The organism is Flavimobilis sp. BM9 (assembly GCF_058313055.1).
This window is the reverse complement of record NZ_JBZEMO010000001.1, coordinates 682,499-739,453: the sequence shown is the minus strand read 5'-3', so window position 1 is coordinate 739,453 and position 56,955 is coordinate 682,499. Positions and strand designations below refer to the sequence as shown.

Here is a 56,955-nt window from a genome sequence, read left to right as displayed (position 1 = left end):
ACGGGAGCAGAGCACGCGATGTCACCGGCCGGTCAGGATCGTCGAGGTTGGTCGACGGCATGACGCAGCCAGAGCGGGTCAAGTGTACCTGACGCTCCCCCGTCCACAGACATCGCCGACGGGAGCGCTCGTCACCGCCGCGCGGGGCGCCGCACGCTGCTCGCGACACCCGTGCTCGGCTGGTCCCATGATGCTCCCGACCATGCCGCTGCGTACGCGCCCGGTGGCCGCGATCGTCGCGCTCGTCCTCGCGGCGCCGCCTCCCGCCACCCCTCACGAACAGTCACCGGCCGCGCCCGGCCAGCGCTCCGTCGGCTGGGTGCGCCCCGTCCAGCCTGGGACGGTCGTCGCCACTTTCGATCCACCCGAGCAGGACTGGCTCGCCGGCCACCGCGGCGTCGACCTGGCTGCTGCGGTCGGTGAGGTCGTGCGCGCTCCCGCGGACGGGGTCGTCACGTTCACAGGGAAGGTCGCGGGGCGCGGCGTCCTCGTCGTCACGCACGACGACGGGCTGCGGACGTCCTTCGAACCCGTCGCCGCGACCGTCGCGCGCGGGGCGACGGTAGGCGCTGGCGGGGCCGTCGCGACCCTGTCAGCAGAGCACGGGCACTGCGCCCCCGCGTCCTGCCTCCACTGGGGCGTGCGCGTCGGTGAGACGTACGTCGACCCTCTCGCGTTCCTGGACCGGCCGAGGATCGTGCTGCTCGGCCGGCGGCGCGCGCCCGGTGTCAGGCGTGCTCTGCGGCGACGAGCAGGTCGCGCAGGCGCGACATCGCCGCAGTGTGCATCTGAGAGATCCGCGACTCGGTCACCCCGAGGATCGTGCCGATCTCCGCAAGGGTCATGTTCTGGAAGTAGTAGAACGTCAGGACCAGCTTCTCGCGGTCGGAGAGCCGGCCGATCGCCTGCGACAGGAGGAACTTCGTCTCCTTCGCCTCGAACGTGCGGGCAGGGTCGTTGGTGCGGCTCTGGTGCGTCGCGTCCACCGCGCTCACCTGGCCGAACTGCTCGGCGCCGATGCTGAGCAGCTCGTCGAGGGCGACGACGTTCGCCGAGGCGACCTGGGTGCGGACCGCGCGGACCTCTTCGACCTGGACGCCGAGCTGGGCGGCGACCTCGCTCTCCTGGGGGCTGCGGTGGTGGATCGCCTCGAGCTCGCTGTGCGCCCGGTCGATCGCGCGCGCCTTCGTGCGGACGGAGCGCGGCAGCCAGTCGATCGAGCGCAGCTCGTCGATGATCGCGCCACGGATGCGGGACGACGCATACGTCTCGAACTTGATCTCGCGGTCCAGCTCGAACTTCTCGATCGCGTCGATGAGCCCGAACATGCCGTACGAGACGAGGTCGGCGTGCTCGACGGAGCTCGGGAGGCGGGTGGCGATGCGCGACGCGACCGCTGCGACGAGCGGCGCGTAGTGCAGGATCAGCTGCTCGCGGCGTGCCGTGCAGGCCTCACGCTTGTAGTCGAGCCACGCCTGCGCGATCTCGCCCGCCACGTCGACCTCGTCGGGGACGAGGTAAGGGCGGAACGTCGTCCTTGGCGCCTGGACCGGCACCGCGGTCAGGGTGGGCGTCACTGCTGGCTGGCTCATCGGTGTTCCTCGGGACTCAGGCACGGGGGTGCGCAAGCTGGAATGACGAGCGCAGGCGCTCGGGGCTGACGTGTGTGTACCGCTGGGTCGTGGCAAGGGTCGCGTGACCCAGGACCTCCTGCACGCCGCGGAGGTCCGAGCCGCCCGCGAGGAGGTGGGTCGCCGCTGTGTGCCGCAGGCCGTGCGGCGCGATGTCGTCGACCCCTGCGAGCGCCGTCAGGTCGTGGACCGCCTGACGGATCTGACGCTGCCCCCAACGCTGCCCGCGGTTGCCGATGAGAAGAGCGCGCTGGGAGGCCGAGGACACGAGGACGGGGCGTCCCCTCTCGAGCCACTGAGTGACGGCGTCGGCCGCAGGGACACCGAACGGGACGGCCCGCTCACGGTCTCCCTTGCCGACGACACGGACGAGGCGCTGCCCGAGGTCGACGTCTTCGACGTCGACGCCGACGAGCTCGCCGACACGGATCCCCGTCGCGTAGAGCAGCTCGACAGCGGCCCAGTCACGCAGGTGCGTCGGGTCGTCGCTCTCCGCCCGCTCACGGGTCGCCTCCATGAGGCGCTCAGCCGCTTCGACGCCGAGGACCGTGGGCAAGGTGCGGTCGGCGCGCGGGCTCGCCAGCCTGCTCGCGGGGTCGCCGGCAAGATAGCCGCTGCGGGCGGCCCACTCGAAGAAGGAGCGCACGCTCGCTCCGCGCCGCGCGAGCGTCGCGCGCGACAGGTTCCGCTCGCTCTGGTCGGCGAGCCAGCCGCGGAGGTCGTCGATCGTCACGTCGCGCGGGGCGCGGTTGCCGTCCCGGCAGATGTAGGAGACGAGCTGCTCGACATCGCTGCGGTACGCGCGGACGGTGTGCACGGCGAGGCCGCGCTGAAGCTCCAGGTGCGTGCAGAAGTCCGACACGAGCGCGTCCCACTGCGCCGTGCCGCCGGGACCCTGGTCCATCTGCACGGGTCAACGGTGACGTGCCGCACCACCGCTGCACAAGGGGCGACTCCGATAAATCGCGGCAGCCATGTCCGTTTCGTCACAGGGCGTGCCGATATAACGCTTCGCTTCCTGAGAAGTTCACGAGAACGTTATCGGCGAATCGCTTCGACAGTTGTTCAGGCAGGACCTCTGTCCCGGCGCCAACCTGAGCCTGTGCGCACCGCCAGTCCCCGCGCCTCCAGCTCCCCGAGCCCCGAGAGCACGTCGCGAGGCCCGGCGCCGCTGGCCTTGGCGAGGGCCTCGACCCCTGCGGACGCCCTGAGCGGGAGCGCGTCGTACACGCTCCGGGCGGCGTCGCCGAGCCCGTCGGTCGCGCGCACCTCCACGCTCCTCTCCGGCGCGGCGTCGCCACCGATCACCCCAGCCAGCTCGGCGACCTCGTCCGCGTCCGTGACGCACACGGCGGCGTGCTCGCGCATCAGCCGGTGGCAGCCGGCCGAGGCCATCGAGGTGACCGGACCCGGCACCGCCCCCACAGGGCGGTTGAGCCTCGCGGCATGGGCCGCCGTGCTGAGGGAACCCGAACGCCAGGCGGCCTCGACGACGACGGTCGCGCCCGCGAGCGCCGCGATGACCCGGTTGCGCTGCAGGAAGCGCGTCCTGCTGGGCATCGAGCCGGGCGGAACCTCCGACACGACGGCACCACCCTCGACGAGGATCCGTTCCAGCAGGTCCCGGTTGCCTGCGGGGTAGAGGCGGTCGACGCCGCCCGCCATGACCGCGACGGTGGCACCCCCGGCCGCGAGCGCCCCGCGATGGGCTGCGGCGTCGATCCCGTACGCCCCGCCCGAGACGACGACGAAGCGCCGGTCTGCGAGGCCTGCAGCCAGGTCGGCGGCGATGCGCGTGCCGTAGTCGGTGCTTGCGCGAGCCCCGACGAGCGCGACCGAGCGTCCGAGGGCGGCGTCCCAGTCCGACGGGTCCCCGTGTCCGTCGCGGACCCAGAGGCAGAACGGCGCGGCGTCGCCGAGCAGGTCTGCGCCGCGCGGCCAGCCTCTCGCCCCCGGCAGGAGGAGGCTGCCGTCGAGGGATCTCAGGACGCGCAGCTCTCGACGAGGGTCGAGCCCGTCGAGCCGGGGCGCCCATCGCGCGAGCCCGGCGAGGATCCGTCGGCCGAGCGCGCTGCGTCGCACTGCCGGGACACCGAGCCTCTCGAGCAGCCCGTCGACGGCGGGCCGTTCGGCGCCCGGACCGATCGCAGCGAGCGTCCAGTCCAGGGCGGCAGTCGCCCCCACCGCCCCGACGAGCATGCCGGCGGTCGTGTCACCCGGCTCGGCGACGCGGCTCCATGCGGCCGCGGCGAGCACGGGGTCGGCAGTGTCGAACGCGACCTTCATGCGACGCTCCCCCGGGTCCGCAGGGCGAGCGCCTGCCCGATCTCTTCGCGGCCCGGGCTCCCGAGTCCCGCGAGGTCGGCGATCGTCCAGGCGGTGCGCAGCACGCGGTCGGCGCCGCGCAGGCTGAGGGCACCCCGGTCGAGTGCCGCGTCGAGGAGGGCCACGCCTCCGTGCCGTGGTCCGAGCAGCGTTCGGAGGTGGCTCCCGGGGACCTGGGAGTTGGTCGTCCAGCCGTGCTGGCCTAGCCGTTCGCGCTGCGCCCCCCGCGCTGCGGCGACCCGGGCCGCGACGACGGCCGTGGGCTCGCCGGGGGTGTTCTCGGCGATCTCCGTCCGCGTGACCGGGCCGACCTCGACCTGGAGGTCGACGCGGTCGAGGAGCGGCCCGGCGAGCCGGCCGAAGTACCGTCGGCGCGCCATGGGCGCGCACGTGCAGCCGGTTCCCTTGCCGACCGCGAGGCCGCACGGGCACGGGTTTGCTGCGAGGACGAGCTGGAAGCGGGCGGGGTACCTCGCGGCGCCGCTCACGCGGTGAATGACGAGCTCACCGTTCTCGAGCGGCTGACGCAGCGTCTGGAGCACACGGGTGGCGAACTCCGGGGCCTCGTCCATGAAGAGCACGCCGCGGTGCGCGCGCGAGGCCGCGCCGGGTCGCGGCACACCCGACCCGCCGCCGACGATCGATGCTGCGGTCGCGGTGTGGTGCGGGTCCTCGAACGGAGGGCGCCGGATGAGCCCGCGCGTCGGGTCGAACGTCCCCGCGACGGAGTGCACGGCGGTCACCTCGACAGACTCGTCGTCGGTCAGGTCCGGCAGGAGTCCGGGAAGGCGCGCGGCGAGCATGGTCTTGCCCGCGCCCGGCGGCCCGACCATGAGCAGGTGGTGAGCGCCGGCGGCAGCGACCTCGAGCGCGGCGCGCGCCTCGTGCTGGCCGACGACGTCCGCGAGGTCGGGTGCGCTCTCGAGCGGGCCTGGCGGCGTCGGGAGGCCGCGAGCCACGCGTGCCTCGGGCTCGGGGATGTCCGCCCCGTACGCGTACGCAAGCTCGGCGAGCGAGGCGACCGCGTGGACCTCGGCGCCGGGGACGAGACGCGCCTCGCGCTCGTCGGCGACGGACACGACGACGCGCCTCGCGCCTCCCGCGACGGCCGCGGCGACCGACGGCAGCACCCCGCGGACGGGGTGCACTCGCCCGTCGAGCCCGAGCTCTCCGAGGTGCACGACACCCCGCGCGGACGCTGCGTCGATCAGACCGGCACCGCTGAGGGTCGCGACGGCGATCGCGAGGTCGAACGCGGAGCCGTGCTTGGGGAGCGAGGCAGGCGACAGGTTGACGGTCACCTTGCGCTGGGGCCACGACATGCCGCTCGACGTGACGGCGGCGCGGACCCGGTCGCGGGCCTCGCTCAGCGACGCGTCCGGGAGGCCGATGAGCGTGAACCCCGGGATCGACGCCGCGAGGTGCGCCTCGACCTCGACGAGATGGCCCGTGAGGCCGACGAGCGCGACGGCCCCGGCCGTGCCGAGCCCGCTCACGACACACCCACGAGGTGCTCGAGCACGACGGGACGTCCGGGCTCGGCGACGATCGCGACGACGTCGACCCGGACAGAGCGCGGCCTCAGGTCGTGCTCGTGGAGCCACTGCCCACCGAGCCTGCGCACCCGCGAGAGCTTCGTGTCCGTGACTGCCTCGGCCGGGTGGCCGAACCCGCGTCCGGTCCGTGTCTTGACCTCGACGAGCACGAGCTCGTCGCCGTCGAGCGCGACGATGTCCAGCTCGCCGGCATGCCCGCGCCAGTTCCGGTCCAGTACCGTCCATCCGAGCTCTTCGAGCCGCTCTGCGGCCCACTGCTCTCCTCGCCGTCCGACGGCGTCCTTGGCACGCATGGCACCACCTCCGGCCACCAGGGTGTGGCCGGGTGGGCGCGGTCCGGGCGGAGCACGGCGAGCACGTGGGCGGAGCGCGCGAAGCAGCCCCTTGTGGGCGGCCGTTCAGTGCGTCAGATCGTGAGCTCCGGCCGGGCGAGCTCCTCGACGTTGACGTCCTTGAACGTCACGACCCGCACGGACTTCACGAAGCGGGCCGAACGGTAGACGTCCCACACCCACGCGTCCGCGAGCGTCAGCTCGAAGTACACCTCGCCCGCCGCCGAGCGGACCTGGAGGTCCACCTGGTTCGCGAGGTAGAACCGGCGCTCCGTCTCCACGACGTAGGAGAAGAGGGAGACGACGTCCCTGTACTCGCGGTACAGGGCCAGCTCCATGTCGGTCTCGTAGTTCTCGAGGTCTTCAGCGCTCACCCGACCATCATCGCCCATCCACGGCGCCGGACGTCACCACAGCACGATCCGGGAGAGACCACGACCGGCGGTGCAGCTCGCACGGACCGAGCTCGCGGAGCGCGTCGAGGTGCGTCTTCGCGCCGTAGCCCTTGTTGCGGTCCCAGCCGAACCTCGGGAACTGCTCGTGCGCAGCGGCCATGAGACGGTCGCGGGCGCACTTGGCGAGCACGCTCGCTGCGGCGACCGACGCGCACCTCAGATCTCCCTTGACGACCGTCCGGACCTCGCGGGACACGTCGAGCGGCGCGGCGTCGAACGCGTCGAACAGGTCCCCGGCGGGCGGCGTCAGCCAGTCGTGCTTCCCGTCGAGGACGACAGCGCGCACGGGCCCGCACGAGGCCTCCGCTGCGGCGAGAGCACGCTCCCCCGCACGGCGCAGCGCGACGATGATCCCCGCCTCGTCGATCTCCTCGGGCGTCGCGTGGCCGACTCCCCACGCCGTGACCCAGTCCTGCACGAGCGGCTCGAGCCGCTCGCGGGCCGCCGCGCTCAACAGCTTGGAGTCGGTCAGCCCTTCGGGGTACGGGAGCCGCAGCGCCTCGGGCCCCACGACAGCGACGCCTACCGTGACGACACCGGCGAGCGCTCCGCGGCCCACCTCGTCCATCCCCGCGACGAGGGGCGCACCCTCAGCGCACCACCCGTCCTCGACGAGGACGTCGGGTGGCTGGACCGTCACGGTTCCGGAACCTCGTCGAAGACGTCGCCGGGGTTGCGCATGATCGCGATCCGGTCAGCGGGCCACACCTTGGCGAACGCGACACCCACGACGTTCTCGAGCGGGACGAACGGTCCGCCTGGCTGCCCGCCGGTGAAACGGGAGTCGTAGGAGCCCTGGCGGTTGTCGCCCTGCACCCACAGGTGCCCCTCCGGGACCACGACGTCGAAGTCGACCTGGCTCGGGATCGACCCGGGACGAAGGTACTCCTCCTCGTCGAGCGGCGCACCGTTGACGGTCATCCGGCCCTCGGCGTCGCAGCACACCACATGGTCGCCGGGTAGCCCGATGACGCGCTTGATGAGGTGCTCGCCCGAGTCCTGCGGGAGAAGACCGACGAACGTGAAGAACGACTCGACGGCGTCGGGCAGCCCGCTGCTCGCGGGAGCGGACGCGTCGAGCCAGCCGCCCGGGTCCTTGAACACGACGACGTCACCACGGGAGAGGTCGAACGGTCCCGGCGTCAGCTTCGACACCAGGACGCGGTCTCCCTTGACGAGCGTGGCCTCCATGGACTCGCTCGGGATGAAGAACGGCTGCACGAGGAACGTCTTGACGGTCCAAGAGAGCACGAACGCTGCGACGAGGATGATCGCCGTCTCCTTGAGGAGCGACGCCCACGTCGACTTCTTCTGCGGGGCGCTGCGCGTGCGGCGGGTCTGGTCCACGCCCTCAGGCTGCGGCGCGGCCTCGTCGTCGCGCGGGTCGGTTCCCGGGGCGTCCATGTTCGTCACTGCTCCACTGTGCCACGTCCGGGCGTGCCGGACGTCCGCGGCTCACGGCGCCGCAGGCACCGAGAAGGTCGGGATACGACCGCGGGCGAGCGACCAGTGGTCGCTCGCCCGCGGGGAGGCAGGAAGACCTGCCGAGTGCTCGTCAGGCCTTGGGGGCCGTCTCGCGCTTCTCCTTGATGCGGGCCTTCTTGCCGCGGAGCTTGCGCAGGTAGTAGAGCTTGGCGCGACGGACGTCACCGCGGGTGACGACCTCGATCGACTCGATCGTCGGGGAGTTCACCGGGAAGGTGCGCTCGACGCCGACGCCGAAGCTGATCTTGCGGATGGTGAACGTCTCGCGGACGCCGTCGCCGCGGCGGGCGATGACGATGCCCTGGAACGCCTGGACGCGGGAGCGGGTGCCCTCGACGACCTTGACGTTCACCTTGAGGGTGTCGCCGGCGCGGAACTCGGGGATGTCGGTCCGCAGCGATGCTGCGTCGACGGAGTCGAGCGTGTGCATGATGTTCTCCTCGTCCTGCCACAGGTCAGGAACGCGTTCGTGGACCGCGAGGGTCCGTCTGTCGAGAGGTGGTGCCTGGCAGGTTGGCACCTGCCTCGCTCAGGCTCTCCCCTGTGGCAGAGGCCCGTGACGCACCGACGAACAATCTTGCCACACTGTGAGCCTGTCGGCGCAATCGCCGTCGGGTGACCGCTGTCTCACCCCGCGGACGGCTCGTGGTGCAGCGCGCCGTCGCGCACGTGCCAGCCCAGCTCGGCGAGCAGCGCCCGGTCCAACTTGTCGAGCGTGTCGACGTCGAGCGCAGCCACCATGTCCGGACGTCGCTCGGCTGTACGCACGATCGCCTGGTCCCGACGCCAGCGCGTGACCTTGCCGTGGTGCCCGCTCATCAGCACGGAAGGGACCTCGAGGTCCCGCCATGCCGGCGGCTTCGTGTATACGGGGTACTCGAGCAGCCCGGCCTGCGAGTGCGACTCCTCGACGACGGACTCAGGGTTGCCGAGGACGCCCGGGAGCAGCCTCGCGACCGCCTCGATCATGACGAGCGCGGCGACCTCGCCGCCGTTGAGGACGTAGTCCCCGATCGACGCCTCCTCGACGCGGACGCCAGCCTCGCGGTAGTGCTCGGCGACGCGCGCGTCGATGCCCTCGTAGCGACCGCACGCGAACACGAGCTGGGGGCGCGTCGCCCAGTCCTCCGCGGTGCGCTGCGTGAACGACGGTCCCGACGGCGTCGGGACGACGAGCGTCGCGCCCTCGGTGAGGACGTCGTCGAGCGCGGTGCCCCAGACGTCCGGACGCATGACCATCCCGGCGCCCCCGCCCGCAGGGGTGTCGTCGACCGTGCGGTGCCGGTCGGTCGTCCAGTCACGCAGGTCGTGGACGCGCAGGTCCAGCAGGCCTGCGGTGCGGGCCTTCCCGACGAGGGAGAGGTCGAGAGCGGCGAGGTACGCCGGGAAGATCGAGACGACGTCGATACGCACTCAGCCGCGCTCCTCGGCCTCGCCCGGCTCCGGGAGCGCGACGTCGAGGTTCTCGGCGTCGCGCGCGAGGAGCCCGCCAGGCGGAGTGAGGACGACGCGGCCACCGGGGACGTCGACGGTCGGGACGATCGCGGTCACGAAGGGCACGAGGGTGCGCGCGCCGTCGGTCTCCTCGACGACGAGCACGTCGTGCGCCGGGAGGTGCTCGAGGCCCTTGACGGTGCCGACGACGGTCCCGTCCTCGAGCTCGGCGCGCAGGCCGGCGAGCTCGTGGACGTACCAGGCGTCCTCCTCGCCGGACTCGTCTGCGTCGACGACGAGCTCGACTCCGCGCAGCGCCTCGGCGGCGGTGCGGTCGTCGACGCCGTCGAGCTGTACGTACCACCGACCGCTCGACACGCGGTTGCGCACGATGGTCAGCGGGCCGCGACCGGCCGGCTCCGTGTCGAGGACCGCGCCGACGGCGAGACGCTCCTCCGGGATGTCGGTGCGGACCTCGAGAGCCACCTCGCCGCGAAGACCCTGGGCCTTGCTGATCCGGGCGACGGTGAGACGCGGGCTGGTCATGGGGGGCTCCTGGGTCGTGGTGGGATGCGTCAGGCCCGACACCCTCGCGGGGGCCGGGCCTGACGTGGAAGTGCTCGGCGGGCGTGCGGTCGAGGACCGCGCGCTCACCAGGGTGCGATGCTCACCGACGGTCGACGTCAACCACGTCGACACGCACGGGGCCGTCCGTCGCGAGGGCGCTGACGACGGTGCGCAGCGCCTTGGCGGTACGGCCGGAGCGGCCGATGACACGTCCCAGGTCGTCGGGGTGCACGCGCACCTCGAGCAGCTCGCCGCGGCGCAGTGCCTTGGCGTTCACCCGGACGTCCTCGGGGTTGTCCACGATGCCGCGGACAAGGTGCTCCAGAGCATCAGCGAGCATCAGGCCTGCTCCTCGGCCTCGGTGCTCTCCTCGGCCGGAGCCTCGTCAGCAACGGGAGCCGCGGACTTCGCCTCGGCAGCCTTCGCCTTGATCTTCTCGGCCTGCTCGGCGGCGGCAGCGATCGCGGCGGCGGGGTCGACCTTGTCGCCCTTGACGCGCAGCGTGCCCTCGGCGCCCGGGAGGCCCTTGAACTTCTGCCAGTCACCCGTGATCTTGAGGAGCACAGCGACCTGCTCGGTCGGCTGCGCGCCGACGCCGAGCCAGTACTGCGCACGCTCGGAGTCGATCTCGATGAGCGAGGGCTCCTCGGTCGGGTGGTACTTGCCGATCTCCTCGATGACGCGGCCGTCGCGCTTGGTGCGCGAGTCGGCGACGACGACACGGTAGTAGGGAGAACGGATCTTGCCGAAACGCTTCAGACGAATCTTGGTGGCCACAGTGGTGGTCTCTCCTGGTTCTGGGTATGGGCGGACCGCACCGATCTCCGGTGGGGCCGGAGCTCAGGATGGTCCAGGACACGGCGCTGCGCGGAGAGAGGGGCCGGGCACACCGAGTACAGGGGAACATTCTGCCAGACGCAGGACGCTGGTCCAACCTCACGTGACGCGTGTCCCACGCAGCACGACGGCGCTCGGTGCCGCGAGCACCGCGACGTCCGCTGCGGGATCGGCCGGGTAGACGACGACGTCGGCCTCGGCACCTTCGTCGACGGGAGCGACGCCGAGGTAGTCGCGGGTCCGCCAGCTCGCCGCCGCGAGGATCTCGAGCGGCGGGATGCCGCAGCGGGCGAGCTCCGCACACTCGGTCGCGATCGTCCCGTGGGGGATCGTCCCGCCCGCGTCGGTCCCGACGAGCAGCCGCACTCCTGCGTCGAAGAGGTTGCGCACGTGCTCGTAGCGGCGCGCGTGCATGCGGCGCATGTGCTCGGCGTACACCGGGTAGCGGTCGGCGCTCGCCGCGATCGAGTCGAACCGGCCGACCTGCATGAGCGTCGGGGTCACCGCGATCCCCCGCCGTGCGACCTCGGCGACCTGCGCGTCGTCGAGACCCGTTCCGTGCTCGAGGCAGTCGACACCAGCGGCCAGCAGCCCGGGCAGCGCCTCGTGGGAGAAGGTGTGCGCCGTGACGCGGGCCCCGGCCGCGTGCACCCTCGCGAACGCGTCGGCGAGCACGTCGTCAGGCCACAGCGGCCGCAGGTCCGCCCGCTCCCCCTCGTCGCGGTCGATCCAGTCGGCGACGACCTTGACCCAGCCGTCGCCGCGCGCCGCCTCGCCGGCGAGCTGCGTCGGCAGGTCCTCGACGTGCTCGAGCTCGACGGCGTAGCCCCGCAGGTACCGCTTGGGCCGCGCGACGTGCGTCCCGCAGCGCACGAGACGCGGCAGGTCCTCACGCTCGTGCACCCACCGCGTGTCGAGCGGCGAGCCCGCGTCGCGCTGCAGCAAGACTCCCGAGTCACGATCAGTGACGGCCTGGCACACGGCTTCCTCGCGGGAGACGGCGCCTGTGGCGCCGAGGCCGACGTGGCAGTGCACGTCGACGAGACCGGGCACCGCCCACCCCTCGACGCGCACGACGTCGCGGCCCGGCAGCGTCGGACGCGTGAACGTCAGCCGACCGTCGACGACCCACGCCTCGGCGCGGACGTCGTCGTCGCCCAGGCGCACCGGCCCGGCGAGGTGCAGCACCGTGTCACGGCCCGACGTCATGTCAGCCGCCGAGCAGCTTCTTCAGCTCGTCCATGTCGGGCCCGGCAGCGGCGTCAGGCTTGGAGCCGAACCCGAACGCGGACCCCTTCGGTGCCGCTGGTGCGTCGGCGATCCCGGCTGCCCGGTTCGCCGCCTCGCGCTCCTGCTGGGCGCGCTTCGCCGGGTTGCCCGACTTCGCCTTGCCCTTGCCCTTCTTCGGCGGCGGAGCCATCCGGCCCTTGGACTTCTTGCCGCCCATGCCCGGCAGCGCGCCCATCCCGGGCAGTCCGCCGCCCGAGCGCGCCATCTGCTTCATCATCTTCTGAGCGCCCTCGAAGCGCTCGATGAGCTGGTTCACCGCCGTCGTCGTCGTGCCCGCACCCTTGGCGATGCGCGCCCGGCGCGAGCCGTTGATGATCCGGTGGTTCGTCCGCTCGGCCGGCGTCATGGACCGCACGATCGCCTCGACGCGGTCGACCTCGCGCTCGTCGAAGCTGTCGAGCGCCTCGCGCATCTGCCCCATGCCCGGGAGCATGCCGAGCATCTTCTTCATCGAGCCCATGTTGCGCATGGCCTGCATCTGCACGAGGAAGTCGTCGAGCGTGAAGTCGTCGCCGCTCTGGAGCTTTGCGGCCATCTTCTCGGCCTGCTCGGCGTCGAACGCCTTCTCCGCCTGCTCGATGAGCGTCAGCACGTCACCCATGTCGAGGATGCGCGACGCCATGCGGTCCGGATAGAACGGCTCGAAGTCCTCGAGCTTCTCGCCCGTCGACGCGAAGAGGATGGGACGGCCGGTGACGCGGGCGACCGACAGGGCCGCACCACCGCGCGCGTCGCCGTCGAGCTTCGACATCACGACACCCGTGAAGTCGACACCCTCGAGGAACGCGCTCGCGGTCGCGACCGCGTCCTGGCCGATCATCGCGTCGATGACGAACAGGACCTCGTCCGGCTGCGTCGCCTCACGGATCTCGCGCGCCTGCGCCATGAGCTCGGCGTCGACGCCGAGGCGGCCCGCCGTGTCGATGATGACGACGTCGTGCTGACGCGAGCGGGCCGTCGCGACACCGCCGACCGCGACAGCGACCGGGTCGCCCGTCGGGACCTCGTCCTCGCCCGCGACCCCAGGGTGGGGCGCATAGACGGTCGCACCCGCACGCTCGCCGACGACCTTGAGCTGCGTGACGGCGTTCGGACGCTGCAGGTCCGCTGCGACGAGCAGCGGCGTGTGGCCCTGGTCCTTGAGGTGCTTCGCGAGCTTGCCCGCGAGCGTCGTCTTGCCGGCACCCTGGAGGCCGGCGAGCATGATGACGGTCGGCGCGGTCTTCGCGAACGACAGTCCGCGCGCCTGCTCGCCACCGAGGATCGAGACGAGCTCCTCGTTGACGATCTTGACGACCTGCTGCGCCGGGTTGAGCGCCTCGGAGACCTCGGCCGACAGGGCGCGCTCACGCACCGCCCCGGTGAACTCGCGGACCACAGGGACCGCGACGTCGGCGTCGAGCAGGGCTCGACGGATCTCGCGCACGGTGGCGTCGATGTCCGCCTCGGACAGGCGCCCGCGCGTGCGCAGGTTCTTGAACGTCGATGTCAGACGGTCAGACAGGGTGGCGAACACCGGGTATCCCTCACGATCACAGCAACGATGACAGGCGCTCAGCCTACCCGCCCAGGGCCGCCAGGCCGCGCCGGCACAGGTCGTCGACGAGCCGCGCCCGCCAGGCGGTCCACCCGTTCGGCCCGAGCGACGACGAGTCCGCCTCGGTCACGATGCGCAGGATCTTCAGCAGGTCGCGGCGGTGCTCGACGGCGTCGAGCAACTCGGCGAGCGTCTCGGGCGCGTCCGGGTCCGCGGTCGTCGCGAGACGGGCCAGCGTGAGGTGGTGCCGGACGAGGCGCGCCACGTCCCTGGCGACGCCCTCGTCGAAGCCCATGCGTCGCACGATCGCCGGAGCGATCTCGGCGCCCACGACCGAGTGGTCCGTCGCGCCCGGTCGCTTGCCGATGTCGTGCAGCAGCGCCGACAGCAGCAGCACCTCAGGATCCTCGACCTCACGACGGTCACGGCCCGCGCGTGCGACCACCTCGACGAGGTGCCGGTCGACCGTGTGCCGGTGGATCGCAGAACGCTGCGGGCGGTTGCGCACGGCCGCCCACTCAGGGATCCACCCCGTCACGACGCCCGCGAGGTCGAGCGCCTCCCAGACCGCCACCTGGTCGTGCTGCGACCCGAGCAGCGTCATCAGGTAGCCCCGCGCGACCTTGGGCCACGGCTCGGGCAGCGGCGGGCAGCCCGCCAGGTTGACCGCCGTCACGGGCGAGACCGCGAGCCCGGTACGGGCGGCCGTCGCAGCGGCGCGCAGCGGCAGCAGCGGGTCCTTGTCGGGCTGCGCGTCGATCGCGAGAACGAGCTCGCCGTCGTGCTCCACGAGGCCGTCCGAGACCGCGCGCAGGCGCGGCGGCACGCGTCGACCGCGCACGACGAGCGGCCTGCGCGCGACCGACGGCCGCACGAGCGCCTGGCGCGCACGCCGGACCGTCGTGTCGAGCGCGTACGTCACGGTGCGTCCCGCCTCGGCGAGCGACGCGAGCAGGTCGTCCGCGTCACCGACGCCGAGCAGCTGGGCGACCTCCTCCTGGTCCTGCTTGACCAGGCGGTTCGTCGAGCGGCCCGTGACGACCCCGAGCGCGTCACGCACGTCCAGCAGGTGCGCCCGCGCGCGGTCGACGTCGCCGTGCGGCCGGTCCGTGAGCCACGACGCCGCGAGCGCGGAGAGCACGATCGCGTCCCGGATGCCGCCACGCGCCTCCTTGAGGTCTGGCTCGATCAGGTAGGCGATCTCGCCGCTGCGCTCAGCACGGGCGCGCGTCGAGGCGAGCAGCTCGGGCAGGCGGCGCCGGGACGCGCCGCGCCAGTCCGTGAGCACGGCAGACGACGCCTTGTGCACGAGCAGCGCGTCCCCCGCGACGACCCGCGTGTCGAGCAGCCCGACGGCGGCCGGCACGTCGGTCGACGCGACCTGACGGCACTGCGCGAGCGACCGGACCGAGTGGTCGAGGTCGAGCCCTGCGTCCCACAGCGGGTACCAGAGCCGGTCGGCGAGCGCAGAGAGCTGCTGCGCCGAGCGCGTGCGCCCGTCGTGCAGGAGCACGAGGTCCAGGTCGCTCAGCGGCCCCGCGTCCCCGCGGGCCAGGCTGCCCACCGCGGCGAGAGCGACGCCGTGCTCCGGCTCGTCGCCGAGCGCCTCGCGCCACAGCGCGGCGAGCGCGGCCACGACCACGTCGCTCTGCCGACGACGGCGCTCGGCGCCCGTCCCGGCGCTGCCCGCGCCCTGCATCGTCCGACGTGCGTCCTCGAGCCGGAAGCGGCGGAGGTCCCGCACCCCGATGATCTCGGTGTGCGGGACCTCCTGCGCCCCGGATCGGATCGTTCCGTCCCGGTCGTCCTGCATGCGGCCTACAGCGCGTCCGCGCCGCGCTCGCCCGTGCGGACCCGGGCGACCTCGTCGACGGGCACGGACCAGACCTTGCCGTCGCCGATCTTGCCGGTCTGCGCCGCGGTGACGATGACCTCGAGGACCGTCGCAGCGTCCTCGTCCGAGACGAGGACCTCGATGCGGATCTTCGGGACGAGGTCGACCGTGTACTCGGCGCCGCGGTAGACCTCGGTGTGACCCTTCTGGCGGCCGTAGCCTGAGGCCTCGGAGACGGTCATCCCGCGGATGCCCGCTGCTTCCAGTGCCGACTTCACGTCGTCGAGACGGTGCGGCTGGATGATTCCAGTGACGAGCTTCATGCCTTGCCCTCCGTGATCACTCGGCCAGAGCCGATCGTTTCGTAAGCGGCCTCACCGTGCTCGGCGAGATCGATGCCGCCGACCTCGGCCTCCTCGGAGACCCTCCAGCCGATGGTCTTCTTGATGGCCAGGCCGATGATGCCGGTCACGACCGCCGAGACGATGATCGCGACGAGGGCGATGAGCACCTGGACGACGAGGAGCTTGGCACCGTCACCGAAGAAGAGGCCACCCTCGCCGGCCAGGAAGCCGATACCGACGGTACCGACGAGGCCACCCACGAGGTGGACGCCGACGACGTCGAGCGAGTCGTCGAAGCCGAAGCGGTACTTGAGGCCGACCGCGAGGGCACAGAGCGCACCGGCGACGACACCGAGGACGATCGACGTGACGGGGTTGAGCACGCCCGCCGCCGGGGTGATCGCGACGAGACCGGCGACGATGCCCGAGGCGGCACCGAGCGACGTGGCGTGACCGTCCCGGATCTTCTCGACGACGAGCCAGCCGAGGATCGCGGCGGCGGTCGCGGAGGTCGTGTTGACCCAGGCGAGACCTGCGCCCTCGTTGGCCCCGAAGGCGGAGCCTGCGTTGAAGCCGAACCAGCCGAACCACAGGAGTGCGGCGCCGAGCATGACGAACGGGAGGTTGTGCGGGCGCATCGGCTCCTTGCCGAAGCCCTTGCGCTTGCCGACGAGCAGCGCGAGCACGAGGCCCGCGACACCGGCGTTGATGTGGACGACCGTACCGCCTGCGAAGTCCACCGGGGCGACTGCAGCCGCTCCGTCGACGACCCCGAAGACCATGGCCGCGAGGCCGTCCTCGGAGGACGAGAGGAACCCGCCACCCCAGACCATGTGCGCCATCGGGAAGTAGGACAGCGTGACCCACAGGGGCACGAACGTCATCCAGCTGCTGAACTTCACGCGGTCGGCGATCGCACCCGAGATGAGCGCGGTCGTGATGATCGCGAACGTCACCTGGAACGCGACGTCGATCACCTGCGGATAGTTGCCGAGCGTGCTGGCCACCGCGTTCCCGTCAGCGTCGGTCAGCGTGCCCGAGAGACCGAACTGGTCGAACGGGTTCCCGAAGAACCCGCCGATCGTCGATCCGTACGACATCGACCAGCCCCACAGGACGTAGATCACGCCGATGACGCCCATGGCGCCGAACGACATCATCATCATGTTCAGGACGGACTTCGCGCGGACCATGCCTCCGTAGAAGAAGGCCAGGCCTGGCGTCATGAGAAGCACGAGCGATGCTGACATCAGCATCCACGCTGCAGCTCCGGTATCCCATTCCATCGGATCATCTCCCATCGCCAGCCCCTCGGCCGGCCCGGGATCAACAGTCGCGGACCTGCGTTTCACCTGGACGCGACACGTGTTCCGACCGTGTGACAGTTCCCGCCGCTACGTGAACACCGTGTTTCGTCGCCCCGCTGGCGCCGGTCTCAGTCGCCGAGCAGACCGTCGACGAACGCCTCCGGGTCGAACGGCGCGAGGTCGTCAGGGCCCTCCCCGAGCCCGACGAGCTTGACCGGGACCCCGAGCTCGCGCTGGACGGCGACGACGATCCCACCCTTGGCGGTCCCGTCGAGCTTCGTCAGGACGATGCCCGTGACGCCGGCGACCTCACCGAACACGCGCGCCTGGTTGAGGCCGTTCTGGCCCGTCGTCGCGTCGAGGACGAGGAGCACCTCGGTGAGCGGCGCCTCCTTGACGATCACGCGGGAGATCTTGCCGAGCTCGTCCATGAGGCCGGCCTTGTTCTGGAGGCGGCCCGCAGTGTCCACGAGGACGACGTCGGCCTGCTCGTTGCGGCCACGGCGCACGGCGTCGAAGGCGACCGCGGCAGGGTCCGCGCCGTCCCGGTCGGACCGGACGGTCGGGACGCCGACGCGCGAGCCCCAGGTCTCGAGCTGGTCGGCGGCCGCCGCACGGAACGTGTCGGCGGCGCCGAGCACGACCGAGCGGCCCTCGGCGACGAGGACGCGCGCGAGCTTGCCGACCGTCGTCGTCTTGCCGGTGCCGTTGACGCCGACGACGAGCACGACCGCGGGCGTCGGCGAGCCGTCCTCAGCCGTCGCGCCCGTCGTGCCGAGCGAGCGGTCCAGGGTGGGGTCGACGAGCTTGAGCAGCTCGGAGCGGAGCATGTCCCGCACGACGGCGGCGTCTGCGATGCCGTGCACGCGCACCTGCGTGCGCAGCGCGTCGATCAGCTCGGTCGTCGGACCAGCCCCGACGTCGGCGAGGAGGAGGACCTCTTCGAGCTCGTCCCAGTCGTCCTCGGACAGGTGGTCACGGGAGAGTACGGCGAGCAGCTTCTGGCCGAGCGGCGAACCCGAGCGGGCGAGCCGGTCGCGCAGGCGCGCGAGGCGACCACCGACGGGCTCGGGAACCTCGAGAGCGGGAGCCGTCGCCGCGTCCTCCTCGGCGAGGAGGTCCGGCTCGTCCTCGATCGCGGCAGCCGCGTCCTCGAGCGTCGTCGTCCCCGGGCCGACACCTGCGGACGGGACGCTCGGAGGCGCCGCGACCGTTCCGGTGCTGCGACCGCGGCGGACGCGCGGGCCGACGAGCGCCGCGGAGGCGCCCGCGAGGACGACGAGGGCGAGCAGGATCCAGAGCCAGGAGAAGTCGTTCACCGGACCAGTCTCTCAGGAAGGGGCCGGGGCCGCGCTCAGGCGGCGGAGCGGGGTCCGCGCTGCGGGACCGTCGTGCGCACGACGTCAGCCGCCTTCTCGAGGCGCGCCGTGATCTCCGCCGCCTGAACGTAGCCCGCGCCCTCCTCGAGGTTCGCGAGGAAGAAGTCGCTCATCGACGTCTCGACGGGCGGCGCGTCGACGATGCGTGCCACCTCGTCCGACGTGAGCTCGGGAGTCGGCTCGCCACGGCCACGCAGGCTCGCCCACGCGCCCTTGAGGTCCGACAACATCCCGGCTGGGCCCCGCCCCGCGCCGAAGCGCTCCGTCGTGACCGCACCCGCAGCCACCATGACGAGGGCGGCGGCGACGAGAGCGACGAGGAGCCAGGCGGAAAAGCCGATGATCTGCTGCACGCCTCCATTGTGGGACGAATTCGCGTGAGGCGGGTGGCGTCCGCGCCGTGGTGCGGGATTCGCCACACGATCTTCACCCACCCGCCCGGGCAGGACGGCGAGCTAGCCGACGGGGGCCGGAGCCGCCTCGCGGCCGTCGCGCAGCCGCTGGCTGATGACCTGCGTGACTCCCTCGCGCATCGTCACGCCGTACAGCGCGTCGGCGATCTCCATCGTGCGCTTCTGGTGCGTGATGACGATGAGCTGGGAGTCCTCCTGGAGCTCCCGGAAGATGTCCAGCAGCCGGCCGAGGTTGACGTCGTCGAGCGCCGCCTCGACCTCGTCCATCACGTAGAACGGGCTCGGCCGGGCCTTGAAGATCGACACCAGCAGCGCGACCGCGGTCAGGGACCGCTCGCCGCCCGAGAGCAGCGAGAGCCGCTTGACCTTCTTGCCTGCGGGGCGCGCCTCGACCTCGATGCCCGTGGTGAGCATGTCGGACGGGTCGGTCAGGACCAGGCGGCCCTCGCCGCCGGGGAACATGCGCGGGAACACCCGCTCGAACTGCTCGGCGGTGTCGCGGAACGCGTCAGCGAACACGCGCTCGACGCGGTCGTCGATCTCCTTGACGATCTGCAGCAGGTCCGCGCGCGAGCGCTTGAGGTCGGCAAGCTGCTCGGTCAGGAACTGGTGACGTTCCTCGAGCGCCGCGAACTCCTCGAGGGCGAGCGGGTTGACCTTGCCCAGCTGGGCGAGCGCACGCTCCGCCGTGCGCAGTCGCTTCTCCTGCTCGGCCCGGACGTACGGGACGGTGCGCGGCTCCCCCGCGTCCGCATCGTCGTCGTCGCCCACGGCAGGCTCCCCGAGGACAGGGACAGGCCGGTCCGGCCCGAACTCGTCGACGAGAACCTGCGGGTCGATACCGAGCTCCTCGGTCGAGCGCAGCTCGAGCTGCTCGATCCGCAGCGCCTGCTGCGCGCGGGCGACCTCGTCGCGGTGCACGACATCGGTCAGCTCGCGCAAGGTCCCGGTGAGCGAGTCCACCTGTGCGCGGACCTCGACGAGGCGCGCGTCGCGCGCGGCGCGGGCGACCTCCTGGGCGTCACGCTCCGCAGCGGCGACAGCGAGCGAGGTCTCGAGCACCTGGAGGGTGACGCGGGCGCCCTCGGCGACCGCGGACGCGCGCGCCGCCTGCCGGGCGCGCTGCTCGGCCCGCCTCGCCGCGCGGGCCTGCGCCTCGCGCTCCGCAGCCGCCGCCCTCGTGAGCGACTGGGCCCGACCGGCGAGGGCGCGGGCACGCTCCTCGCTCGTGCGCAGCGCGAGACGCGCCTCGGTCTCCTTGGCACGGGCCGCGGTCGCCTCCTGCGCCGACGCGTCGCGCACCGTCATGGCTGCGGCGAGCGCCTCCTCGGACGACTCCGGCTCGACCTCGGCGACCTCGAGCCGCTGCGCAAGGTCAGCGAGCGTCTCCTGCTGCGTCTCGAGCGTCGCCTCCGCGCGGGCGAGCGCACCCGCGGCACGCTCCTCCTCCGCGGCCGCAGCACGCGCCGTCGCCCCGAGGTGCCCGAGCTGCTCGGCGACCGCCGCGAGCGCGGCGTCCGACTCGTGGAGCCGTTCGAGCGTCTCGTCGTGCGCCAGCGCGGCCGAGCTCTCTTCCGTCAAAGCCTCGACGAGCTGCCCTTCGAGCGTCGCCGCCTCCACGTCGGCGGCTGCCAGGCCGCTGCGCGCGTCGTCGAGCGCAGCCTGCAGGTGCAAGACGCTCGGCGCGGCCGCCGAACCGCCGAGCGCGAGGTCGCGCCCGAGGACGTCGCCCGCACGCGTGACCGCGACGAGGCCGGCTGCGCCCTCGACGAGGGCGCGCGCGTGCGCAAGGTCCTCGACGACGACGTGATCAGCGAGCAGGGACGCCACCGTCGCGGCGAGGTCCGGCGTCGTGCCGACGATCTCGCTCGCCCAGCGTGCGCCGTCCGGCAGGGTGCGCCGCGAGTGAGCGGACGCCTCGCGTCCTTCGGACGCGACGACGAGCGTCGCTCGGCCTGCGTCGTCGGCACGGAGCCACCGGATGACGTCGACCGCACCGCCGAGGCTCTCGACGGCGATCGCATCGGCGGCGTGGCCCAGCGCTGCCGCGACCGCCTCCTCGTAGCCAGGCTCGACGGTGAGCAGCGCGGCGAGCGACCCGAGGACGGTGGCGAGCTCGGGATCCTCCGACGCGAGGATCGCTCCCGCGGCGTCCTTGCGCTCGAGGCTCAGCTCGAGCGTCTCGGCGCGCGCTGTCAGGGTCGCGCGCGACGCGCGGACCTCGTCGAGCCGTGCACGGATCTCCCGGACGGCAGCCTGCGCAGCGTCCAGACGCGCGACGGCAGCCTCGTGCGCGGCATCGAGCCCCACCTCGCCCTCCTCGACGCCCGCGACCTCGGACTCGAGCCGGGCGAGCTCCGCCTGGGCGGCACGGCCGCGCTCGCGCGCCTCGTCCGCCCCCGAGCGCAGCCGCCCGATCTCCGCGACGGTCGCCTCGACGCGGGAGCGCTGGGCTGCGACCTGACCCGCGAGCCGGGCGAGACCCTCGCGGCGGTCAGCAGCGCCGCGCAGCAGCGCCGCAACCTCCCGCTCCGCGTCGTGCGCACGCTTCTCCGCCGCCTCGCGGGACGCGACGACCTTCTCGAGCGCGGCTCGGGCGACGTCGGTCTCCCCCGCGAGCTCCTCCTCCGCCGCACGCGCCCGCTCAGCCTGCGCCTCGAGCGCGCCCGGGTCCGAGCGCTGCTCGACCGGCTCGGGCGTACCGAGCAGGCGCAATCGCTCGGTCGCGAGCGTCTGCGTGCCGCGGACGCGCTCGCGCAGCGAGGACAGGTGGTACCAGGTGTCCGCGACCTGAGCGAGCCGGGGCGCCGCCGTCGCGGCAGCGGCCTCGAGGGCCGTGAGCTCGTCCCGCGAGGCTGCCAGGTCCTTCTCGACCTCTGCCTGCCGAGCGCGCAGCGCAGTCTCGTCCGCCTTCTCCTGCTCGAGGGTCGCGACGAGCTGGACCAGGTCGTCCGCGAGCAGGCGCGCACGGGCGTCGCGCGCGTCTGCCTGGACCACCTGGGCGCGGCGTGCGATCGCCGCCTGCTTGCCGAGCGGGCCGAGCTGGCGGCGCAGCTCGCTCGTGAGGTCGCTCAGGCGCGTGAGGTTCGCCTGCATCGAGTCGAGCTTGCGGAGCGCCTTCTCCTTGCGCTTGCGGTGCTTGAGGACGCCCGCGGCTTCCTCGATGAAGCCGCGCCGCTCCTCGGGGGTCGCGCGCAGGACCGTGTCGAGCCGGCCCTGGCCGACGATCACGTGCATCTCGCGGCCGAGGCCCGAGTCGGACAGGAGCTCTTGGATGTCGAGGAGGCGGCACTGGGCGCCGTTGATCGCGTACTCGGACCCGCCCGTGCGGAACAGCGTCCGGGTGATCGTCACCTCGGAGTAGTCGATCGGCAGCGCACCGTCGGTGTTGTCGATCGTGAGCGACACCTCGGCGCGGCCGAGCGGCGGGCGGCCGGACGTCCCGGCAAAGATGACGTCCTCCATCTTCCCGCCGCGCAGGGTCTTGGCGCCCTGCTCCCCCATGACCCACGAGAGCGCGTCGACGACGTTCGACTTCCCCGAGCCGTTGGGCCCGACGACGCACGTCACCCCGGGTTCGAAGCTCAGCGTCGTCGCGGACGCGAAGCTCTTGAACCCGCGCAGGGTGAGGGTCTTGAGGTGCACGGACCGAGCCTAGCGGCCCGGTCCTGCGGGGCGGCGACAGCGCCGCCCCGCTCGGACGGGCGTCAGAGGCCGGGGAACCAGAGCGCGATCTCGCGCGCCGCGGACTCGGGGGCGTCCGAGCCGTGCACGAGGTTCTGCGCGACCCTGAGACCCCAGTCGCGACCGAGGTCGCCGCGGATCGTGCCGGGGGCGGCGGCCGTCGGGTCGGTCGCACCCGCGAGCGAGCGGAACCCGGCGATCGACTGGTGCCCCTCGATCACGAGGGCGACGAGCGGGCCGGAGGACATGAACTCGACGAGCGGCTCGAAGAACGGCTTGCCGGCGTGCTCCGCATAGTGCTCCTCGAGGAGCTCGCGGGTAGCGACGCGCAGCTCGAGCGCCACCAGGCGGTAGCCCTTGGACTCGATCCGGCGCAGGATCTCTCCGGTGAGGCCGCGGGCTACGCCGTCGGGCTTGACCAGGACGAGGGAACGCTGCGGAGCAGGGGCTTCAGTCATGGGGCGAGTTTACCGATCTGTCCGCGTCGCGCCTGGTGCGGTCAGACGTTGGGCGCCTCGTCGGGGTGCGCGGCGTCGTACTCCGCGCGCTCCCGGTCGACACGTCCGCCGAGGCGGAGCGACGCGACCCACAGGCCGATGAACACGAGCGCGACGACGCCCATGAGCGGGATCACGAGGGTCCACGCGGCGACGAGGATCTGGGCGACCGAGCCGGCGACGTAGCCGCCGGGACGCCCGCACGCACGGGAGAGGACGACGAGCGTGACGAACATCGTCACCCCGACCGTCCAGATGACGCCCGGCTCGAGGTTCGGCACGGAGTCTGGGAGGCCTGCCGGGACGTCGCGCAGGCCGTAGAGCACGAACGTCGCGAACACGACGACGAACGCCTCAAGAAGGAGGATCGTCGAGGTGAACTGGACCTTGGCGGACTTCTTGGCGCGGATCACCGGGGTCTCGGGACGGCCGGGCTGAGCGTCTGTCACGCCGCCCAGGCTACCGGCACGGCCAGCGCCGGACGGCGGCTGCGTCCTCATCCGGCGACGGCCTCACCGCGCGCGACCATGCCCGCCTCGTGCGAGAGCCGCACCTCGCGCAGGAAGAGCGACAGGACGAAACCGAGGACGAGCAGCGGCACGAGGTACCAGAACGACGGCGCGAGGGCGTCGGCGTACGCGTCGATGACGCCCTGCTTGAGCGCCTCCGGGAAGCCGTGGACCGCGGCAGGCGTGAGCCCGGCAGGGTCGAGCCCGGCGAGCTCCGCGGGCGGCACGGAGGCGGCGAGCCCGCCGATGTTGTCCGTCAGACGGTTCGTGAACAGCGTCGAGAACAGCGCGACGCCGACGGCGGCGCCGATCTCACGGAAGAAGTTGTTCGAGCTCGTGGCCGTGCCGAGCTCGTGCGGGTCGACGGCGTTCTGCACCGCGAGCACGATCGTCTGCATGACCAGGCCGAGGCCAGCACCGAGGAAGAACAGCAGGACAGAGAAGGTGACGAGGCTCGTGCTGCCGTCGATCTGCGTCATGACCGCGAGCATGACCGAGGAGAGCGCGAGGCCCGCCACGGGGTACAGCTTGTAGCGACCTGACCGCGTGATGAGCACGCCCGAGCCGATCGTCGTGAGCATCATGCCCGCCATCATCGGCAGCATGAGGAAGCCGGACTGCGTGACGCCCGCGCCCGAGGACATCTGCAGGAACGTCGGCAGGAACGTCAGCGCAGAGAACATGCCCATGCCGACGACGAGACCGATCGTCGTCGAGATCGTGAAGGTCCGGTTGCGGAACAGGTGCAGCGGGATGAGCGGCTCCTCGGCGCGCGTCTCGGCGAGCACGAAGAGCACGGTCGCGACCGCGAAGCCGGCGGTGAGACCGACGAGCAGCGGGTCCGAGAAGTCGTAGCTGCCCGAGCCGCTCCAGCTCGTCCACGTGGCGACGAGGACGAGGCTCGACGTCGCGAGGATCATCGTGACGATGCCCGGCCAGTCGATCTTGCGGCCCGCTCGGTGCGACGGGAGCTTGAGGGTGATCCACGAGACGACGAGCGCGGCGAGGCCGACGGGGATGTTGATCCAGAAGCACCAGCGCCAGTCGAGGTGGTCGGTGAACAGGCCGCCGAGGAGCGGACCAGCCACCGCGGAGACACCGAACAGGGCACCCATGGGGCCCATGTACTTGCCGCGCTCACGTGCGGGGATGATGTCCGCGATGATCGCCTGCGACAGGATCATGAGCCCGCCTCCGCCGAGGCCCTGGACGGCGCGCCAGACGACGAGCTCGCCGAACGACTGCGCGAACCCCGCACCTGCCGAGGCGAGCGTGAAGAGACCGATCGAGAAGAGGAACGGCCAGCGCCGACCCCACAGGTCGCCGAACTTGCCGTAGAGCGGCATGACGATCGCGATCGCGAGGATGTAGGCGGTCATGAGCCAGCCCTGGTGCTCGACGCCGCTGAGCTCGCCGACGATCGTCGGCATGGCGGTGCCGAGGATGGACTGGTCGAGCGACGACAGGAACATCGACGCCATGAGCGACCCGAAGATGAGCCAGATCGTGCGCTTGTCGAGGACGACGAGCGGGGTATCGGCGTCCTCGGGGACGCGCTGGTCCGGGGCGGTCGTGGTGGCTGACATGGCTGTTCCTCCGTCGTCGTGTGCGCCCGACGACGCCGCGCTCGTCGGCGCGACGTGCCGCGGCGCGCGTCGAGGCGCGTGCGGCGGTCGGGACCCAGCGACGTTACACGTCTCACGACGCCGAAAGGCAGCGAGATCTGTGTGGCGTGCGCCTCAGCGGCGCGTGGAGGCGTGGGCCTCAGACCTCGCCGAAGCCGCCCTCGATCGCCTCGACCACCGCGGCGATGGCCTCCTCGGCCTGCCCGCCGGTGCCGTCGACCTCGACGACCTGGCCGCCCACAGCACCGAGCTTCATGAGCTCGAGGACGCTCGCCGCGTTCACGCCAGCGATCGTCAGGTTCGCGTCGTAGCCCGCGACCATGCGCGCCAGGAGCGCGGCAGGCCGCGCGTGGAGGCCCATCGGGTTGCGGATCTCCACCTGCCGGGCGAGCCCGGTCCCCGTCGCCGCCATCGTGTCCTCCTCGTCCGGGGCCACGCCCTGGGCCTCCTCGCCCAGGGTGCCGGATCCGCGCGCGAACGTCGAACCGGCGTGCTCCGCCGCGCCGAGCACCGCGTCGAGGTCGCCCCCGCCGTGCGCCGTGACCGCAGCCGCGACCGTCCCCTCGACGAAGGGCGCGTCCGCGAGACGCGTGCGTGAGGCGAGGTCCTCGTCGAGGAACTCGAGAGCGGACTCGACGGTCAGGACGGCGGAGCCGAGGTCCGCGAGGACGACGACGCCGAGCGCGCCCTGCGCGGCGCTGCTCAGCTCCTCGAGGGTCCGGTCGAAGTCGGTGCCGAGACCGCCGCCCGGCAGGCCGCCGACGGGTCGGATCGTCACACCGGGCGCCATCTGGGCAGCGAGCCCAGCGGTGCCCTCGGCGATCTGCGCGCTGTGCGACACGAGCACGAGCGCGACGCGCTCCGGCCGCACGTCGTCAGCCACGCGCGGCCTCTGCTGCCGCGCGGAGCAGGATCACGGTCGACCGGGCTCCCGGGTCGAGGTGCCCACGGCTGCGCTCGCCCAGGTAGCTCGCGCGCCCCTTGGTCGCGATCAGGTCGACGGTCGAGGCCGCCCCCTCCTCGGCGGCTGCGAGCGCCGCCTCGAGCACCTCGGCAGGCGCAGCCCCTGCGCCGGCTGCTGCCTCGGCGGCGTCGACCGCGGGCGACCAGGCATCGACCATCGTCTTCTCCCCCACGACCGCACGGCCGCGCGAGGTGATCCCCTCGAGGGCACCCTCGAGGAGCGCGACGACGGCGTGCGCGTTGAGGTCAGGGATGCCCGTGACCTTCGCGGCTCGGAGGAACGCCGTCCCGTACAACGGGCCCGACGCTCCTCCGACCGTCGACATGAGGGTCGTCGCGACGACCTTGAGCACGTCGCCGACGTTCTCGGCCTCGAGACCGTCGACCTTGGTGCGGACCGCCGCGAAGCCTCGGTCGAGGTTCGCGCCGTGATCACCGTCGCCGATCTGCCGGTCCAGCTCCGTCAGCTCGTCCCGCGCCTCAGCGATCGAGTCGGCTGACAGCCGGACCCACCTCAGTGCCCACTCGACGTCCAGCGACATGGTGCGTGCTACCTCCAGATGCAGACCGGGACGCGGCCGCTCACCACCGCAGCGCGGGGGTGTGCACGGGCGCGTCCCACAGGCTCGTCAGCTCGTCGTCGAGGCGCAGCACGGTCAGCGACGCGCCCTGCATCTCGAGAGACGTCACGTAGCTGCCGACCAGGGACCGGTCGACCGTGACGCCGCGGTCCTCCAGGAGCCGCCGTGCCCGACGATAGACGACGTACAGCTCCGACGAGGGGGTGCCACCCATTCCGTTAACGAACAGCAACACACGCTCGCCGCTCTCGAGCCCGAGGTCCTCGACGATCGGGGTCAGGAGCGCCTCGGTGATCGTGTCCGCGTCCGCAGCAGGGACGCGGTGGCGGCCAGGCTCACCGTGGATCCCGATGCCGATCTCGATCTCGTCGTCGGGCAGGTCGAAGCTCGGGCGCCCGACGTGCGGGACGGTCGGCGCGTAGAGCGCGACGCCCATGGACCGCACCCCGGACGAGACGCGCTCGGCGATCGCCGTGACGCTCGCGAGGTCGTCGCCGCGGGCGGCGGCCGCCCCCGCGATCTTCTCGACGAGCACGGTCCCGGCGACACCGCGCCGGCCCGCCGTGTAGAGCGAGTCCTCGACCGCGACGTCGTCGTGGACGAGGACCGTCGAGACCTCGACGCCGTCCGCGAGCTCGACGGCGGTCTCGAAGTTGAGCACGTCGCCCGTGTAGTTCTTCACGATCGCGAGCACGCCGGCGCCGTTGTCGACAGCCTCGATCGCTGCGGCGACCTGGTCAGGGGTCGGCGAGGTGAACACGGCCCCAGGCACGGCGGCGTCGAGCATGCCCTCCCCGACGAAGCCCGCGTGGAGCGGCTCGTGCCCAGCACCGCCGCCGGACACGAGGGCGACGGTCCCCGGAGGCGCCTTCGTCGCCCTGGTGACGAACAGCGGGTCCGTGTGGACCCGCACGAGATCGGGGTGTGCCAGGCCGAACCCCTCGACGGACTCGTCGACAGCCTTGGCGGGGTCGTTCAGAAGCTTCTTCATCGCAAGATCCTTCCTGCGGGGACTCAGCCCCTCCCGAGAAGCACCCTGGCCTCTGCGGCCAGGACCACCGAGCCGGTGACGATCACGCCTGCTCCGGTGCCGACGCCGATCGTGTCTTCACTCTCCGCCAATGTCGCTGCGATGTCGAGAGCAGCGTCGAGGCGAGATGCCAGGTGAACCCGGTCTTCGCCGAAGACGTCGACCGCGAGCTCGTGCAGGTCCTCCGCCTCCGTCGACCGAGGGGACGACGACTGCGTCACGACGATCTCCGCGAGGACGGGCTCGAGGACCGACAGGAGCCCCTCGGCGTCCTTGTCTCCCAGCACGCCGACGACGCCGATGAGCCGGGAGAACCCGAAAGCCTCCTCGAGCGCATCGACGAGCACCTCGGCGCCCGCCGGGTTGTGCGCCGCGTCCACGAGGATCGTCGGGCTCGACCGGACGACCTCGAGGCGCCCTGGCGAGGTCACCGCGGCGAAGCCCGCCTCGACGACGCCCGCGGGGAGCGCTGCTCCCCCGGTGACGAGCGCCTCGGTCGCGGCGAGCGCGAGCAGGGCGTTGTGGGCCTGGTGGGCACCGTGCAGCGGCAGGAAGATCTCCGTGTACAGACCGCCCGGCGTCGACAGGTCGACGAGCTGCCCACCGACCGCGACGTGCCGCTGCGCGACCGTGAGCTCGGCGCCGTCGCGCACGAGGTGCGACGCTCCGCGCTCGCGCGCCTCGGCGAGGAGCACCTCCTCGACCTCCTCGACCTGCTCGCCGACGACGACGCTCGCGCCCTCCTTGATGATCCCCGCCTTCTCGTGGGCGATCTCGACGACGGTCGAGCCGAGCCACTGCGCGTGGTCCATCGACACGGGCGTGACGACGGCGACGTCGCCGTCGGCGACGTTCGTCGAGTCCCAGCCGCCACCCATGCCGACCTCGACGATCGCGACGTCGACGGGGGCGTCCGCGAACGCCGCGAACGCCATGACGGTGAGCACCTCGAAGAAGCTCAGCCGCGGCCCGCCTGCGGCCTGGGACCGCGCGTCGACCATCTCGACGTAGGGCTCGACGTCACGGAACACCTCGACGAAGCGCTCCTCCGTGATCGGCTCGCCGTCGATCGCGATCCGCTCCGTGACGCTCGTCAGGTGCGGGCTCGTGAAACGGCCGGTGCGCAGCCCCTGCTCGCGGACGAGCGACTCGATCATGCGCGCCGTCGACGTCTTGCCGTTGGTGCCGGTGACGTGCACGACGCGGTACGCGCGCTGAGGGTCGCCCAGCAGCTCGCACACCTCGCGCACGCGGTCGAGCGTCGGCTCGAAGTCGTGCTCCGGGTTGCGCGCGATGATGGCCGCGTAGACCTCGGCGAGCTCGGGCGTGCGCCCCAGCGCCTCGTCCTTCTTGCGCGCCATGTCAGCCCTGCGCCTTCGCGACGGCGACCGCGTGCGCGTCCGTGCCCGACGTCTCGACGGTGACCGTCACCGACAGTGTCTCCGCAGCGATGAGGTCGCGGTGCGCCTCGACCGCGGTGACCTGCTCGGCCGGGACCGTGACCGTGAGGTCGATCCGGTCGGACACGTTGAGGCCGGCAGCCTTGCGTGCGTCCTGGACCTCGCGGACGAGGTCGCGTGCGTAGCCCTCGGCGCGCAGCGCGTCGTCGAGCAGGAGGTCGAGGACGACGAAGCCACCGCCGGGCAGGACCGCGGCCCCGACCGTCGGCTCGGTCGCGCCGCCCGCAGCGCCGACGACCGTCGTCACCTCGTACTCGGCGGGCTCGAGCGGCACGTCGCCGTCGGGCGTGACGACGACGACCGTGCCGTCGGCGTCCTCGCGCCAGTCGCCCGACTTCGCGGCCTTGATCGCGGCCTGGACGCCGCGGCCGAGGCGCGGCCCGGCCGCGCGTGCGTTGACCGTGAGACGACGCTCGATGCCGTACTCCTGCGCGGCACCCGAGTCGAGGCCGACGAGGTCGACGGCCTTGACGTTGAGCTCGGAGGCGAGCAGCTCGGCGTACGGCGCGAGCGCCGCCGGGTCGTCGACGACGACCGTGAGGCGCGACAGGGGCTGGCGCACGCGCAGCTTGTTGGCCTTGCGCACGCCGAGGCTCAGCGAGCACACGGCGCGCACGCGGTCCATCGTCGCGACGAGGTCCGCGTCGTCCGCGAGGACCGTACCGAGCACGGTCGCGGCGCCTGCGGCGTCCGTGAGCGTCGGCCAGTCGGTCAGGTGCACGCTGCGGCCACCGGTCAGGCCGCGCCAGACCTCCTCGGTCAGGAGCGGAGCGAGCGGCGCCATGACGCGCGTGAGCACCTCGAGCGCGGTGAAGAGCGTGTTGAACGCCGCGGCGTCCTCGGCCCAGAAGCGGTCGCGCTGCGTGCGCACGTACCAGTTCGTCAGGACGTCGAGGTGGTCGCGGACCGTCTCGCACGCGCTGGCGATGTCGTACGCGTCGAGCTGCTCCTGGACGGTCGTCACCAGCATGCGGGTGCGCGCGAGGAGGTAGCGGTCCATCGCGGGCAGGTCCGCGACCTCGTCCTCGGCGACCTGGCGGGCCGTGATCCCGGCGCCGCCGTCCGCCGCACCCGCGTAGAGGGTGAAGAAGTAGTACGTGCTCCACACGGGGAGCAGCACCTGGCGCACCGAGTCGCGGATGCCCTCCTCCGTGACGACGAGGTTGCCGCCGCGCAGGATGGGGCTCGACATGAGGAACCAGCGCATCGCGTCGGAGCCGTCGCGGTCGAGCACCTCGGTGACGTCCGGGTAGTTGCGCAGGGACTTGCTCATCTTGCGACCGTCAGAGCCGAGCACGATCCCGTGCGACACGGCCGAGCGGAACGCGGGCCGGTCGAACAGCGCGGTCGCGAGGACGTGGAGCGTGTAGAACCAGCCGCGGGTCTGGCCGATGTACTCGACGATGAAGTCGCCCGGGTAGTGGTGCTCGAACCAGTCGCGGTTCTCGAACGGGTAGTGCACCTGCGCGAACGGCATCGAGCCGGAGTCGAACCAGACGTCGAGCACGTCGGAGATGCGGCGCATCGTCGACCGCCCCGTCGGGTCGTCCGGGTTCGGGCGCGTCAGCTCGTCGATGTACGGGCGGTGCAGGTCGGGCTCGCCCTTCTCGTTGAGCGGCAGCCGGCCGAAGTCGGCGGCGAGCTCGGCGAACGATCCGTACACGTCCACGCGCGGGTACGCGGGGTCGTCGGAGACCCACACGGGGATGGGCGAGCCCCAGTAGCGGTTGCGGGAGATCGACCAGTCGCGCGCGTTCGACAGCCACTTGCCGAACTGCCCGTCCTTGATGTGCTCGGGCGTCCAGGAGATGTCCTGGTTGAGCTCGACCATGCGGTCGCGGAACTCGGTGACGCGCACGAACCAGCTCGAGACGGCCTTGTAGATCAGCGGGTTGCGGCAGCGCCAGCAGTGCGGGTACGAGTGCTGGTACGTCTCGTGGCGCAGCACGACGGGGCGCTTCTCGGCCGCGACGTCGGCGAGGGGGCCGGTGCCGTCCTTGAGGTCGCGGATGATCTCGGGGTTCGCGTCGAACACCTGCTGGTCGGCGTAGTCGGGCACGAGGCTCGTGAAGCGGCCGCGCGCGTCGATCGGCACGACCGGCGTGATGCCCGCGGCGTCGCACGCCGCCTTGTCGTCCTCACCGAACGCGGGAGCGAGGTGCACGAGGCCGGTGCCGTCCTCGGTCGTGACGAAGTCGGCGGCCAGCACCTGGTGCACGGCCGGGTTCTCCGCGTCGTCCGCGAAGTAGCGGAACGGCGGCGCGTAGCGGCGCCCGGCGAGCTCCGCACCGCGCAGGCGGCGCAGCACCTGCGCCTCGACGTCGTCGCCGAGGTCGAGCTCCTTCGCGTAGGCGGCGAGGCGCGCGGAGCCGAGCAGGACCTCCTGCCCCGCGACGACGGAACCCTCGCCCGCGCGCACGACGACGTACTCGACGTCGGGTCCGACCGCGATCGCGAGGTTGGACGGCAGGGTCCACGGGGTCGTGGTCCAGATGAGCGCGAGCTCGCCCGTCTCGAGGCGGACGCCGACCGTCAGGGCCGGGTCCTGGCGCGACTGGTAGACGTCGTCGTCCATGCGCAGCTCGTGGTTGGACAGCGGCGTCTCGTCGCGCCAGCAGTACGGCAGCACACGGTAGCCCTCGTACGCGAGGCCCTTGTCGTAGAGCTGCTTGAACGCCCAGATGACCGACTCCATGAACGTCGAGTCGAGCGTCTTGTAGTCGTGCTCGAAGTCCACCCAGCGCGCCTGGCGCGTGACGTACTCCTGCCACTCCCCCGTGTACCGCAGGACCGACGTGCGGCAGGCCTCGTTGAACGTGTCGATGCCCATCGACTCGATCTGCGACTTGTCGGTGATGCCGAGGATGCGCTCGGCCTCGAGCTCGGCGGGCAGGCCGTGCGTGTCCCAGCCGAAGCGGCGCTCGACGCGGCGGCCGCGCATCGTCTGGTAGCGCGGCACGACGTCCTTCGCGTATCCGGTCAGGAGGTGCCCGTAGTGCGGCAGGCCGTTCGCGAAGGGCGGGCCGTCGTAGAACACGAACTCGTTGTCGCCGTCCTGGCCCGCGGGGCGCTGGTCGACGGACGCCTGGAACGTGCCGTCCTGGTCCCAGTACGCGAGCACCTCGCGCTCGAGGTCGGGCAGGTTCGGGGACGCGGGGACGGCGCCGTCGCGGTGCTGGGGGTAGACCATGCGAGTGTCTCCTGGCGGTGGTGGCAGTGATGCAGGTGCATGCGAGGACGACGGTCCCGGGCGCTTGCCCGGTACCACCGCGGTACCACCCCGCTTGTCAGTGCGCTTCCTCGCCCGGGGGCGCGGTGGCGTGCTGACCGCTCGTTCGGCTGTGACGGGCCCACCCGTCCGGTTCTACTGGGGCTCGCTCGTGCGCGCCTGTTCTTCCGGAGGCTCGCCGGTGATGGCCGGGTCGACGCCTGTACGCGCCATGCTACTACCCGCGCGGGCTCCTACGCCGGACCCGGGGCGACGTCAGCGGGCGGCGCGACGCCGGCGCTGCGTGAACGCCTCGATGTCCCGGGCGACGAGCTCCTCGACGGTCGCAGGACGTGCGCTCCAACGAGAGCGGAGCGTGTCGGCAGCCGCCGGGACTGCCGGCAGCGAGGGCAGGGCGTGCAGGTCGGGGCGTGCACCAGCGTGGAGCTGTGCGGCGGGACGGGTGAGCAGGGCGGTCGCGGTCACGGGTGGTTCCTTCGGCGTCGAGCGGCACGGGGCTGCGGCAGCCGGGACGAGCGGTGCGTCCCGGGATCGGCACGGGCTGCGACGGTGCAGCGGTGCGGATCTGCTCGCCGACCGGGGATCGGTCCTGCCGTCCGGTCAGCGAGCCGTCAACAACAGCGACAGAGGGCCGCCGTGCGACGCGCGTGGGCGCGCGCGACCCTGACGTCGGCACGGCTGGAGCCGTGCGCGGAGGTCAGAGGCGTCGAGGTCACGGATGGATCCTCCGTGATGGCCCGCGTGAGGACAACCCTCACCCTGGGCCGTCCCACAGTGTGGTCAGTCGTCGGCGCGGGGACCCAGGCTCAGGAGTTGCGCGCGACGACCGTGTTCGACGCCTGCGCGCGCGGCCGGATGATGAGCGAGTCGATGTTCACGTGGTGCGGGCGCGTGACCGTCCACACGATCGCGTCCGCGACGTCCTCGGCGAGCAGCGGCTCGGCGACGCCCGCGTAGACACGGTCCGCAGCCTCGGCGTCGCCTGCGTAACGGTTGAGCGAGAACTCCTCGGTGCGCACCATCCCAGGTGCGATCTCGATCACGCGCACCGGCTCCCCCACGAGCTCGAGCCGCAGCGTGCTCGCGATGATCCGCTCGGCGTGCTTGGCGGCGACGTACCCGGCGCCGCCGGGGTACGTGTCGTGGCCTGCGGTCGACGTGAGGACGACGACGTCGCCGCGACCCGAAGCGCGAAGCGCGGGCAGGAGCGCCTGGGTGATGCGCAGCGTCCCGAGGACGTTCGTGTCGTACATGCGCTGCCAGCGCTCGACGTCGGCCTCCGCGACGCTGTCGACGCCGAGCGCGCCGCCCGCGACGTTCACGAGCGCGTGCACGGGACCCTCCGCGGTGATGCGCTCGACGGCCGCCGCGACCGCGGCGGCGTCCGTGAGGTCGGCGACGACGGGGACCGCGCCGGTCTCCTCGGCAAGCTCGGCGAGCCGGTCCGCCCGCCGGGCGACGGCGTACACGTCCCAGCCGATCGAGCGCAGCAGCTCGACCGTCGCGCGGCCGATCCCCGACGACGCGCCCGTGACGACCGCGCGCAGCGCCTCGGGGCGAACGCCCTCGTCCGGGCCACGGCGCGCGGCGCGACGACCTGCACGGGTCGCGGGGATCGTCGACTCGTCAGGGACCGAGGTGGGAGCAGCGTCATCACTCATGACCTCGATCCTCCCACGCAGCGCGCCCCCGGTCGTGCCGTCCGTCAGGCACGGACACGTCCACCCTGCTCGGCGCCGCGCCCTAGGCTGGTCGCACGGCCACGACAGGCCGACGTGACCCGCCGAGGCGGGCGAGGACGAGGGGCGGACTCCATGAAGATCGGGTTCATCGGTGCAGGCAACATGGCGACCGCGATCGCGTCGGGCATCGTCGACCGTGGCGTCGTCCAGGGCAGCGACGTCGTCGTCCACGACGTGCACGCCGCCGGCGCGCAGGCGCTCGCCGAGCGCCTCGGCGCGACCGTCGCACCGTCGAACGAGGCGCTCGTCGACGCGGTCGACGTCGTCGTCCTCGCGATCAAGCCCCAGGTGATCCCGGCGGCGCTCCCGCCGCTCGCCGCGGCCCTCGCCGAGAGCGGCGCGCTGCTCGTCTCGATCGCTGCTGGCACGTCCCTCGCGCGGCTCGAGCAGCTCCTGGGCGACGGAGGCGCGGACCTCCCTGTCGTGCGCGTCATGCCGAACGTCAACGCGATGGTCGGCGCGGGCATGGCCGCGGTCGCGGGCAACAAGGCCGCGAGCGAGGAGCAGGTCGCGACGGTCGTCGACCTCTTCCGTGCGGTCGGCGACGCGATCGAGCTGCCCGAGCACTCGTTCTCGACGTTCACCGCGATCGCGGGCAGCGCGCCCGCATACGCGTACCTGTTCATCGACGCGCTCGCGCGCGGAGCTCTCAAGGCGGGCATGCCGAAGGCGATGGCGACGCGGATCGCGGCGCAGACCGTCCTCGGCAGCGCTCGGATGATCCTCGAGTCGGACGACGCGCCCTGGGTGCTCATCGACAAGGTCTGCTCGCCGGGGGGCACGACGATCGCGGGCCTCATGGCGCTCGAGGACGGCGGCTTCGTGTCGACCGTCGTCGACGGCGTGCAGGCGACGATCGACCGCGACCTCGAGCTCGGCGCGGGGTCCTGACCCGGCTGACCGCACGCCGGGCTCTTCCGGCAACCCCGCCGACACATGTCGGCGGTAGCGTTGTCCTCACGATCCGCCCGGCCGACCTGCCAGGTGTTGCGAGCCCGTCCATGGGCCGCCGGTCGCCCGGGACGCCCGTGTCGCGCCCCTCCCCGCAAACGTGCCGCGTCGTCGTGCCCGACGACGCCTGCCGAGCCCAGGAGGCCCAGTGCCCGCAGCGTCGCCCCGCCCCGCCCTGTCGTCCCGCTCCGTCCGTGCCCGCCGCACCCTCACGGTCGCGCCCGTCGTGCTCGCCGCGCTCACGCTCGCCGCGTGCGGTGGCACGTCGTCCCCTGGCGCGTCCGGTGCTGCGGCACGGCCGTCGGCGTCCCCCACGTCGGCGTACCCGATGACGATCGACAACTGCGGGACGTCCGTGACCTTCGAGGCCGCACCGACGCGGGTCGTGACGGTCAAGTCGTCCACGACCGAGATGCTCCTCGCGCTCGGTGCCGGGGACACGATCGTCGGGACGGCCTTCCCGGACGGACCAGCACCCGAGCCGTGGACCGAGGCAGCCGCAGCGGTCCCGGTGATCTCGGACAAGGTGCCGAGCAACGAGGTGGTCCTGGCTGAGGAACCCGATCTCGTCTACGCAGGCTGGGAGTCCGTGTTCTCCGCCGACGGCGCCGGCGAGCGCCCCGCGCTCGAGGCGCTCGGCGTGCGCACGCTCGTCGCGCCGTCCGCGTGCAAGGAGAAGCAGTACCGGCCCGACCCGCTCACGTTCGACGACGTGTTCGCCGAGATCACGCAGATCGGCGCGATCATGGACCGCGCCGCGGACGCCGAGGCGCTCGTGGCGACGCAGCGCGCCGACCTCGAGACCGTCGTGCGCGACACGCGCGGGCTGAGCGCCCTGTGGTTCTCCTCGGGCTCTGACACCCCGTACGTCGGCGGCGGCATCGGTGCGCCCGCGCTCATCATGGAGACCGCAGGCCTGACCAACATCGCCGCGGACATCGACGACTCGTGGGGCCCGATGGGCTGGGAGGCCGTCGCCGCTGCGGACCCCGACGTCATCGTCCTCGTCGACTCCCCGTGGAACAGTGCCGAGAAGAAGATCGGCATCCTCGAGGGCTCCCCCGTGACCGCCGCGCTGAGCGCGGTCAAGAACAAGGCCTACGTCGTCGTGCCGTTCCCCGCGACCGAGGCAGGCGTGCGGACCGTGTCCGCAGCTGCGAGCGTCGCCGACCAGCTCACGAAGCTCACGTTCGAGGACTGACATGACCACGGCGACCCGCACCCCCGACGCGCGCGACACCACCGCGCACGCCGGGACGCCCGAGCCGGCGCCGCGTGCGCCGCGCCGGGGCGCGCGCACGGCGACGCTCGTCGCGGTCGGTGCGGTCGCCCTCGTCGCGAGCGTGCTCCTCGCGGTGCTGATCGGCCCGGCCGACCTGCGGCCGGGTGAGGTGTGGGCCTCTGTGCTGCACCACCTCGGGCTCGGCCCCGCGCCGGCCAGCGCGCTGCGCGACGCGATCGTCTGGGAGGGCCGGCTCCCGCGCACCTTGACCGCGGCGGCCGTCGGCGCCGGGCTCGCGACGTGCGGCGCCGTCATGCAGTCGCTCACGCGCAACCCGCTCGCCGACCCGTACCTGCTCGGTCTGTCGTCGGGCGCGTCGCTCGGCGCTGTGATCGTGATCGTGCTCGGCGCTGGTGTCGCGCTCCCGGTCGCGGCGTTCGCGGGGTCGTCCGTCGCCCTCGTCGCGGCGCTCGGTCTAGCAGGTGCGCTCGGGTCGCTCACGCCGACACGCACGATCCTGGCCGGGCTGGCCGTGAGCCAGCTGTGCGCCGCGGCGACGAGCTTCGTCATCTTCTGGTCCGCGACGGGCGACTCCTACCGCGAGGTCCTGTCCTGGCTCATGGGCTCGGTCGCCGGGGCGTCGTGGTCGTCGGTCGCGATCGCGGCGGGTGCGCTCGCCGTCCTCGGCGTGCCGCTCGTCCTGGCGGGGAACGTGCTCGACGCGTTCACGTTCGGCGACGCCTCGGCGTCGAGCCTCGGCATCCATGTCCCGGCCGCGCGCTGGGGGTTGCTGGGCGCGGTCGCGCTGCTCACGGGTGCGCTCGTGAGCGTGTCGGGATCGATCGGGTTCGTGGGGCTGATCCTGCCGCACGCCGTCAAGGCGCTGAGCGGCGGGCGGCACCGGGTCGTGCTGCCCGTCGCGGCGCTCGCTGGCGCGAGCTTCCTCGTGTGGGCGGACACGATCGCTCGCACGGTCGTGGACCCGCGCGAGCTGCCCGTCGGGATCGTCACGGCCGCCGTCGGCGCGCCGGTGTTCGCAGCGATCCTCTGGCGCGGACGGCGGGCCGTCGCATGAGCGCAGAGGTCGGCGCGGGCTTGCGCGTCACCGGGGCGACGTGGTCGGTCACCGACCGTCGGATCGTCGACGAGATCGCGTTCACGGCGCCGGCCGGGACGGTGACGGGGATCCTCGGGCCCAACGGCTCGGGCAAGTCGACTCTGCTGCGGGCGCTCGCAGGGGCGCTGCGGCTCGACGACGGCGCGGCGTCGTTCGGCGGCGACGACCTGCTGCGGATGCGTCGGCGTGAGCGCGCGCGGCGCGTCGCGCTCGTCGAGCAGGACTCGGCTCCCGACCGGTCGATCACGGTCCGCGAGGCCGTCCTGCTCGGACGCATCCCCCACCGCTCGCTCCTCGCGGGCGACAGTGCGGCGGACGACGCCGCGGCGGCGACCGCGCTCGCGCGCGTCGGCGTGGCGGACCTCGCCGAGCGTGGCCTCGCGACGCTCTCGGGCGGTGAGCGGCAGCGCGTGCACGTCGCCCGCGCGCTCGCGCAGGAGCCCGAGCTCATGCTGCTCGACGAGCCGACGAACCACCTCGACGTGTCGGCGCAGATCCGCGTGCTCGACCTCTTGCGCTCGCTGACGGGCGAGGGCGTGACCGTGGTGACTGCGTTGCACGACCTCAACCTCGCGGCGTCGTACTGCGACCGGGTCGTGCTGCTCGCGAGCGGTCGCGTCGTCGCGGTCGGCACGCCGTCCGAGGTGCTCACGCCCGAGCTCGTCAAGCACGTCTACGACGTGCGGTGCGAGGTGCTCACCCACCCGACGACGGGCCGTCCGCTGCTCGCGTTCAGCACCTGACGGAGGTGCGCGAGCCGCCAGCCTGCGCCGCTCGTCGGCCTGGCACGACGCTCGCTCCCGCACGCCCCGCGCGCCGGGGCTAGTGCAGAAGGTCCCAGACCGCTACACTCGACGAGAAGTTGCTTTGTCTCTCGTGTCTTTGCCGCAGTGTGGGTCAGTGCCCGCGGATCTTGATCTTCAAGAGTTGACTACGGATACACCGTGACGGACAGGGCTCCGAAGTGCGGAGCCCCTCCGATCCTCTTGAAGGAGATCACCATGACTGTTGGAACTGTGAAGTGGTTCAACGCTGAGAAGGGCTTTGGCTTCATCGCCCCCGAGGACGGCTCCGCCGACGTGTTCGCGCACTACTCCGCGATCGCGACGCAGGGCTACCGCTCGCTCGACGAGAACCAGCGCGTCGAGTTCGACGTGACCCAGGGCCCGAAGGGCCCGCAGGCGGAGAACATCCGCCCGCTCTGATTCTGAGCCGGTGACGCAGCGACGACGCCTCGACAGAGGCGCGCGTCCGCGCTGATCCTCCCGATGCCCCGGTCCTCGTGACCGGGGCATCGGTGCATATCCAGGCATCCACAGGCGACGGCGCCCGTGCGAACACCCAGCCCTGGCGACGTCGCCGCGGCACCCTTCTTGACCGCTCCGCAGACGACCCCAGGAGGTCCTGTGAGCTCTACCACCCTCTCTGACACGCCCGCCGCCGACTCCCCCCGCGCCCGTCAGGTCAGCGACTACACCGATCTGGCACGAGAGGTCCGCGAGGCCGGGCTGCTCGAGCGCAACTACCCCTACTACTGGGCGAAGCTCGTGGGGATGGTTGCGGTCTACGCGGCCCTCGTCGCCGGCTTCGTCCTGATCGGCGACACGTGGTGGCAGCTCGTCACCGCCGCCGTCGCCGCCGTCGTCATGACGCAGGCAGCGTTCCTCGGGCACGACGCCGCGCACCGCCAGATCTTCGTCTCCGGCCGCTGGAACGACTGGACGAGCCTCGTCGTCGCCAACCTCTTCGTGGGGCTGAGCTACGGCTGGTGGCAGCACAAGCACACCAAGCACCACGGCAACCCGAACAAGGACGGCGTCGATCCCGACATCGACCTGCCCGTGCTCGCGTTCACGCCCGCACAGGCGGACGCCCGCAAGTCACGCCTGACCCAGTGGTTCACGCGGCACCAGGGCTGGTTCTTCTTCCCCCTGCTGCTCCTCGAAGGCATCGACCTGCACTACCAGGGCCTCAAGCGCGTCTTCGGCCGCGCCCCGATCTCGCGCCGCGGCGTCGAGATCGCGTTCCTCGGCGTGCGCCTGGTCGGCTACGTCGCGCTCGTCCTGTGGGTCCTGTCCCCGCTGACCGCGCTCGCGTTCTTCGCGGTCCACCTCGGCCTGTTCGGGCTGTACATGGGTGGCTCGTTCGCGCCCAACCACAAGGGCATGCCGATCGTCCCGAAGGACCTGCGCATCGACTTCCTGCGCCGCCAGGTGCTCATGAGCCGCAACGTCAAGGGCGGCCGGTTCATGGACGTCGCCCTCGGCGGTCTCAACTACCAGGTCGAGCACCACCTCTTCCCGTCGATCCCCCGCACGAGCCTGCGCCGCGCGAAGGTCATCGTCGAGCGCTTCTGCGCCGAGCGCGGTGTCACCTACACGGAGACGACGCTGTTCGCGTCGTACGGGATCGTCATCCGCTACCTCAACGAGGTGGGGCTCGGCGTGCGGGACACGTTCACGTGCCCGCTCGCGACGAGCATGCGGTAGGCGTCGCCCCGCACGTGGTACCTGATGCACGCGAGGTCCTGCCCGAGCCGGGCAGGACCTCGCGTCCTGTCTCGAGAGCGCAGACGGTCAGGTCGACGCGCGCACGACGAGCGACGTCTGGAGCGTGATCGCTGCTGGTTCCTCACCGTCGATGACGTCGAGCAGGAGACGGACCATCTCGGCGCTGATCCGCGCGAACGGCTGACGCATCGTCGTCAGCGGCGGGTGGAGAGCCGCGGCGACACCGGAGTCGTCGAAGCCACCCACCGCGATGTCCTCGGGGACCCTCCGTCCCTCCGCCTGGAGCGCGACGAGCGCACCCGCAGCCATGAGGTCGGATGCGACGAAGACCGCGTCGACGTCGGGGCAGCGCCCCAGCAGCTCGAGCATCGCGAGACGCCCGCTCTCGCGCGAGTAGTCACCGTGAGCGACGCGCCGCTCGTCGAACAGCTCGCCGAGCGCCTCTCGGTACCCCTGGAGCCGGAGCTGCCCACCCGGGGTGTCGAGCGGGCCGGTGATCGTCGCGACGCGCTGACGCCCGCGCGCGAGCAGATGCTCGGTCATGGCCCGTGCGCCGGCGAGGTCGTCGGCAGCGACGTGAGCGACCTTGCCCTCGTGACCGAGGGGCACACCGACGGCGACGGTCGGCACCTTGTGCTTGAGCAGCTCCGTGAGCATCGGGTTGCCCTGGTGCGAGCTGATCAGCAGGACGCCGTCGACGTGACCGGCGGCGACGTACCGAGTGATCCGGGCCCGCTCCTGCGGAGTGCCCGCGACCATGAGCAGCAGCGGGATCTCGCGCTTCGCGAGCTCCTCGGCGGCGCCGCGCAGGAGCACCGAGAAGTTGGGGTCCTCGAAGAGCAGGTGCTGCGGCTCGGTGAGCAGGAACGCGACCGAGTTGGACCGGCCCGTCACGAGCGAGCGTGCGTGCTGGTTCGCCTGGTAGCCGGTCGTGCGGATTGCCTCGTTCACCGCGGCGAGCGCGTCCGGCGAGACCCAGTGCCCCCCGTTGATGACGCGGGACACGGTCCCGCGCGAGACTCCCGCCGCGGCCGCGACGTCGCGGATCGTCGGTCGGCGTCGGGGCGCCGCGGGCGTACGTCTGCCGGAGTCCTCCACAGCTCGTGAGTGTACTGACACGGTCAGGCCTTCACGCCGCCGGCTGCCAGGTCGACCTGCCAGTAGCGCTGCAGCAGCAGGAAGAGCGCGACGAGCGGCACGATCGACAACAGCGCCCCCGTGATGACGAGCGTGTAGAGGGCCGGTTGGGACGCACCCTGGTTGAGCAGGCCTGAGAGCCCCACGGTGAGAGGGAAGAGCCGGTCGTCGCCGAGCATGATGTACGGCAGCATGAAGTTGTTCCAGATCGCGACGAACTGGAAGAGGAACACCGTCACGAGCCCGGGCAGCAGCATCGGGACGGCCACCTGCACGAACGTGCGGGTCTCTCCAGCACCGTCGGTCCGCGCTGCCTCGATGACCTCGTCCGGCACGGCCGCCGCGGAGTAGATCCGTGCGAGGTAGATCCCGTACGGGCTGATGATGCTCGGCAGGAGCACGGACCAGTAGGTGTTGGTCAGGCCGATCTGCGCGAGGAGCAGGTACTGCGGGATCGCCAGGACGACGCCAGGGACGAGCACGCCAGCGAGCAGCACGTTGAAGACGGCGGACTTGCCGCGGAAGCGGTACTTCGCCAGCGCGTAGCCCGCGGTCGCGGACACGATCACCGAGAGGATCGCGCCGACGCCCGCGTACAGGGCGGTGTTCGCCATCCAGCGCCAGAAGAGGCCGTCCCGATACTCGACGAGGTCGCGGACGTTGTCGAGGAGATGGCTCGACGGCGCGAACGTGAACGTCGAGAACAGCTCTGCGCCGGACTTGGTCGAGGCGACGAGGACCCAGGCGACGGGAAGGAGGCAGTACAGGGCGCCGAGCAGCAGGATCGCGGTCGCGAAGAAGCTCGGCCGGTCGCCGCGGGTGCGGGAGCGTGCACGCGCTGCGCTGCGGTCCGACTCGGCCCGACGACGTGCGAGCGTCGAGGTGTCTGCGGTGTCCGCGAGCGCCGTGGTGGGGCGGTGGGGGGTCATGTCACTTCTCCTGACCGAAGGCGCGGCTCTGCACGAGGCGCAGGAACCCGAACGAGAGCACGAACGTCGCGACGGCGATGATGACGGAGGTGGCGGCGGCTGAGTAGATGTCACCGCGCGTGAACGCGTCGCGGTAGACCTTCATGAGCGGGGTCCACGTGGTGGAGATCGTGTTGCTCAGCGGGCGCAGGGTGGTCGGCTCGGCGAACACCTGCAGGGTCGCGATCATCGAGAACACGAACGTCATGATGATCGACGGCAGCACCGACGGGACCTTGATCCGCCACGCGATCGCGACCTGGGTGCAGCCGTCGAGCTCGGCGGCCTCGTACAGCTCGCTGGGGATCGCCTTGAGCGCCGTATAGATCACGACCATGTTGAAGCCCACGCCGCCCCACACTGCGATGTTCGCGACGGCGAAGATCACCAGGTCGGAGGAGAAGAGCGACGGCACGTCCCAGCCGAGACGGTCGAACACGTAGTAGAACGGGCTCACGCCCGGCAGGTAGAGGAACCCCCAGAGCAGCGAGGAGATCACCGCGGGCACCGCGTAGGGCAGGAAGATCGACACGCGGGAGAAGCCGCGGGCTCGGCTGCGTCGCGCATCGAGCAGCAGTGCGAAGAGCAGCGCGAGGCCGAGCATGAGGGGCACGACGAGCAGGCCGTACATCCCGACCCGGCCCACCGAGGCGAGGAACTCCGGATCGGCGAGCGACTCGACGTAGTTGGTGAAGCCGTTCCAGACCTCGGTGCGCGCCCCCTTGCCGAGGCCGAGGCCGCTGACCTTCTCCGCACGGAAGCTGAGGTAGACGGCGTAGCCGATGGGCAGCGCGAGGAAGAGGGTGAACAGGACGATCGCAGGCGTGAGGAACGCCCAGGGTGCGGTCGCTCGCCGGAGGTTCTTCCGGCGTCGGGCGGGTGGGGCCTCACGGCCCCCGGTCGCAGCGGCGTGTGCCGCCTGCGGGTGGGTGGTGCTCACGGGGGCTGTCTCCTTCGACCTGAGCGAGCGTGAAAGTCGGGTGCGTCGGCGGCCGCCCGTGGGCGGCCGCCGAACGCATCACTCGGTGACGTTGAAGCCCGAGCTCTTGAGATCGTCGAGCGTGATCTTCTGCATGGCGGTCACCGCCGTGACGAACGCCGACTTGGACCTCGACTCGGCGGCCTTGGCGAACTCGTCGTTGTAGGCCGAGTACGCGACGTTGACGTTCGGGCCGTACGTGAAGCTGCCGGCGGTCTTCGCGGTCTCGCCCGCGATCGTGTAGAAGTCCTCCTGGTTCGAGAAGAACTCCGGCGGGGAGGCGAGCGCCTCGGCCTGGGCGACGGTGTTCGCCGGGTAGATGCCTGCCTCGGCGACGAGCGCGTTGACGGCCTCCTGGGAGGAGTTGAGCCACGAGACGAACGCGGCAGCCTGCTCGGGGTGCTTCGACTGCGACGTCACCGCGGTCGCGGAGCCGCCCCAGTTGCCGGTGGCCGGGTTCGCCGCGTCCCACTGGGGCATGGGCGCCATCTTCCACTTGCCTGCGGTGTCGGCGGCGTTGCCGGCGAGCACGCCGGGCGCCCAGACTGCGGACAGCCAGCCGACCTCGGTGCCGTTGTTGAGCGCGGCGTTCCACTCGGGGGTGTACATCGGCTTGTTGTTGATCACGCCTTCTTCGACGAGGCCGCCCCAGTACTCGGCGACCCGCTGGGTGGGCTCCGCGTCGACGTCGACGCTCCAGGCGTCTCCGTCGATCCCCCACCACGACGCACCGGCCTGCTGGGCGAGCCCGGTGAACCAGCCGGCGTCGTTGGCGGAGAAGGTGCCGAGGTAGACCTTGGGGTCCGCTTCGTGGACCTTGCGTGCGGCGTCGGCGTACTCGTCCCAGGTCGTGGGGACCTCGACACCGAGGTCCTCGAAGACGTCGGCGCGGTAGTAGAACTGCATCGGGCCGGAGTCCTGGGGCACCGCGAAGACTGCTTCCGAGCCGAGCGTGACCGCGTTCCAGACGCCCTCGGGGTACTGGGCGGCGAGTCCCGGGTCGATCGCTGCGGAGATGTCCGCGAGGGCCTCCGCGGAGACGAGGGTCGGGATCTTCTGGTACTCCGCCTGCATGATGTCGGGGGCGCCCGAGCCAGCCTTGATCGCGGTGAGCAGCTTGGTGACGGCGGGGTCGCCTCCGTCCTGCTTGTTGACGGTGACCTGGATGTTCGGGTTGGCGTCGTTCCAGAGAGCGACGACCTTCTCCATGTTGGGTGCCCACGTCCAGAACGTGAGCTCGACCTTCTCCGCGGGCGCGCCTGCGGACGTGGTGGGTGCGGCGCTCTGGTCGCCTCCGCTGCACGCGGCGGTCAGCAGGGCGGTGGCTGCTAGGAGCGCAGCGGCCTTGGTGCCTGTGGTCAGGCGCATGAGTCCTCCTCGTCAAGGACCGTCGCGCTCCCTCAGCTTCGCTGCCGGGTGATGCACGACGATGTGTGTGGGGCTGTGCACGGTCACAGTAGCGCTCACACCCGAACACTTGTCAACAGCGTTCACCGTAGTGTTATCTAGGTCTGCGCGGCCAATGACGACTGTGATCGTGCACAGGAATGCACCGAAGGAGCGACATGACCTCGAACCACTACCCGGACATGGGCCCCGCCTACGACGGCTGGCTGCCCGGCGTCGGGCAGATCTGCTACGGAGGTGACTACAACCCCGAGCAGTGGCCCGAGGAGGTCTGGCACGAGGACGTGGCACTCATGCGCCAGGCCGGGGTGAACCTCGTGAGCATCGGCATCTGGAGCTGGGCCCTGCTCGAGCCGAGGGAAGGCGAGTACGACTTCGACTGGCTGGACAGGCTGCTCGACCTGCTCCACGCCCACGGGATCCACGCAGACCTCGGCACGCCCACGGCGTCACCGCCGGCTTGGTTCTTCCACACCTACCCCGACGCGCGCGTCGTGACGCGCGACGGGACCACGCTGGGGTTCGGGTCGCGCGGCATGGCCGCACCGTCGCACCCCGCCTACCGTCAGGCGGCGGTGCGCATCGCCGACCGGCTCGCGGAGCGCTACCACGCCCACCCCGCCGTCGTGCTGTGGCACGTCCACAACGAGTACGGCGCGCCCGTCTCCGAGGACTACTCGCCCGCGAGCACCACCGCGTTCCGGGCCTGGCTCGAGCGGCGCTACGGCACGCTCGACGCGCTGAACGCCGCGTGGGGAACACGGTTCTGGGGCCAGGTCTACGGCGCCTGGGACCACGTCGGCGTCCCCGCCGCGACGCCGACCGTCGCCAACCCGGCGCAGCGCCTCGACTTCGCCCGGTTCACGAACGACGCGCTCCTCGCGTGCTTCACCGCCGAGCGCGACGCGATCCGCGCGCACTCCGACCTGCCCGTCACGACCAACTTCATGGCGGCGTCGTGCCCCGCGACCGACCTCTGGGCGTGGGGCCGCGAGGTCGACATCGTCTCGAACGACCACTACCTGACCGCCGCCGACCCCCGCGGCGAGGTCGGGCTGGCGCTCGCCGCGGACCTCACGAGGTCCGTGGCGGGCGGCAAGCCCTGGATGCTCCTGGAGCACTCACCCTCCGGCGTCAACTGGCAGCCCCGCAACGTGGCGAAGCGCCCTGGCGAGATGCGCCGCAACGCGTTCTCCCACCTCGGGCGCGGCGCCGACGCCATCATGTTCTTCCAGTGGCGCGCCTCCCGCTCCGGCGCTGAGAAGTTCCACGGCGCGATGGTGCCGCACGCGGGCACGACGAGCCGTGTGTGGCACGAGGTCGTCGGCCTCGGCGCCGAGCTGGCGTCGCTCGCAGAGGTCCGAGGCTCGCGCGTCCGCGCGGACGTCGCGATCCTCTGGGACCAGGAGTCGATGTGGGCGCAAGGCCTCGAGTGGCGCCCGTCCGTGGACGTCGACGCGCTCGAACGCATCACGACGTTCTACGACCGGTTCTGGCGCGACGGCGTGGCCGTCGACTTCGCCCACCCGAGCCAGGACCTCTCCAGGTACCGCCTGGTCGTCGCGCCGTCGTCCTACCTCCTGACCGCGGACGACGCCGCCAACCTCACGGCGTACGTCGAGGGGGGCGGCACGCTTCTCGTCTCGTTCTTCTCTGGGATCGTCGACGAGAACGACGCCGTCCACCCGGGCGGCTTCCTCGCTCCCCTGCGCCGCGCTCTCGGCGTCACGGTCGAGGAGTTCCTCCCTCTACGCGAAGGCGAGACGCTGCAGGTCGCGCTCGACGGCGGCACGTCCGCGCCGGGCCTCACGGGGGTCATGACCGGCGACGTCTGGGCCGACGACGTCGCGGTCGAGGGCGCCACCGTCGTCGGGACCTACGTCGACGGCCCCAAGCCGGGCGGCGCCGCCGTGACACGCCACAGGCTCGGCGAGGGCGTCGGTTGGTACGTCTCCACGAGGCTCGACGTCGACGCGCTCGCGACGGTGCTCGCCCCGGTCTACCTCGACGCGGGGATCGACGGCCCCGGACGCCCTGAGGGCCTCGAGGTCATGCGTCGGCACGGCGACGACGCGGACTACCTCGTCGCGGTCAACCACACCTCCGTCGACCACGAGCTCGCGCTCGACAGCCACGGGACGGACCTCCTGACAGGCGACACGCTCGAGCGCGCGTGCGTCGTCCCTGCGGGTGGCGTCCGTGCGCTGCGGCTCCCCCAGCCGCTCACGGTTCCGGGCACCCGCTCTGCCGCTCCCTCGAGGAGCAGCGCACGCGGGTGACGAACCCGTACGAGCCGGAGACCTTCTCGTCCGCTCACAGCGCCGCGAGGAAGTCCTCGACGGCCGAGCAGAAGGCCTCCGGCTCGTCCCGGCGCACGCAGTGCCCCGCCCCCGGAACCACCACACGACGGACGAGCGGGCTGCGAGGAGCGGCAGGGCTCATCGTGGGCCCCGGAGGGACCACGACGAGCGTGGGCACAGCGACCGTGTCCCACAGCGCGTCCCACTCACCGCGGACAGCGAGTCCGCCGGTCACTGCCTCGCGGTCCACCCGCGCCTTCGAGTCGGCCCACGCGTCGATCTCGGCATGGCTCCAGCGCGTCTGCGCGCGCATCCGCTCCACCTGACCGTCCCGGTCGGCCATCGCGTCCAGGAACGCGAGGTTCCCCGCCACGAAGCGTTCCGTGTCCGAGGGGTCCAGAGGCGACGTCGGGTCCTCGAGGACGAGGGCGCGCACCGCCCCGGGGCGCCGGAGCGCCGCCCGGAGGGCAAGGTTTCCCCCGAGCGAGTGCCCCAGGAGGACGACCGGGGCCGGCTGCTCGTCGAGGAGCGCGACGACGTCGTCGAGCATGACCTCCGTCGCCCGCGGTCGCTCGTCCTGCGTGAGACGGGGCGAGCGGCCGTGCCCGCGCAGGTCGACCGCCACGAGGTCCCATGCCGCACCCCACCGCTCGACGAGGTCCGGCCAGGTGGTGCCGTCCTCCGTCATCCCGTGCAGGAGCAGCATGCGGGGAGCTTGCGGGTTGCCGTACCGGTGAACGTGCAGGTCCATGCCCCGCAGCGTAGGGCCAGCGCCCGACACTCCGGGGGTGCGGCGCTAGCTCGGGGCGTCCGCGTCACCCGCTCTGGCGACGGCGCGACCGTCCGCAAGCCCGCGCGCGTATGCCTCGGCCGTCCCTTCGGCGAACAGGTCGTCCGCCCCGAGGCGCGGCAGGACGCGGGCTCCCGGGCCGTCGTCGTCCGTGACGAGGTGGCCGAGACCACGGACGATCGCGACGGGACGTCCTGTGACCTTGCCCTTGGCGAGGTCTGCGGCCGCGGCGATCTCGTCGGCGACGGCGCGCACGGTCATCCCCAGCTCGCGGCCCGCGCTGTCGCGGCGGCCGCGCTCGTCCTCGACGACGCGCACGCCTGCCGCACCGATCGCGAGGTCGACGAGGCCGTCGCGCCACACGCGCCCGGCCGTGTCCGTCACGACCACGCCGACGCGGACGGCGAGGCAGGCGTGCAGCGCGGCGCGCAGCCTCGCTGCGGACGCGTCCGGGTCGAGCGGGAGCAGGAGGACCGTGCCCTCGGGCGTGTTGGACGCGTCGACGCCGGCCGCCGCCATGACGAGCCCGAGCCGGTTCTCGACGATGCGCAGCGGCGGGCCACCCGGCCGCTCGCGCGTCGCGACGACGCGCACGGTCTCCGCGGTGATCGCGTCCTCCCGGTCGTCGGCCGCGACGACGCGCCCCTCGGCCTTCGACACGATCTTGCTCGCGACGACGACGACGTCACCGTCCGCGAGGTCCGGGCACGCTGACGCGACGATCGCCGCGAGGTCGTCTCCGGTGGTGACCTCAGGTATGCCATCGGGCGCCCAGACGCGGAAGCCCGCGCCGTCCGCGTGGCTCACCGCGACAGCTTGGGCAGCACGTCCTTGGCGAACACGTCGATCCACTCGCGCTGGTTGCGGCCCACGTTGTGCAGGTAGATGCGGTCGAAGCCCAGGTCGACGTACTTCTGGATGTTCGCGCGGTGCACGTCCGGGTCGGACGAGATGACCATGCGGCCCTCGAAGTCCTCGGGCCGCACCAGCCGGGCGATCTGCTCGAACTCGAACGGCGATCGGATGTCCGCCTTCGGGAACTTCATGCCGCCGTTCGGCCACTCCGTCATCGCGTTCGCGAGCGCCTCCTCGTCGGTCGGTGCCCAGGACAGGTGGATCTGCAGCACCTTCGGCATCGACTCCGGGTCACGGCCTGACTCGCGCGCGCCGTCGTCGAACTTGCCGAACAGCATCGAGATCTTCTCGAGCGGCGCGCCCACCGTGATGAGCCCGTCCGCGTACTTGCCCGCGCGCTTCGCCGTCACCGGGCCGGCGGTCGCGACGAGGATCTCCGGCGGGACATCCGGCATGGTCCACAGGCGCGTCGACTCGAGCTTGTAGAACTGGCCCGAGTGCTTCGTGTCCTTGCCCGCGAGCGACGCCGTGAAGAGCTTCTTGATGATCTCGATCGCCTCGAACATGCGGTTGATCCGCTCGGGCGCCTCAGGCCAGTACTGGCCGACGATGTGCTCGTTGAGCGCCTCCCCCGAGCCGAGTCCCAGCCAGTGCCGTCCCGGGTACATCGCGGCGAGCGTCGCGCTCGCCTGCGCGACCATCGCCGGGTGCCAGCGGAACGTCGGCGCCGTCACGCCGGGCCCGATGTCCCCGCGCGTACGCTCGCCGAGCGCCGAGAGCACGTTCCACACGAACGCGCTCTGACCCTGCTGCGGAACCCACGGCTGGAAGTGGTCGGCAGCCATGACACCGGAGAATCCGAGCGACTCCGCGTACGCGGACAGCTCGATGATCTCGGTGGGGTGGAACTGCTCGAGCATGGCGGCGTAGCCGATGGTCAGGTCCATGAGCCGAGCCTAGCCGCCGACCCCGACACGTGCCCCGGCACGATGCGCCGACGCCTCGGCGCGCCTCGCTCGTGCAGAGTTGCCCACCAGCCCCCCGGATCTGGGATCATGGGTTCTCATGAGCACCCCCGAGACCACCGGACCTGAGTCGACGCCCGTCACGGGCATGCAGCACGGCGTGATCACCGCCTCCGTCGGCGAGGTACCGGACAAGGTCAGCCTCGACGGTCTCGAGACGAAGCTCGACGAGCGCTGGGCCGCCGAGGGCACGTACGCGTTCGACCGCACGGCGGAGCGCGCGGACGTCTACTCGATCGACACGCCCCCGCCGACGGTCTCGGGCTCGCTGCACGTCGGCCACGTGTTCTCCTACACGCACACCGACGTCGTCGCGCGCTTCCAGCGCATGCGTGGCAAGTCCGTGTTCTACCCGATGGGCTGGGACGACAACGGGCTGCCGACCGAGCGTCGCGTGCAGAACTACTACGGCGTGCGCTGCGACCCGTCCCTCCCGTACATCGAGAACTTCGTGCCGCCGTTCGAGGGCGCTGAGGGCAAGAGCGTCAAGGCTGCGGACCAGCAGCCGATCGGCCGCAAGAACTTCGTCGAGCTGTGCGAGCGGCTGACGGCCGAGGACGAGAAGCAGTTCGAGGCGCTGTGGCGCCACCTCGGGCTCTCGGTCGACTGGTCGCACCACTACCAGACGATCGGCAAGCGGGCCCAGGCGACCGCGCAGACGGCGTTCCTGCGGAACCTCGCGCGCGGTGAGGCGTACCAGGCGGAGGCGCCGGGACTGTGGGACGTGACGTTCCAGACGGCCGTGGCGCAGGCGGAGCTCGAGGCTCGCGACTACCCGGGCCACTTCCACAAGGTCGACTTCCACGCGGCTGACGGCAGCGCCGTCCAGATCGAGACGACGCGCCCCGAGCTGCTGCCCGCGTGCGTCGCGCTCATCGCGCACCCGGACGACGAGCGCTACAAGGACCTCTTCGGCACGACCGTCAGGTCCCCGCTGTTCGACGTCGAGGTGCCGGTCCTCGCGCACCCGGCGGCTGAGCCGGACAAGGGTGCAGGCATCGCGATGTGCTGCACGTTCGGCGACCTGACGGACGTGCAGTGGTGGCGTGAGCTGCAGCTGCCGACCCGGTCGATCCTGAACCGTGACGGCCGCCTCACGCGTGAGGTCCCCGCATGGATCAGCTCTGAGCGGGGTGTCGCGCTGTTCGAGGAGATCGCCGGCAAGACGACGTTCTCCGCGCGCACCGCGATCGTCGAGGCGCTCACGGAGTCGGGCGACCTCGCGGGCGAGCCCGTCCCGACGCGTCGCAAGACGAACTTCTTCGAGAAGGGCGACAAGCCGCTCGAGATCGTCACGAGCCGCCAGTGGTACATCCGCAACGGTGGCCGCGACGCGGACCTCAACGCGGCGCTGCTCGCGCGTGGTGACGAGCTCAAGTTCCACCCTGAGTTCATGGCGGTGCGCTACTCGAACTGGGTCGGCGGCCTCAACGGCGACTGGCTCGTCTCGCGCCAGCGCTTCTTCGGCGTGCCGATCCCGGTCTGGTATCCCGTGGACGCCGAGGGCGAGCCCGTGTGGGACTCCCCGATCGTCCCCGACGAGGCGACGCTGCCGATCGACCCGTCGTCCGACGTCCCGCCGGGCTACTCCGCCGAGCAGCGGGGCCAGGCGAACGGCTTCGTGGGCGACCCCGACATCATGGACACGTGGGCGACGAGCTCGCTCACCCCGCAGATCGCCGGTGGCTGGCTCGACGACACAGACCTGTTCGAGCGTGTCTTCCCGATGAACCTGCGCCCGCAGGGCCAGGACATCATCCGGACGTGGCTGTTCTCGACGGTCGTGCGCTCGCACCTCGAGCACGGTTCGCTGCCGTGGACCGACGCGGCGATCTCCGGGTGGATCCTCGACCCGGACCGCAAGAAGATGTCGAAGTCGAAGGGCAACGTCGTCACGCCGATGGGCCTGCTCGAGGAGCACGGCTCTGACGCGGTGCGCTACTGGGCGGCGTCCGCGCGTCTGGGCACCGATGCGGCGTTCGAGGTCGGTCAGATGAAGATCGGCCGGCGTCTCGCGATCAAGATTCTCAACGCGTCGAAGTTCGCGCTGTCGTTCGCAGGCGAGGGCGAGGTTCGTCTCGACCCGAGCCTCGTGACCGTGCCGCTCGACCGCGCGATGCTCGCGGGCCTCGCTGACGTGGTCGACGCCGCGACCGAGGCGCTCGAGGCGTACGACCACACGCGCGCCCTGGAGATCTCGGAGACGTTCTTCTGGACGTTCTGCGACGACTACCTCGAGCTCGTCAAGGACCGCGCCTACGGCGGCGGTGGCGAGGACGTGTCGGCCGAGACGCAGTCGGCGCGCGTGGCGCTCGCCCTCGCGCTCGACACGTTGCTGCGCCTGTTCGCTCCGGTGCTGCCGTTCGCGACCGAGGAGGTCTGGTCGTGGTGGCGCACCGGTTCGGTGCACCGTGCTCCGTGGCCCGTCTCGGGCGGCCTGCGCGTCGCTGCAGGTGACGCTCGCTTCGAGGACCTGACGGCCGCTGGCAACGCTCTCGCCGCGCTGCGCAAGATCAAGTCCGAGGCGAAGGTCTCGATGCGGACGCCGATCCTCCTCGCGGAGCTCGCCGTGCCGGCGACCGCTCTCGCCGCGGTCGAGTCCGCGGTCGTCGACGTCCGCGGTGCGGGTCGCGTCACGGGCGAGCTCGTGCTCGTCGAGGCGTCCGAGGGCCAGGGTGACCCGAACGTCCAGGGCGGCCTCGTCGTCGTCCGCTCGGAGCTCGGCGAGGCCGAGGCGCGCAAGCCGCGCGGCTGAGCAGCACACCACCTACCCGGGCGGGGGCGCGAGCGCGTCCCCGCCACCCGGACGTCGGTGGCGCCGCCGACGACGCCACGCCCGACGCCTCAGGGACGTCACGAAAGGCCCCTCATGCGTGAGACTTCCTCCCCCGACCTCGTCGACGTGCCCGAGGGCTCGTCGCTCTGCACGATCCTGGCGCTGCGTGTCGCAGCGAACCCGGGCGGCGTGCTGATCGAGCGGAAGGCGGGCCTTGCCGGCGGGTGGATCCCCGTGACTGCGCAGCGCTTCGCCGACGAGGTCGTCGAGGTGGCGAAGGGGCTCGTCGCGAAGGGTGTCGAGGCGGGCGACCGCGTCGCGATCATGTCGCGCACCCGCTATGAGTGGACGCTCCTCGACTTTGCGTGCTGGGCGGCGGGTGCCGTGCCGGTGCCCGTCTACGAGACGAGCTCGGCGGACCAGGTCCGGTGGATCTGCTCGGACGCGGGCGTGAGCGTCGCCGTGGTGGAGTCGTCGGCGCACGCGTCGCTCGTCGACGAGGCCCGCACGGACCTCCCCGAGCTGCGCGAGGTCCTCGTCCTCGAGAACGACGCGATCGAGGACCTGCGCCGCGCGGGCGCGGGGGTCGACGACGCGGTCGTCGCGGCGCGGACCGAAGCGGTCCGTGGCGACGACCTCGCGACGATCATCTACACGTCGGGGACGACCGGCCGCCCGAAGGGCGCCGAGATGACGCACTGGAGCTTCGCGTACCTGGCGCGCAACGGCATCCGCTCGCTGCCGCAGGTGTGCACCGTGCCGGGCTCTCGCACCTTGCTGTTCCTGCCGCTCGCGCACGTGTTCGCGCGGTACATCCAGATCGTCGCGATCACGTCGGGCTCGGTGCTGGGCCACACGCCTGACACGCGCAACCTGCTGCCTGACCTGAGCACGTTCAAGCCGACCTATCTGCTCGCGGTGCCGCGCGTGTTCGAGAAGGTCTACAACGCGTCGGAGCAGAAGGCCGGCTCGGGTGCGCGCCTGAAGCTGTTCCGGTGGGCGGCGAAGGTCGCGATCCAGACGTCGCGCGCATGGGACACGCCGCAGGGCCCGTCCGTCGTGCTCAAGGCGCAGCACCAGGTCGCGAGCGCCCTGCTCTTCTCGAAGCTGCGTGCGGCCCTCGGCGGTCAGGCGAGGTATGCGATCTCGGGTGGTGCGCCGCTCGGCGAGCGCCTCGGGCACTTCTACCGCGGCATCGGCCTGACGATCCTCGAGGGCTACGGGCTCACCGAGACGACGGCGCCGACGGCGGTCAACCGTCCGGACCGCATCAAGGTCGGGACGGTCGGTCCTGCGTTCGCGGGGACGAGCCTGAGGATCGACGACGACGGTGAGGTCCTCGTCAAGGGTCCGCACGTGTTCCGCGGCTACCGGAACAACCCCGCGGCGACCGCGGAGGCGCTGTCTGACGGCTGGTTCCGCACGGGCGACCTCGGCACGATCGACGACGACGGCTTCCTGCAGATCACGGGCCGCAAGAAGGAGATCATCATCACCGCCGGCGGGAAGAACGTCGCTCCGGCGGTGCTCGAGGACCGCTTCCGTGGCCACCCGCTCGTGAGCCAGTGCGTGGTCGTGGGCGACCAGCGCCCGTTCATCGCGGCGCTCGTGACGCTCGACGCCGAGATGCTGCCGGGATGGCTGGCGTCGCACGGACTTCCGGTCATGTCGGTCTCCGAGGCTGCGGAGCACCCGGAGGTGCTCGCGGCGATGCACCGCGCGGCCGAGCGGGCGAACAAGGCAGTCTCGCGTGCGGAGTCGATCCGCAAGGTGAGGGTCCTGACGACGGACTTCACGGAGGCGAACGGCTATCTGACGCCGTCGCTGAAGGTGAAGCGCTCGCTCGTGCTCAAGGACTTCGCAGACCAGGTGGACGCGATCTACGGGTGACGCCGCGGGGGTACCACATGTGGATCGCCTCACACAGGCACTCGGGACCATGTCTCACGTCTCGGTCGTATATGTATGATGTGCTCGGAATAATCATTCACGATCAGACGTCAGGACGCTCATGACCTCCCTCAAGCACCTCGTCCCCGCTCTCGCCGTCGGCGCCCTCGTGCTCACCGGCTGCTCCTCGACCGAGTCGCCCACCACCACCGCGACCGACGCGTCGGGCGCTCCCGCCGTCGCGCTCGTCAAGGGCGACGTGCTCACGGTGTGCACCAACCCGCCGTTCGAGCCGTTCGAGTTCATCGAGGGCGACCAGATCGTCGGCCTCGACATGGACCTCACCGGGGAGATCGCGAAGGACCTCGGCGTCGAGCAGAAGGTCCTCAACGTCGGCTTCGACGCCATGGAGTCGGGTGCGGCCCTCAACACGAGCCAGTGCGACGTCGTCGCGACCGGCATGTCGATCACCGAGGGACGCAAGGCCAACATCGACTTCTCGGAGCCGTACTTCGCCGCAGACCTCGGCCTCCTCGTCAAGGCGGGCTCCACCATCGCCACCGAGGCAGACCTCGCGGGCAAGAAGATCGGCGTCCAGAAGGCCACCGTCGGCGACACCTGGGTGGCAGACAAGGGCCTCACGGGCGTCCAGTTCGACGACCTCGGGCTCCAGATCCAGGCGTTGAAGACCGGCCAGGTCGACGCGGTCATCAACGACTATGCCGTCCTCGGCACGTACGAGAGCGACGAGCTCACGATCACGGCGACGCTCCCGACCGACGACGTCTACGGCATCGCCGTGAAGAAGGGCAACACCGCCCTCCTGGAGAAGGTCAACGCGACGCTCGCCCGCGTGAAGTCGGACGGCACGTGGGCCAAGATCCACACCGAGCGCTTCGGCTTCGCCCCGGCTGAGGACTGAGCACACCATGACGTCACCGGCTCCCGCCGCCGCCCGGACCGCCCCGGCCCGGGCGCGGCTGAGTCCGCGCCGCCGAGCGCTGATCTCTCGTGTCGTCCAGTATGCGGTGCTCGTCATCGTCCTGGGCGCCGCCGCCCTGGCGATCGACTGGGACAACGTCGGTACCAACATCTTCAACCCTGACGCCGCGCGCGCCGTCCTGCCGCAGCTGCCCAAGGCGTTCCTCAACACGGTCACGTACACGATCGCCGCGTTCGCGGTGGGTATCGCGCTCGGCACGCTGCTCGCACTCATGCGGCTGTCGTCCGTGGGGCTCTACCGCGCGATCGCGACCGCCTACGTCGAGTTCTTCCGGGGCATCCCCGCACTGCTGTTCGTCCTCACCGTCGGGTTCGGCGTGCCCTTCGCGTTCGGTGTCCAGTTCGACTCGGTCGTCACCAAGGTCGCGATCGGGCTAGGCATGGTGTCGGCCGCGTACATCGCGGAGACGCTCCGTGCAGGTCTGCAGGCCGTCCCCAAGGGTCAGGTCGAGGCGGCGCGATCGCTCGGCATGTCCCACACGCGCACGATGGTGACGATCGTGATCCCGCAGGCCTTCCGCATCGTCCTGCCGCCGATGACCAACGAGGTCATCCTCCTGACCAAGGACACGGCCCTCGTGTTCGGACTCGGGCTCACAGCAGCCGACTTCGAGCTCACGAAGATCGGGTCCAACGCCCTGTCGAGCCCGGCAGGCGGCGGCATGACGGCGCTCTTCGTCGTGGGCTTCTGCTACCTCATCATCACCATCCCGCTGGGATACCTCGCGCGCAGGCTCGAGGCCAAGGGCGCTAGGAGCCGCGCATGAACGCCACGACGCCGGTCGTGCAGATCAGCGACCTGCACAAGTCATACGGGCCCCGCGAGGTGCTCACGGGCGTCGACCTGACCGTCGAGCAGGGCGAGGTCGTGTGCATCATCGGCCCGTCGGGCTCGGGCAAGTCGACGCTGCTGCGCTGCGTCAACCAGCTGGAGACGGCGACGTCGGGTTCGATCGTCGTGCTCGACACGGAGATCACCGACCCGGACGTCGACATCGACGTCGTGCGTACGCACGTCGGCATGGTGTTCCAGGGCTTCAACCTCTTCGCACACCTCACGGTGCTCGAGAACTGCACGATCGCGCAGCGCAAGGTGCTCAAGCGCTCCAAGGAGGAGGCCGAGCGCATCGCCCTGCAGAATCTCGAGCGCGTCGGCCTCGGCGACCGTGGCGCCGCCCACCCTGCTCAGCTCTCCGGCGGCCAGCAGCAGCGCGTCGCGATCGCCCGCGCGCTCAGCATGGACCCCCAGCTCATGCTGTTCGACGAGCCGACGTCAGCCCTCGACCCGGAGCTCGTGGGCGACGTGCTCGCCGTCATGCGCGAGCTCGCGGAGGGCGGCATGACCATGATGGTCGTCACCCACGAGATGGCGTTCGCCCGCGAGGTCGCCGATCGCGTCGTCTTCATCGACGGTGGCGTCATCGTCGAGCAGGGCCCGCCCGCCGAGGTCATCGGCAACCCGCAGGAGCCGCGCACGCGACTCTTCCTCGAGAGGGTCCTCGACCCCACCCGCGCCCACCCGGGCGACGAGGACTGAGTCGCCGCGGCGACGGACAGAAGCGAAGGGCGCGGTGCGTGAGCACCGCGCCCTTCGCTTCTCCACGCGCCGTCAGGCTCGCGTGGAGAGGGCCGTTCAGGCGGTTGCCCCCGCCTTGGGCGCGGTCGGGCGGGACAGGCTCGCGAGGCCCTCGCGCGGCGTCGTCTCGTCGTGCCAGCGCAGCAACGCACCTACTCCCTCGAGCGGTGCTCGCTCAGCAGGCGCGAAGGTGAGCCCGGCGTCCTGCGCGATCGCGCTGCGCAGGAGCGCGACCGACGCCGGCAGCTCACGAAGGTTCTCGATGCCGAGGTCCTCGAGCTCGCCGCGGGACACCGCGATCTCGAAGGGGTCGTCACCGACCCATACGCTTCCGGTGACGACCGTCTGCTGCGCGACGTCCTCGGAGACGATCAGCTCCTCGACCTGTCCCTTGCGCAGCACGT

The 56,955-nt window shown here is 71.7% G+C and carries 51 protein-coding genes and 1 pseudogene (2 of these 52 only partly in view); 13 read left to right on the top strand and 39 right to left on the bottom strand.

Going from position 1 to position 56,955, the window contains the following annotated elements; all coding sequences use genetic code 11:
* Positions 1–658, top strand: a pseudogene (locus AC4F3Q_RS03325) (M23 family metallopeptidase) (its annotated part extends 308 nt beyond the left edge of the window); the annotation flags it as partial.
* A 70-nt stretch (positions 659–728) separates the two neighbouring features.
* On the opposite strand, the gene AC4F3Q_RS03320 reads toward AC4F3Q_RS03325, so the two are convergent.
* The 31 genes from AC4F3Q_RS03320 to AC4F3Q_RS03170 form a co-directional block, all read right to left on the bottom strand.
* Positions 729–1,592 carry a FliA/WhiG family RNA polymerase sigma factor gene (locus AC4F3Q_RS03320; RefSeq protein ID WP_491038711.1) on the bottom strand — a complete coding sequence of 288 codons (864 nt, stop codon included), beginning with the start codon at positions 1,590–1,592 and terminating at the stop codon, positions 729–731.
* Positions 1,593–1,608: 16 nt separating this feature from the next.
* Complete coding sequence (locus AC4F3Q_RS03315; RefSeq protein WP_491038840.1) at positions 1,609–2,535, bottom strand: tyrosine recombinase XerC; 927 nt, start codon at positions 2,533–2,535, stop codon at positions 1,609–1,611.
* A gap of 161 nt (positions 2,536–2,696) precedes the next feature.
* The gene (gene dprA / locus AC4F3Q_RS03310) at positions 2,697–3,917 is read right to left on the bottom strand and encodes a DNA-processing protein DprA (RefSeq protein WP_491038710.1); all 1,221 of its coding nucleotides are present in this window, start codon (positions 3,915–3,917) and stop codon (positions 2,697–2,699) included.
* Positions 3,914–5,452 (bottom strand): YifB family Mg chelatase-like AAA ATPase, encoded by a 1,539-nt coding sequence (locus AC4F3Q_RS03305; protein WP_491038709.1) that lies wholly within the window; start codon positions 5,450–5,452, stop codon positions 3,914–3,916. The genes dprA and AC4F3Q_RS03305 overlap by 4 nt, the downstream gene beginning before the upstream one ends.
* Complete coding sequence (locus AC4F3Q_RS03300; RefSeq protein WP_168445932.1) at positions 5,449–5,805, bottom strand: YraN family protein; 357 nt, start codon at positions 5,803–5,805, stop codon at positions 5,449–5,451. The genes AC4F3Q_RS03305 and AC4F3Q_RS03300 overlap by 4 nt, the downstream gene beginning before the upstream one ends.
* A gap of 113 nt (positions 5,806–5,918) precedes the next feature.
* A complete protein-coding gene (locus AC4F3Q_RS03295; RefSeq protein WP_098457199.1) occupies positions 5,919–6,218 on the bottom strand; it encodes a DUF2469 domain-containing protein in 300 nt (99 codons plus the stop codon).
* A 7-nt stretch (positions 6,219–6,225) separates the two neighbouring features.
* On the bottom strand, positions 6,226–6,939 hold the full coding sequence (gene rnhB / locus AC4F3Q_RS03290) for a ribonuclease HII (protein WP_491038708.1): 714 nt from the start codon (positions 6,937–6,939) through the stop codon (positions 6,226–6,228).
* Complete coding sequence (gene lepB / locus AC4F3Q_RS03285; RefSeq protein ID WP_491038839.1) at positions 6,936–7,703, bottom strand: signal peptidase I; 768 nt, start codon at positions 7,701–7,703, stop codon at positions 6,936–6,938. The genes rnhB and lepB overlap by 4 nt, the downstream gene beginning before the upstream one ends.
* A 151-nt stretch (positions 7,704–7,854) precedes the next feature.
* Complete coding sequence (rplS, locus tag AC4F3Q_RS03280; protein WP_168445933.1) at positions 7,855–8,214, bottom strand: 50S ribosomal protein L19; 360 nt, start codon at positions 8,212–8,214, stop codon at positions 7,855–7,857.
* A 197-nt stretch (positions 8,215–8,411) separates the two neighbouring features.
* On the bottom strand, positions 8,412–9,197 hold the full coding sequence (gene trmD / locus AC4F3Q_RS03275; RefSeq protein ID WP_491038707.1) for a tRNA (guanosine(37)-N1)-methyltransferase TrmD: 786 nt from the start codon (positions 9,195–9,197) through the stop codon (positions 8,412–8,414).
* Positions 9,198–9,764, bottom strand: coding sequence for a ribosome maturation factor RimM (rimM, locus tag AC4F3Q_RS03270; protein WP_491038706.1), 567 nt, complete (start codon positions 9,762–9,764; stop codon positions 9,198–9,200).
* 121 nt (positions 9,765–9,885) lie between these two features.
* On the bottom strand, positions 9,886–10,125 hold the full coding sequence (locus tag AC4F3Q_RS03265; protein ID WP_168445936.1) for an RNA-binding protein: 240 nt from the start codon (positions 10,123–10,125) through the stop codon (positions 9,886–9,888).
* Positions 10,125–10,562 carry a 30S ribosomal protein S16 gene (gene rpsP, locus AC4F3Q_RS03260; protein ID WP_168445937.1) on the bottom strand — a complete coding sequence of 146 codons (438 nt, stop codon included), beginning with the start codon at positions 10,560–10,562 and terminating at the stop codon, positions 10,125–10,127. The genes AC4F3Q_RS03265 and rpsP overlap by 1 nt, the downstream gene beginning before the upstream one ends.
* Before the next feature lie 159 nt (positions 10,563–10,721).
* Positions 10,722–11,831 (bottom strand): amidohydrolase family protein, encoded by a 1,110-nt coding sequence (locus AC4F3Q_RS03255; protein ID WP_491038705.1) that lies wholly within the window; start codon positions 11,829–11,831, stop codon positions 10,722–10,724.
* A 1-nt stretch (position 11,832) separates the two neighbouring features.
* Complete coding sequence (ffh, locus tag AC4F3Q_RS03250; protein ID WP_491038704.1) at positions 11,833–13,428, bottom strand: signal recognition particle protein; 1,596 nt, start codon at positions 13,426–13,428, stop codon at positions 11,833–11,835.
* Between the two features lie 43 nt (positions 13,429–13,471).
* The gene (locus tag AC4F3Q_RS03245) at positions 13,472–15,262 is read right to left on the bottom strand and encodes a [protein-PII] uridylyltransferase (protein ID WP_491038703.1); all 1,791 of its coding nucleotides are present in this window, start codon (positions 15,260–15,262) and stop codon (positions 13,472–13,474) included.
* Positions 15,263–15,267: 5 nt separating this feature from the next.
* Positions 15,268–15,606 carry a P-II family nitrogen regulator gene (locus AC4F3Q_RS03240; protein WP_168445942.1) on the bottom strand — a complete coding sequence of 113 codons (339 nt, stop codon included), beginning with the start codon at positions 15,604–15,606 and terminating at the stop codon, positions 15,268–15,270.
* Entirely contained in the window at positions 15,603–16,913 is a 1,311-nt protein-coding gene (locus tag AC4F3Q_RS03235; protein WP_491038702.1) for an ammonium transporter, read from the bottom strand. The genes AC4F3Q_RS03240 and AC4F3Q_RS03235 overlap by 4 nt, the downstream gene beginning before the upstream one ends.
* 149 nt (positions 16,914–17,062) lie before the next feature.
* Positions 17,063–18,253, bottom strand: coding sequence for a signal recognition particle-docking protein FtsY (ftsY, locus tag AC4F3Q_RS03230; protein ID WP_491038701.1), 1,191 nt, complete (start codon positions 18,251–18,253; stop codon positions 17,063–17,065).
* Positions 18,254–18,288: 35 nt separating this feature from the next.
* Positions 18,289–18,666: a hypothetical protein gene (locus AC4F3Q_RS03225; protein ID WP_491038700.1), complete on the bottom strand. Its 378-nt coding sequence runs from the start codon at positions 18,664–18,666 to the stop codon at positions 18,289–18,291.
* Positions 18,667–18,768: 102 nt separating this feature from the next.
* The gene (smc, locus tag AC4F3Q_RS03220; RefSeq protein ID WP_491038699.1) at positions 18,769–22,371 is read right to left on the bottom strand and encodes a chromosome segregation protein SMC; all 3,603 of its coding nucleotides are present in this window, start codon (positions 22,369–22,371) and stop codon (positions 18,769–18,771) included.
* Between the two features lie 62 nt (positions 22,372–22,433).
* Positions 22,434–22,868: a nucleoside-diphosphate kinase gene (gene ndk, locus AC4F3Q_RS03215; RefSeq protein ID WP_491038698.1), complete on the bottom strand. Its 435-nt coding sequence runs from the start codon at positions 22,866–22,868 to the stop codon at positions 22,434–22,436.
* A 41-nt stretch (positions 22,869–22,909) separates the two neighbouring features.
* Positions 22,910–23,356, bottom strand: coding sequence for a DUF4233 domain-containing protein (locus AC4F3Q_RS03210; RefSeq protein ID WP_491038697.1), 447 nt, complete (start codon positions 23,354–23,356; stop codon positions 22,910–22,912).
* 47 nt (positions 23,357–23,403) lie between these two features.
* Complete coding sequence (locus AC4F3Q_RS03205; RefSeq protein ID WP_491038696.1) at positions 23,404–25,002, bottom strand: MDR family MFS transporter; 1,599 nt, start codon at positions 25,000–25,002, stop codon at positions 23,404–23,406.
* A 178-nt stretch (positions 25,003–25,180) separates the two neighbouring features.
* Positions 25,181–25,924: a dihydroxyacetone kinase phosphoryl donor subunit DhaM gene (gene dhaM / locus AC4F3Q_RS03200; protein WP_350308677.1), complete on the bottom strand. Its 744-nt coding sequence runs from the start codon at positions 25,922–25,924 to the stop codon at positions 25,181–25,183.
* On the bottom strand, positions 25,917–26,546 hold the full coding sequence (gene dhaL, locus AC4F3Q_RS03195; RefSeq protein ID WP_491038695.1) for a dihydroxyacetone kinase subunit DhaL: 630 nt from the start codon (positions 26,544–26,546) through the stop codon (positions 25,917–25,919). Before dhaL ends, dhaM begins: the two co-directional genes overlap by 8 nt.
* Before the next feature lie 40 nt (positions 26,547–26,586).
* Positions 26,587–27,576 carry a dihydroxyacetone kinase subunit DhaK gene (dhaK, locus tag AC4F3Q_RS03190; RefSeq protein WP_168445952.1) on the bottom strand — a complete coding sequence of 330 codons (990 nt, stop codon included), beginning with the start codon at positions 27,574–27,576 and terminating at the stop codon, positions 26,587–26,589.
* Positions 27,577–27,599: 23 nt separating this feature from the next.
* A complete protein-coding gene (locus AC4F3Q_RS03185) occupies positions 27,600–28,976 on the bottom strand; it encodes a bifunctional folylpolyglutamate synthase/dihydrofolate synthase (protein WP_491038694.1) in 1,377 nt (458 codons plus the stop codon).
* A 1-nt stretch (position 28,977) separates the two neighbouring features.
* Positions 28,978–32,265 carry an isoleucine--tRNA ligase gene (ileS, locus tag AC4F3Q_RS03180; RefSeq protein ID WP_491038693.1) on the bottom strand — a complete coding sequence of 1,096 codons (3,288 nt, stop codon included), beginning with the start codon at positions 32,263–32,265 and terminating at the stop codon, positions 28,978–28,980.
* Between the two features lie 294 nt (positions 32,266–32,559).
* Positions 32,560–32,769: a hypothetical protein gene (locus AC4F3Q_RS03175; protein ID WP_491038692.1), complete on the bottom strand. Its 210-nt coding sequence runs from the start codon at positions 32,767–32,769 to the stop codon at positions 32,560–32,562.
* Between the two features lie 341 nt (positions 32,770–33,110).
* Positions 33,111–33,965 (bottom strand): SDR family NAD(P)-dependent oxidoreductase, encoded by an 855-nt coding sequence (locus tag AC4F3Q_RS03170; protein ID WP_491038691.1) that lies wholly within the window; start codon positions 33,963–33,965, stop codon positions 33,111–33,113.
* Between the two features lie 153 nt (positions 33,966–34,118).
* Between AC4F3Q_RS03170 and proC the strand changes: the two genes are divergently transcribed.
* The 6 genes from proC to AC4F3Q_RS03140 all read left to right on the top strand — a co-directional run bounded on the left by proC (position 34,119) and on the right by AC4F3Q_RS03140 (position 39,825).
* A complete protein-coding gene (gene proC / locus AC4F3Q_RS03165) occupies positions 34,119–34,937 on the top strand; it encodes a pyrroline-5-carboxylate reductase (protein WP_491038690.1) in 819 nt (272 codons plus the stop codon).
* 208 nt (positions 34,938–35,145) lie between these two features.
* Positions 35,146–36,198: a putative F420-0 ABC transporter substrate-binding protein gene (locus tag AC4F3Q_RS03160; RefSeq protein WP_491038689.1), complete on the top strand. Its 1,053-nt coding sequence runs from the start codon at positions 35,146–35,148 to the stop codon at positions 36,196–36,198.
* A 1-nt stretch (position 36,199) separates the two neighbouring features.
* Positions 36,200–37,294, top strand: coding sequence for a putative F420-0 ABC transporter permease subunit (locus AC4F3Q_RS03155; protein ID WP_491038688.1), 1,095 nt, complete (start codon positions 36,200–36,202; stop codon positions 37,292–37,294).
* Positions 37,291–38,079, top strand: coding sequence for a putative F420-0 ABC transporter ATP-binding protein (locus tag AC4F3Q_RS03150; RefSeq protein WP_491038687.1), 789 nt, complete (start codon positions 37,291–37,293; stop codon positions 38,077–38,079). The genes AC4F3Q_RS03155 and AC4F3Q_RS03150 overlap by 4 nt, the downstream gene beginning before the upstream one ends.
* Before the next feature lie 258 nt (positions 38,080–38,337).
* A complete protein-coding gene (locus AC4F3Q_RS03145) occupies positions 38,338–38,541 on the top strand; it encodes a cold-shock protein (RefSeq protein ID WP_098457228.1) in 204 nt (67 codons plus the stop codon).
* Positions 38,542–38,742: 201 nt separating this feature from the next.
* Positions 38,743–39,825: a fatty acid desaturase family protein gene (locus AC4F3Q_RS03140; RefSeq protein WP_491038686.1), complete on the top strand. Its 1,083-nt coding sequence runs from the start codon at positions 38,743–38,745 to the stop codon at positions 39,823–39,825.
* Positions 39,826–39,912: 87 nt separating this feature from the next.
* Here AC4F3Q_RS03140 and AC4F3Q_RS03135 read toward each other — a convergent pair whose 3' ends face one another.
* From AC4F3Q_RS03135 to AC4F3Q_RS03120, 4 genes are all read right to left on the bottom strand, one after another.
* Positions 39,913–40,944 carry a LacI family DNA-binding transcriptional regulator gene (locus AC4F3Q_RS03135; protein WP_491038685.1) on the bottom strand — a complete coding sequence of 344 codons (1,032 nt, stop codon included), beginning with the start codon at positions 40,942–40,944 and terminating at the stop codon, positions 39,913–39,915.
* A 23-nt stretch (positions 40,945–40,967) separates the two neighbouring features.
* The gene (locus tag AC4F3Q_RS03130; RefSeq protein WP_491038684.1) at positions 40,968–41,912 is read right to left on the bottom strand and encodes a carbohydrate ABC transporter permease; all 945 of its coding nucleotides are present in this window, start codon (positions 41,910–41,912) and stop codon (positions 40,968–40,970) included.
* 1 nt (position 41,913) lies between these two features.
* A complete protein-coding gene (locus tag AC4F3Q_RS03125) occupies positions 41,914–42,891 on the bottom strand; it encodes a carbohydrate ABC transporter permease (RefSeq protein ID WP_491038683.1) in 978 nt (325 codons plus the stop codon).
* 78 nt (positions 42,892–42,969) lie between these two features.
* Positions 42,970–44,298 (bottom strand): ABC transporter substrate-binding protein, encoded by a 1,329-nt coding sequence (locus AC4F3Q_RS03120; RefSeq protein ID WP_491038682.1) that lies wholly within the window; start codon positions 44,296–44,298, stop codon positions 42,970–42,972.
* A gap of 197 nt (positions 44,299–44,495) precedes the next feature.
* On the opposite strand from AC4F3Q_RS03120, the gene AC4F3Q_RS03115 reads away from it, so the two are divergent.
* On the top strand, positions 44,496–46,616 hold the full coding sequence (locus AC4F3Q_RS03115) for a beta-galactosidase (protein ID WP_491038681.1): 2,121 nt from the start codon (positions 44,496–44,498) through the stop codon (positions 46,614–46,616).
* Positions 46,617–46,650: 34 nt separating this feature from the next.
* Here AC4F3Q_RS03115 and AC4F3Q_RS03110 read toward each other — a convergent pair whose 3' ends face one another.
* From AC4F3Q_RS03110 to AC4F3Q_RS03100, 3 genes are read right to left on the bottom strand one after another with little or no spacing between them, the layout of a single operon-like run.
* A complete protein-coding gene (locus AC4F3Q_RS03110; protein WP_491038680.1) occupies positions 46,651–47,388 on the bottom strand; it encodes an alpha/beta fold hydrolase in 738 nt (245 codons plus the stop codon).
* 45 nt (positions 47,389–47,433) lie between these two features.
* The gene (gene cofE / locus AC4F3Q_RS03105) at positions 47,434–48,234 is read right to left on the bottom strand and encodes a coenzyme F420-0:L-glutamate ligase (protein WP_491038679.1); all 801 of its coding nucleotides are present in this window, start codon (positions 48,232–48,234) and stop codon (positions 47,434–47,436) included.
* Complete coding sequence (locus tag AC4F3Q_RS03100) at positions 48,231–49,229, bottom strand: TIGR03557 family F420-dependent LLM class oxidoreductase (RefSeq protein ID WP_491038678.1); 999 nt, start codon at positions 49,227–49,229, stop codon at positions 48,231–48,233. Before AC4F3Q_RS03100 ends, cofE begins: the two co-directional genes overlap by 4 nt.
* 118 nt (positions 49,230–49,347) lie before the next feature.
* On the opposite strand from AC4F3Q_RS03100, the gene valS reads away from it, so the two are divergent.
* The 5 genes from valS to AC4F3Q_RS03075 all read left to right on the top strand — a co-directional run bounded on the left by valS (position 49,348) and on the right by AC4F3Q_RS03075 (position 56,512).
* Positions 49,348–52,062, top strand: a complete 2,715-nt coding sequence (valS, locus tag AC4F3Q_RS03095) for a valine--tRNA ligase (RefSeq protein WP_491038677.1) — start codon at positions 49,348–49,350, stop codon at positions 52,060–52,062.
* 114 nt (positions 52,063–52,176) lie between these two features.
* On the top strand, positions 52,177–53,973 hold the full coding sequence (locus tag AC4F3Q_RS03090; protein ID WP_491038676.1) for an AMP-dependent synthetase/ligase: 1,797 nt from the start codon (positions 52,177–52,179) through the stop codon (positions 53,971–53,973).
* 121 nt (positions 53,974–54,094) lie between these two features.
* Positions 54,095–54,895 carry a transporter substrate-binding domain-containing protein gene (locus AC4F3Q_RS03085; RefSeq protein ID WP_491038675.1) on the top strand — a complete coding sequence of 267 codons (801 nt, stop codon included), beginning with the start codon at positions 54,095–54,097 and terminating at the stop codon, positions 54,893–54,895.
* A 7-nt stretch (positions 54,896–54,902) separates the two neighbouring features.
* Positions 54,903–55,742 (top strand): amino acid ABC transporter permease, encoded by an 840-nt coding sequence (locus AC4F3Q_RS03080; protein ID WP_491038674.1) that lies wholly within the window; start codon positions 54,903–54,905, stop codon positions 55,740–55,742.
* Entirely contained in the window at positions 55,739–56,512 is a 774-nt protein-coding gene (locus tag AC4F3Q_RS03075) for an amino acid ABC transporter ATP-binding protein (RefSeq protein ID WP_168445970.1), read from the top strand. The genes AC4F3Q_RS03080 and AC4F3Q_RS03075 overlap by 4 nt, the downstream gene beginning before the upstream one ends.
* Before the next feature lie 96 nt (positions 56,513–56,608).
* Here AC4F3Q_RS03075 and AC4F3Q_RS03070 read toward each other — a convergent pair whose 3' ends face one another.
* Positions 56,609–56,955: the 3' end of a baeRF2 domain-containing protein gene (locus AC4F3Q_RS03070; RefSeq protein WP_491038673.1), read on the bottom strand. It continues 844 nt past the right edge of the window; only the last 347 of its 1,191 coding nucleotides appear in the window; its start codon lies beyond the right edge, outside the window; it ends in the stop codon at positions 56,609–56,611.

Excerpts from the sequence above, each read along its gene's own strand:
- proC (WP_491038690.1), top strand. The coding sequence starts at position 34,119 with ATGAAGATCGGGTTCATCGGTGCAGGCAACATGGCGACCGCGATCGCG.
- valS (WP_491038677.1), top strand. The coding sequence starts at position 49,348 with ATGAGCACCCCCGAGACCACCGGACCTGAGTCGACGCCCGTCACGGGC.
- AC4F3Q_RS03320 (WP_491038711.1), bottom strand. The coding sequence starts at position 1,592 with ATGAGCCAGCCAGCAGTGACGCCCACCCTGACCGCGGTGCCGGTCCAG.
- rimM (WP_491038706.1), bottom strand. The coding sequence starts at position 9,764 with ATGACCAGCCCGCGTCTCACCGTCGCCCGGATCAGCAAGGCCCAGGGT.
- ileS (WP_491038693.1), bottom strand. The coding sequence starts at position 32,265 with ATGGTCTACCCCCAGCACCGCGACGGCGCCGTCCCCGCGTCCCCGAAC.
- AC4F3Q_RS03315 (WP_491038840.1), bottom strand. The coding sequence starts at position 2,535 with ATGGACCAGGGTCCCGGCGGCACGGCGCAGTGGGACGCGCTCGTGTCG.
- ndk (WP_491038698.1), bottom strand. The coding sequence starts at position 22,868 with ATGACTGAAGCCCCTGCTCCGCAGCGTTCCCTCGTCCTGGTCAAGCCC.
- AC4F3Q_RS03075 (WP_168445970.1), top strand. The coding sequence starts at position 55,739 with ATGAACGCCACGACGCCGGTCGTGCAGATCAGCGACCTGCACAAGTCA.
- AC4F3Q_RS03240 (WP_168445942.1), bottom strand. The coding sequence starts at position 15,606 with ATGAAGCTCGTCACTGGAATCATCCAGCCGCACCGTCTCGACGACGTG.
- AC4F3Q_RS03150 (WP_491038687.1), top strand. The coding sequence starts at position 37,291 with ATGAGCGCAGAGGTCGGCGCGGGCTTGCGCGTCACCGGGGCGACGTGG.
- AC4F3Q_RS03205 (WP_491038696.1), bottom strand. The coding sequence starts at position 25,002 with ATGTCAGCCACCACGACCGCCCCGGACCAGCGCGTCCCCGAGGACGCC.
- AC4F3Q_RS03170 (WP_491038691.1), bottom strand. The coding sequence starts at position 33,965 with ATGAGTGATGACGCTGCTCCCACCTCGGTCCCTGACGAGTCGACGATC.
- rplS (WP_168445933.1), bottom strand. The coding sequence starts at position 8,214 with ATGCACACGCTCGACTCCGTCGACGCAGCATCGCTGCGGACCGACATC.
- AC4F3Q_RS03255 (WP_491038705.1), bottom strand. The coding sequence starts at position 11,831 with ATGACGTCGGGCCGTGACACGGTGCTGCACCTCGCCGGGCCGGTGCGC.
- AC4F3Q_RS03115 (WP_491038681.1), top strand. The coding sequence starts at position 44,496 with ATGACCTCGAACCACTACCCGGACATGGGCCCCGCCTACGACGGCTGG.
- AC4F3Q_RS03080 (WP_491038674.1), top strand. The coding sequence starts at position 54,903 with ATGACGTCACCGGCTCCCGCCGCCGCCCGGACCGCCCCGGCCCGGGCG.
- AC4F3Q_RS03110 (WP_491038680.1), bottom strand. The coding sequence starts at position 47,388 with ATGGACCTGCACGTTCACCGGTACGGCAACCCGCAAGCTCCCCGCATG.
- AC4F3Q_RS03100 (WP_491038678.1), bottom strand. The coding sequence starts at position 49,229 with ATGGACCTGACCATCGGCTACGCCGCCATGCTCGAGCAGTTCCACCCC.
- AC4F3Q_RS03235 (WP_491038702.1), bottom strand. The coding sequence starts at position 16,913 with ATGGAATGGGATACCGGAGCTGCAGCGTGGATGCTGATGTCAGCATCG.
- AC4F3Q_RS03120 (WP_491038682.1), bottom strand. The coding sequence starts at position 44,298 with ATGCGCCTGACCACAGGCACCAAGGCCGCTGCGCTCCTAGCAGCCACC.
- dprA (WP_491038710.1), bottom strand. The coding sequence starts at position 3,917 with ATGAAGGTCGCGTTCGACACTGCCGACCCCGTGCTCGCCGCGGCCGCA.
- AC4F3Q_RS03090 (WP_491038676.1), top strand. The coding sequence starts at position 52,177 with ATGCGTGAGACTTCCTCCCCCGACCTCGTCGACGTGCCCGAGGGCTCG.
- AC4F3Q_RS03155 (WP_491038688.1), top strand. The coding sequence starts at position 36,200 with ATGACCACGGCGACCCGCACCCCCGACGCGCGCGACACCACCGCGCAC.
- AC4F3Q_RS03130 (WP_491038684.1), bottom strand. The coding sequence starts at position 41,912 with ATGACCCCCCACCGCCCCACCACGGCGCTCGCGGACACCGCAGACACC.
- lepB (WP_491038839.1), bottom strand. The coding sequence starts at position 7,703 with ATGGACGCCCCGGGAACCGACCCGCGCGACGACGAGGCCGCGCCGCAG.
- AC4F3Q_RS03085 (WP_491038675.1), top strand. The coding sequence starts at position 54,095 with ATGACCTCCCTCAAGCACCTCGTCCCCGCTCTCGCCGTCGGCGCCCTC.
- AC4F3Q_RS03300 (WP_168445932.1), bottom strand. The coding sequence starts at position 5,805 with ATGCGTGCCAAGGACGCCGTCGGACGGCGAGGAGAGCAGTGGGCCGCA.
- AC4F3Q_RS03245 (WP_491038703.1), bottom strand. The coding sequence starts at position 15,262 with ATGCAGGACGACCGGGACGGAACGATCCGATCCGGGGCGCAGGAGGTC.
- AC4F3Q_RS03185 (WP_491038694.1), bottom strand. The coding sequence starts at position 28,976 with ATGGCGCGCAAGAAGGACGAGGCGCTGGGGCGCACGCCCGAGCTCGCC.
- dhaL (WP_491038695.1), bottom strand. The coding sequence starts at position 26,546 with ATGTCGCTGGACGTCGAGTGGGCACTGAGGTGGGTCCGGCTGTCAGCC.
- AC4F3Q_RS03265 (WP_168445936.1), bottom strand. The coding sequence starts at position 10,125 with ATGCTCGCTGATGCTCTGGAGCACCTTGTCCGCGGCATCGTGGACAAC.
- dhaK (WP_168445952.1), bottom strand. The coding sequence starts at position 27,576 with ATGAAGAAGCTTCTGAACGACCCCGCCAAGGCTGTCGACGAGTCCGTC.
- AC4F3Q_RS03145 (WP_098457228.1), top strand. The coding sequence starts at position 38,338 with ATGACTGTTGGAACTGTGAAGTGGTTCAACGCTGAGAAGGGCTTTGGC.